Source organism: Jatrophihabitans endophyticus (assembly GCF_900129455.1).
Classification (GTDB): Bacteria; Actinomycetota; Actinomycetes; order Mycobacteriales; family Jatrophihabitantaceae; genus Jatrophihabitans; species Jatrophihabitans endophyticus.
Window position 1 is genome coordinate 1 of record NZ_FQVU01000008.1, and the last position, 49,933, is coordinate 49,933.

The 49,933-nt window shown below is 72.2% G+C and carries 47 protein-coding genes; 21 read left to right on the plus strand and 26 right to left on the minus strand.

Going from position 1 to position 49,933, the window contains the following annotated elements; translation table 11 throughout:
• Window positions 1–974, minus strand: a 974-nt coding sequence (locus tag BUE29_RS20705) for an MCP four helix bundle domain-containing protein (protein ID WP_143168304.1), incomplete at its 3' end; no start/stop codon positions are given.
• Between the two features lie 241 nt (window positions 975–1,215).
• Between BUE29_RS20705 and BUE29_RS20710 the strand changes: the two genes are divergently transcribed.
• The 3 genes from BUE29_RS20710 to BUE29_RS20720 are packed head-to-tail and all read left to right on the plus strand — an operon-like array spanning window position 1,216 to window position 3,149.
• Complete coding sequence (locus BUE29_RS20710) at window positions 1,216–1,845, plus strand: glycosyltransferase family 2 protein (protein WP_234971541.1); 630 nt, start codon at window positions 1,216–1,218, stop codon at window positions 1,843–1,845.
• Window positions 1,842–2,507 carry a TIGR04282 family arsenosugar biosynthesis glycosyltransferase gene (locus BUE29_RS20715; protein ID WP_143168305.1) on the plus strand — a complete coding sequence of 222 codons (666 nt, stop codon included), beginning with the start codon at window positions 1,842–1,844 and terminating at the stop codon, window positions 2,505–2,507. Before BUE29_RS20710 ends, BUE29_RS20715 begins: the two co-directional genes overlap by 4 nt.
• A gap of 9 nt (window positions 2,508–2,516) precedes the next feature.
• Complete coding sequence (locus tag BUE29_RS20720) at window positions 2,517–3,149, plus strand: class I SAM-dependent methyltransferase (protein ID WP_073392380.1); 633 nt, start codon at window positions 2,517–2,519, stop codon at window positions 3,147–3,149.
• On the opposite strand, the gene BUE29_RS20725 is transcribed toward BUE29_RS20720, so the two are convergent.
• Both BUE29_RS20725 and BUE29_RS20730 read right to left on the minus strand, forming a co-directional pair.
• On the minus strand, window positions 3,089–3,550 hold the full coding sequence (locus BUE29_RS20725) for a hypothetical protein (RefSeq protein ID WP_143168306.1): 462 nt from the start codon (window positions 3,548–3,550) through the stop codon (window positions 3,089–3,091). The two genes, BUE29_RS20720 and BUE29_RS20725, sit on opposite strands and share 61 nt — an antisense overlap.
• Complete coding sequence (locus tag BUE29_RS20730; protein WP_084181610.1) at window positions 3,550–4,773, minus strand: molybdopterin-dependent oxidoreductase; 1,224 nt, start codon at window positions 4,771–4,773, stop codon at window positions 3,550–3,552. Before BUE29_RS20730 ends, BUE29_RS20725 begins: the two co-directional genes overlap by 1 nt.
• 63 nt (window positions 4,774–4,836) lie before the next feature.
• Here BUE29_RS20730 and BUE29_RS20735 point away from each other — a divergent pair, with 63 nt between their 5' ends.
• The 5 genes from BUE29_RS20735 (at window position 4,837) to BUE29_RS20755 (ending at window position 11,193) form a co-directional block, all read left to right on the plus strand.
• Entirely contained in the window at window positions 4,837–6,150 is a 1,314-nt protein-coding gene (locus tag BUE29_RS20735; protein ID WP_143168307.1) for a glycosyltransferase family 87 protein, read from the plus strand.
• Between the two features lie 9 nt (window positions 6,151–6,159).
• Window positions 6,160–6,939, plus strand: coding sequence for an enoyl-CoA hydratase/isomerase family protein (locus BUE29_RS20740; protein WP_073392383.1), 780 nt, complete (start codon window positions 6,160–6,162; stop codon window positions 6,937–6,939).
• 152 nt (window positions 6,940–7,091) lie between these two features.
• Complete coding sequence (locus BUE29_RS20745) at window positions 7,092–9,245, plus strand: MMPL family transporter (RefSeq protein WP_084181611.1); 2,154 nt, start codon at window positions 7,092–7,094, stop codon at window positions 9,243–9,245.
• The gene (locus BUE29_RS20750) at window positions 9,233–10,522 is read left to right on the plus strand and encodes a sensor histidine kinase (RefSeq protein ID WP_073392384.1); all 1,290 of its coding nucleotides are present in this window, start codon (window positions 9,233–9,235) and stop codon (window positions 10,520–10,522) included. Before BUE29_RS20745 ends, BUE29_RS20750 begins: the two co-directional genes overlap by 13 nt.
• Window positions 10,519–11,193, plus strand: a complete 675-nt coding sequence (locus BUE29_RS20755) for a response regulator (protein WP_073392385.1) — start codon at window positions 10,519–10,521, stop codon at window positions 11,191–11,193. Before BUE29_RS20750 ends, BUE29_RS20755 begins: the two co-directional genes overlap by 4 nt.
• A 10-nt stretch (window positions 11,194–11,203) precedes the next feature.
• Here BUE29_RS20755 and BUE29_RS20760 read toward each other — a convergent pair whose 3' ends face one another.
• Window positions 11,204–11,605 carry a MarR family winged helix-turn-helix transcriptional regulator gene (locus BUE29_RS20760; RefSeq protein ID WP_073392386.1) on the minus strand — a complete coding sequence of 134 codons (402 nt, stop codon included), beginning with the start codon at window positions 11,603–11,605 and terminating at the stop codon, window positions 11,204–11,206.
• An 86-nt stretch (window positions 11,606–11,691) separates the two neighbouring features.
• Here BUE29_RS20760 and BUE29_RS20765 point away from each other — a divergent pair, with 86 nt between their 5' ends.
• Both BUE29_RS20765 and BUE29_RS20770 read left to right on the plus strand, forming a co-directional pair.
• The gene (locus BUE29_RS20765) at window positions 11,692–13,329 is read left to right on the plus strand and encodes an MFS transporter (protein ID WP_084181612.1); all 1,638 of its coding nucleotides are present in this window, start codon (window positions 11,692–11,694) and stop codon (window positions 13,327–13,329) included.
• Between the two features lie 38 nt (window positions 13,330–13,367).
• Window positions 13,368–14,066, plus strand: coding sequence for a hypothetical protein (locus BUE29_RS20770; RefSeq protein ID WP_073392387.1), 699 nt, complete (start codon window positions 13,368–13,370; stop codon window positions 14,064–14,066).
• Window positions 14,067–14,083: 17 nt separating this feature from the next.
• On the opposite strand, the gene BUE29_RS20775 is transcribed toward BUE29_RS20770, so the two are convergent.
• Both BUE29_RS20775 and BUE29_RS20780 read right to left on the minus strand, forming a co-directional pair.
• Window positions 14,084–14,305 carry an acyl-CoA carboxylase subunit epsilon gene (locus tag BUE29_RS20775; protein ID WP_073392388.1) on the minus strand — a complete coding sequence of 74 codons (222 nt, stop codon included), beginning with the start codon at window positions 14,303–14,305 and terminating at the stop codon, window positions 14,084–14,086.
• Window positions 14,302–15,912, minus strand: a complete 1,611-nt coding sequence (locus tag BUE29_RS20780) for an acyl-CoA carboxylase subunit beta (protein ID WP_073392389.1) — start codon at window positions 15,910–15,912, stop codon at window positions 14,302–14,304. Before BUE29_RS20780 ends, BUE29_RS20775 begins: the two co-directional genes overlap by 4 nt.
• Before the next feature lie 92 nt (window positions 15,913–16,004).
• Here BUE29_RS20780 and BUE29_RS20785 point away from each other — a divergent pair, with 92 nt between their 5' ends.
• The 3 genes from BUE29_RS20785 (at window position 16,005) to BUE29_RS20795 (ending at window position 19,781) form a co-directional block, all read left to right on the plus strand.
• Window positions 16,005–16,820 carry a biotin--[acetyl-CoA-carboxylase] ligase gene (locus tag BUE29_RS20785; RefSeq protein WP_200800358.1) on the plus strand — a complete coding sequence of 272 codons (816 nt, stop codon included), beginning with the start codon at window positions 16,005–16,007 and terminating at the stop codon, window positions 16,818–16,820.
• 71 nt (window positions 16,821–16,891) lie between these two features.
• Entirely contained in the window at window positions 16,892–19,159 is a 2,268-nt protein-coding gene (locus BUE29_RS20790) for a putative bifunctional diguanylate cyclase/phosphodiesterase (RefSeq protein WP_159440921.1), read from the plus strand.
• 70 nt (window positions 19,160–19,229) lie between these two features.
• Window positions 19,230–19,781 carry a PH domain-containing protein gene (locus tag BUE29_RS20795; RefSeq protein WP_073392392.1) on the plus strand — a complete coding sequence of 184 codons (552 nt, stop codon included), beginning with the start codon at window positions 19,230–19,232 and terminating at the stop codon, window positions 19,779–19,781.
• 27 nt (window positions 19,782–19,808) lie between these two features.
• On the opposite strand, the gene BUE29_RS20800 is transcribed toward BUE29_RS20795, so the two are convergent.
• The 14 genes from BUE29_RS20800 to BUE29_RS20865 all read right to left on the minus strand — a co-directional run bounded on the left by BUE29_RS20800 (window position 19,809) and on the right by BUE29_RS20865 (window position 36,037).
• Window positions 19,809–20,612: a prepilin peptidase gene (locus tag BUE29_RS20800; RefSeq protein ID WP_073392393.1), complete on the minus strand. Its 804-nt coding sequence runs from the start codon at window positions 20,610–20,612 to the stop codon at window positions 19,809–19,811.
• A 182-nt stretch (window positions 20,613–20,794) separates the two neighbouring features.
• Complete coding sequence (locus tag BUE29_RS20805; RefSeq protein ID WP_073392394.1) at window positions 20,795–21,490, minus strand: hypothetical protein; 696 nt, start codon at window positions 21,488–21,490, stop codon at window positions 20,795–20,797.
• Entirely contained in the window at window positions 21,490–22,227 is a 738-nt protein-coding gene (locus BUE29_RS20810; protein WP_073392395.1) for a hypothetical protein, read from the minus strand. The genes BUE29_RS20805 and BUE29_RS20810 overlap by 1 nt, the downstream gene beginning before the upstream one ends.
• Window positions 22,224–23,249 (minus strand): type IV pilus assembly protein PilM, encoded by a 1,026-nt coding sequence (gene pilM, locus BUE29_RS20815; protein WP_073392396.1) that lies wholly within the window; start codon window positions 23,247–23,249, stop codon window positions 22,224–22,226. The genes BUE29_RS20810 and pilM overlap by 4 nt, the downstream gene beginning before the upstream one ends.
• Window positions 23,250–23,292: 43 nt before the next feature.
• Entirely contained in the window at window positions 23,293–26,013 is a 2,721-nt protein-coding gene (locus BUE29_RS20820; protein WP_073392397.1) for a type IV pilus modification PilV family protein, read from the minus strand.
• Window positions 26,010–26,687 carry a PilW family protein gene (locus BUE29_RS20825; RefSeq protein WP_073392398.1) on the minus strand — a complete coding sequence of 226 codons (678 nt, stop codon included), beginning with the start codon at window positions 26,685–26,687 and terminating at the stop codon, window positions 26,010–26,012. Before BUE29_RS20825 ends, BUE29_RS20820 begins: the two co-directional genes overlap by 4 nt.
• Window positions 26,681–27,133: a type IV pilus modification PilV family protein gene (locus tag BUE29_RS20830; RefSeq protein ID WP_143168309.1), complete on the minus strand. Its 453-nt coding sequence runs from the start codon at window positions 27,131–27,133 to the stop codon at window positions 26,681–26,683. The genes BUE29_RS20825 and BUE29_RS20830 overlap by 7 nt, the downstream gene beginning before the upstream one ends.
• Before the next feature lie 84 nt (window positions 27,134–27,217).
• Complete coding sequence (locus tag BUE29_RS23540; RefSeq protein WP_073392400.1) at window positions 27,218–27,676, minus strand: prepilin-type N-terminal cleavage/methylation domain-containing protein; 459 nt, start codon at window positions 27,674–27,676, stop codon at window positions 27,218–27,220.
• A gap of 130 nt (window positions 27,677–27,806) precedes the next feature.
• Window positions 27,807–29,066, minus strand: coding sequence for a type II secretion system F family protein (locus tag BUE29_RS20840; protein ID WP_073392401.1), 1,260 nt, complete (start codon window positions 29,064–29,066; stop codon window positions 27,807–27,809).
• Window positions 29,063–30,280, minus strand: a complete 1,218-nt coding sequence (locus tag BUE29_RS20845) for a type IV pilus twitching motility protein PilT (protein WP_200800359.1) — start codon at window positions 30,278–30,280, stop codon at window positions 29,063–29,065. The genes BUE29_RS20840 and BUE29_RS20845 overlap by 4 nt, the downstream gene beginning before the upstream one ends.
• A gap of 260 nt (window positions 30,281–30,540) precedes the next feature.
• Window positions 30,541–32,205, minus strand: coding sequence for a GspE/PulE family protein (locus BUE29_RS20850; protein WP_073392402.1), 1,665 nt, complete (start codon window positions 32,203–32,205; stop codon window positions 30,541–30,543).
• Window positions 32,206–32,324: 119 nt separating this feature from the next.
• Window positions 32,325–34,424, minus strand: coding sequence for a putative bifunctional diguanylate cyclase/phosphodiesterase (locus BUE29_RS20855; RefSeq protein ID WP_073392403.1), 2,100 nt, complete (start codon window positions 34,422–34,424; stop codon window positions 32,325–32,327).
• 218 nt (window positions 34,425–34,642) lie between these two features.
• Entirely contained in the window at window positions 34,643–35,098 is a 456-nt protein-coding gene (locus tag BUE29_RS20860) for a CBS domain-containing protein (protein ID WP_073392404.1), read from the minus strand.
• 90 nt (window positions 35,099–35,188) lie between these two features.
• Window positions 35,189–36,037, minus strand: coding sequence for an alpha/beta fold hydrolase (locus BUE29_RS20865; RefSeq protein WP_073392405.1), 849 nt, complete (start codon window positions 36,035–36,037; stop codon window positions 35,189–35,191).
• Between the two features lie 62 nt (window positions 36,038–36,099).
• Here BUE29_RS20865 and BUE29_RS20870 point away from each other — a divergent pair, with 62 nt between their 5' ends.
• Window positions 36,100–36,723 (plus strand): TetR/AcrR family transcriptional regulator, encoded by a 624-nt coding sequence (locus BUE29_RS20870; protein ID WP_084181613.1) that lies wholly within the window; start codon window positions 36,100–36,102, stop codon window positions 36,721–36,723.
• On the opposite strand, the gene BUE29_RS20875 is transcribed toward BUE29_RS20870, so the two are convergent.
• The 5 genes from BUE29_RS20875 to BUE29_RS20895 all read right to left on the minus strand — a co-directional run bounded on the left by BUE29_RS20875 (window position 36,680) and on the right by BUE29_RS20895 (window position 43,145).
• A complete protein-coding gene (locus BUE29_RS20875) occupies window positions 36,680–37,627 on the minus strand; it encodes a radical SAM protein (RefSeq protein WP_073392407.1) in 948 nt (315 codons plus the stop codon). The two genes, BUE29_RS20870 and BUE29_RS20875, sit on opposite strands and share 44 nt — an antisense overlap.
• A 145-nt stretch (window positions 37,628–37,772) precedes the next feature.
• The gene (locus BUE29_RS20880) at window positions 37,773–41,228 is read right to left on the minus strand and encodes an error-prone DNA polymerase (RefSeq protein WP_073392408.1); all 3,456 of its coding nucleotides are present in this window, start codon (window positions 41,226–41,228) and stop codon (window positions 37,773–37,775) included.
• A gap of 130 nt (window positions 41,229–41,358) precedes the next feature.
• Window positions 41,359–41,640: a winged helix-turn-helix transcriptional regulator gene (locus tag BUE29_RS20885; RefSeq protein ID WP_073392409.1), complete on the minus strand. Its 282-nt coding sequence runs from the start codon at window positions 41,638–41,640 to the stop codon at window positions 41,359–41,361.
• A complete protein-coding gene (locus BUE29_RS20890) occupies window positions 41,637–42,041 on the minus strand; it encodes a VOC family protein (RefSeq protein ID WP_073392410.1) in 405 nt (134 codons plus the stop codon). The genes BUE29_RS20885 and BUE29_RS20890 overlap by 4 nt, the downstream gene beginning before the upstream one ends.
• A gap of 126 nt (window positions 42,042–42,167) precedes the next feature.
• On the minus strand, window positions 42,168–43,145 hold the full coding sequence (locus BUE29_RS20895) for a methylenetetrahydrofolate reductase (RefSeq protein WP_073392411.1): 978 nt from the start codon (window positions 43,143–43,145) through the stop codon (window positions 42,168–42,170).
• Between the two features lie 54 nt (window positions 43,146–43,199).
• Here BUE29_RS20895 and BUE29_RS20900 point away from each other — a divergent pair, with 54 nt between their 5' ends.
• The 4 genes from BUE29_RS20900 (at window position 43,200) to BUE29_RS20915 (ending at window position 47,364) form a co-directional block, all read left to right on the plus strand.
• Window positions 43,200–43,853, plus strand: a complete 654-nt coding sequence (locus tag BUE29_RS20900; RefSeq protein ID WP_073392412.1) for a class I SAM-dependent DNA methyltransferase — start codon at window positions 43,200–43,202, stop codon at window positions 43,851–43,853.
• Between the two features lie 42 nt (window positions 43,854–43,895).
• On the plus strand, window positions 43,896–44,705 hold the full coding sequence (locus BUE29_RS20905; RefSeq protein ID WP_143168311.1) for a hypothetical protein: 810 nt from the start codon (window positions 43,896–43,898) through the stop codon (window positions 44,703–44,705).
• A 229-nt stretch (window positions 44,706–44,934) separates the two neighbouring features.
• Entirely contained in the window at window positions 44,935–45,855 is a 921-nt protein-coding gene (locus BUE29_RS20910; RefSeq protein ID WP_073392414.1) for an AurF N-oxygenase family protein, read from the plus strand.
• A gap of 15 nt (window positions 45,856–45,870) precedes the next feature.
• Window positions 45,871–47,364 carry an FAD-dependent oxidoreductase gene (locus BUE29_RS20915; RefSeq protein ID WP_073392415.1) on the plus strand — a complete coding sequence of 498 codons (1,494 nt, stop codon included), beginning with the start codon at window positions 45,871–45,873 and terminating at the stop codon, window positions 47,362–47,364.
• 7 nt (window positions 47,365–47,371) lie between these two features.
• Here the strand turns inward: BUE29_RS20915 and BUE29_RS20920 are convergent, their stop codons facing one another.
• The gene (locus BUE29_RS20920) at window positions 47,372–48,529 is read right to left on the minus strand and encodes a DUF5685 family protein (protein ID WP_073392417.1); all 1,158 of its coding nucleotides are present in this window, start codon (window positions 48,527–48,529) and stop codon (window positions 47,372–47,374) included.
• A 142-nt stretch (window positions 48,530–48,671) separates the two neighbouring features.
• On the opposite strand from BUE29_RS20920, the gene BUE29_RS20925 reads away from it, so the two are divergent.
• The 3 genes from BUE29_RS20925 to BUE29_RS20935 are packed head-to-tail and all read left to right on the plus strand — an operon-like array spanning window position 48,672 to window position 49,825.
• Window positions 48,672–48,881 carry a dodecin gene (locus BUE29_RS20925; protein ID WP_073392419.1) on the plus strand — a complete coding sequence of 70 codons (210 nt, stop codon included), beginning with the start codon at window positions 48,672–48,674 and terminating at the stop codon, window positions 48,879–48,881.
• A gap of 28 nt (window positions 48,882–48,909) precedes the next feature.
• The gene (locus BUE29_RS20930) at window positions 48,910–49,362 is read left to right on the plus strand and encodes a flavodoxin family protein (RefSeq protein ID WP_073392421.1); all 453 of its coding nucleotides are present in this window, start codon (window positions 48,910–48,912) and stop codon (window positions 49,360–49,362) included.
• Between the two features lie 4 nt (window positions 49,363–49,366).
• The gene (locus BUE29_RS20935) at window positions 49,367–49,825 is read left to right on the plus strand and encodes an SRPBCC family protein (RefSeq protein WP_073392423.1); all 459 of its coding nucleotides are present in this window, start codon (window positions 49,367–49,369) and stop codon (window positions 49,823–49,825) included.
• Window positions 49,826–49,933: the final 108 nt, after the last annotated feature.

Here is a 49,933-nt window from a genome sequence, read left to right on the forward strand (position 1 = left end):
TCGGCGGTGGCGGTGGCGACGGCGGATTGGCGGGAGGTGTCCTCGGCCGAGGAGGCGATCTGGGCGGAGGTCGCCGACAGCTCCTCGGCCGACCCGGCCAGGGCATCGGCGTTCTGGACCACCGTCGACATGACCTCACGGATGCGTCCGAGCGCTGCGTCGAGCGAGGCGCCCATGCGGCCGAGCTCGTCGTTGCTGGTGAGCCCGGCGCTCGCGTTGAGGTCACCCGCGGCGAGGGCGTCCGTGGTGCTCTGGACGCGGCGCGCGTTTCGGGCGATCGCGTTCGCCACCAGGTAGCCCAGCCCGAGCGCCAGGGCGATGCCGACCACGAGCAGCACGACCGCGACCACGACCTGCGAGTGGTAGGTGTCGCGACCCTGCTGGTCGCTGTGCGCGGCCTCGGCCGACTCGGCGGCCACCAGCTTGTCGAGCGTGGCCATCATGGACTTGCCGATGGGCGAGACCTGCGCGGTGTTCGCGTCGATCCACCCGGCACGATCGCCGGCCAGGGCCAGCGGCGCGAGCACCGTGCGCTGGATGTCGATGTACTTGGCACCTGCGGTACGCAGGTCCCCGGCGAGCGCGACGTAGTCCTCGTCGGGCTGCATGGCCAGGAAGTCGTCGAGGGTCTTGGTGAACGCGGTGTAGTCGGCGTTCATCGTGTCGATCGCGGCCTGCGACCTGGCCCGGGTGAGCTCGAGCGGTGCGGCGCGCGCGTCCAGGCGCAGCGTCAGGAACGACGCCTGCATCCGGCCGACGCTCGCGAGCTGGCGGGTGTTCTCCTGATAGATGTCGTGACCGTGGCCGGCGACCTCGCCCAGTGAGCGGATGCCCAGCACGCCCACGATCACGGCGACCAGGCACCCCAGCGCGACGGCCGCGAGGATCTTGACCTTGACGCCACGGTCGGCGAACCAGCGCGTGGCGCTGCTCGCGCGCGACGGGCTCTGTGCTGCGGTGCTACCAGCGGACACCTGAGATCCTCACGGTCGACGGGCCGGGGACGATCCCGGCCTCACGCGGGTCCGATCGACCGGGCACCGGCGAGGTTGAGGGCATCGGCCAGGGTGACCCGGCGGGAACGGCCAAGATCGTTCGCTGCGCGTCCGTCGGTGTCGTCGGACGTCCTGGCGGTGCGCGTACGTCCGTCGCGGCGGGAACCGTGGCCGGTCGTCGGCGCGAACATCAGATGTGGCACCTCCCGTCCTCGATATCGTGCTCCCGTGCCTCGACGAGGCGGGCGCGTTGCCGTGGGTGCTCGAGCGGATCCCGCCCGGCGCCCGGGCGGTCGTCGTCGACAACGGCTCCACGGACGGCTCCGTCGAGCTCGCCCGGGCCGCCGACGCCTTCGTGATCGGCTGCGAGCAGCGCGGTTACGGGGCGGCCTGCCACGCCGGTCTGCTCGCCGCGAGCGCGGAGTACGTCGCGGTCTGCGACTGTGACGCGTCCGTGGACCCGGGGCAGGCCATGGTCATGCTCGACGTGCTGCGTGCCGGCGCCGATCTCGCGGTGGCGCGGCGCAGGTCACCGCGCGGCACGATGCCGGTGCACGCCCGCGTCGCCAATCTCGAGCTCGCGCGTCGCGTCCGCCGCCGCACCGGCGCCCCGCTGCGCGACATCGGCCCGTTGCGGGTGGCGCGGCGGCTGTCCCTGCTCGACCTGGGCCTCGCCGACCGTCGCAGCGGCTATCCGGTCGAGACCGTCGTCCGTGCCGCGGACGCCGGCTGGACGATCGTCAACGTCGACGTCGCGTACCTGCCGCGCACCGGACGCTCGAAGGTCACCGGGACGCTGCGCGGCACCGTCCAGGCCGTCCGCGACATGAGCGCGGTGCTCGCGCGGTGACCGCGCGGGCACCCGGCACCGGCATCGACACCGTCGTCGTCATCGCGAAGGAGCCGCTCGCCGGCGCGGTGAAGACCCGGCTCGTGCCGCCGTTGACGCACGAGCAGGCGGCCGACGTCGCCGCCGCCGCGCTCTGGGACACGCTGCGCGCGGTCGCCACCGTGCCCGCCGCCGACCGGCTGCTCGCCTTCGCCGGCGATCCGCGCCACTGGGCGCCGGAGGGGTGGCGCACGGCGCCGCAGCCGGACGGGGACCTCGACACCCGCCTCGTCGCCGCCTTCCGCGCCGCCGGTCCCGGGCCCGCCGTCCTGGTCGGCATGGACACGCCACAGCTACGGGCCGAGCAGCTCGCCGCGTTCGACCCGACCCGCTTCGACGCCTGTCTGGGTCGCGCCACCGACGGCGGCTACTGGGCGATCGGGTTCGCCGACCCGCGCCACGCCGCCGCCGCCATCACCGGGGTGCCCATGTCGACCGACCACACCGGCGCCGACCAGCTCGTCCGGCTCCGGGAGCTGGGCCTGCAGGTCCAGCTGCTCGACGACCTCACCGACGTCGACACCGTCGACACCGCCGCCGAGGTCGCCCGGCTCGTGCCGCACAGCGCGTTCGCCGCCGCCTTCGCGCGCTGCGGTGTCGGTCGTCCCGACCGGGTCGGATAGCGGCCCGCCGTGGAACCCGACGCCCTCGCGCCCTACGAGGCTGCCCTGCGCACGGCCGCACCGTTGACCCTGCGGACGGTGACCGGGCGCTCGTTGCGCTTCGACGTCGCGCGCTGGCTCGCCCCCGTGGACGCCGCGGACGCGACGGTGCTCGACCGCTGTGCCGGACCCGTGCTGGACGTCGGCTGCGGCCCGGGCCGCTTCGTCGCATCCCTCACCGCCCGTGGCGCGGTGGCGCTCGGCGTCGACATCGCCGAGACGGCGGTCGCGTTGACCCGGGGGCAGGGTTCGCCCGCACTGCTGCGCAGCGTCTTCGCCGATCTGCCGGGGGAGGGGCGGTGGTCGACCGTCCTGCTCGTCGACGGCAACATCGGCATCGGCGGCGACCCGGTGCGCTTGCTTCACCGGGTCGCGGCGCTGCTCGCCCCCACCGGTCGGGTGCTGGTCGAGACCGCGCCCGACAACACCGCCGACGAGCGGCTGAGCGTGCGCTTCACCGAGCAAGGGGACGAGGTGGGCCCGGAGTTCGCGTGGGCCCTGGTCGGGGCCGCGGCACTCGAGCGCTACGCCGCGGACTGCGGCTACGCCGTCGCCGAGTCCTGGTCGTCGGGCGGCCGGACGTTCGTCGCGCTGAGCCGCTGACGGTCGCGTACGACGCGGACTGCGTACGCCGCCGCTGCCGCGAGGGTCACGAGCGCCAGCAGCACGGCCAGGTTGAGCGCGTAGTCCTGCTGCAGGATCGCCTTGCTCGCGGGTTGACTGCGCTCGCGGTGGATCAACGGCAGGGCGACGACGGTGATCAGCCCGCCCGCGATCAACGCACCCTGGAGGTACCGGCGGCCGCGGGGCGGGACGACCTTCGCGATCGCCCAGCCGATGCCGACCAGCAGCGGGGAGAGCACGCCGTCGTGCAGGACGACCGCGGCGAGCAGCCAGACGGCGAGCACCAGCAGGTCGTCGCCGGGGATCTCGGTGAGCAGCCGGAAGATCCCGTACAGGCCGAGCAGCACCCCGGGGACGGCGATCGCGACGCGGGTGCGCATCACAGGACCTCCACCCGGTGCAGCCACTTCGTGTTCAGCACGCCGGCGCGGTTCGGAGCGATCAGCCGCAACGGGTAGCCGTGGTCGAGGGTGAGCCGGGCGCCGTTCAGATGGGTCGCCAGCAGTGCGTCGTCCAGCTGCGGGCCGTCGACGTAGGAGACCTTGTACGAGCCGCGGGGTTCGAGCGACACGACGCGCACCCGCGAGTCGGCGTCGCCGCCGACGAGCCGGACGACATCGGCCAGGCGCAGGCCGCGCCAGTCGGCGCCGGCGCTCCAGCCCTCCACGCAGGCGATGGGGTAGCTCGCGTCGGTCCCGCCGTCGGTCACCATCGCCTCGACCTGGGCGAGGGTGAGGGTCGCCGTCCGGCCGCCGCCGACGACGGTGAGTCGCCACGCGGGGTCGGCCGCGAGCTGCAGCACACGGGCCTGCTTCGCGGTGCGGTTGACGGGCAGGTCGAGCTGCGGTGCGTCGCTCTTGCGGCGCACGGCGAGCAGCCCCGCCGCGTCGAGCGGGGTGAGCGTCTGGCCGGCCGAGGCCACCGCGACGACGCCGACCCCCGCACCGGTCGCGAGCAGTGCGCCGCGCCGGGAGATGCCGGTCGGCGCCGGCGGCGGAACGTGGGTGTCGTCGTTGTTGCTGTAGGCGTCCGGGTTCTGCTCCCACGGCACCTCGGTGAGCACGTCGCCGACCACGAGCTTCGTCCGCAGCCCGTACTTGATGTCGGGCAGCTTGACCGCGACGTGCAGCAGGATCGAGCCGATCACGACATAGGCGAGGAAGCGGTGCACCGGGACGAAGCTCCACGACCACGGGTACCAGTTCAGGACGTTGAAGAAGCCGGTGGTGAGCTCGACGAGCGCCGACGCGACGAGGACGCCGATCGTGAGCCGTTCGACGGCCCGCTTCGCGGTCGGGGCCGGGGGCCATACGAAGAGCTTGGGATAGACCGACCACAGCTTCACGAGCAGGAGCGGGATCGAGATCGTCCCGGTCAGCACGTGCAGGCCCTGGGTCAACCGGTAGCCCCACACCGGGACCGACGGCTCGGGCAGCCAGCTCCAGGGGTGGTACTGGTAGTGGCTGAGCATGCCGGTGACGAAGCAGATCGCGAAGCAGATCCCCAGTACGCGACCGACGCGTGCCGTCAGCGCCGTCGAGCGCAGGGGGCTCGTGAAGCGCGGCCACGCGCGGGGCGGGCGCTCCGGCAACAGCGTCGGCATGAGGATCGGCTTTCGTCGGGAGTCGTCATCATCTAATCCGTCGCGTCGGGCATGCTCGGTTCCGTGACGGCGCGACGGGTGACGGCTGCGCTCGTGATCGTCCTCCTCGGCCAGGCGGTCGCATACGGCGCACTGCTGGGTCATGTCGAGCACGGCTCCGGCCGCCCGAACGCCACGATGCTCGTCGCGGTGACCGTGCCGCTCTGGGCGGCGGCGGTGGCGCTCACCGCCCGGTTGCGGCTCGCGCCGCGGCATGCCGGCGCGTTCGTGCTCGGGGCCGGCGCCGTGCTGTCGATCGTCGCCATGACCCACCGGCCGGCGACGTCGGACGACGACTTCCGCTACGCGTGGGACGGCAGGGTGCAGCTGGCAGGGGTCGACCCGTACCGCTACCCGCCGGCCGCGACGGAGCTGGCCCGGCTGCGCGACCCCTTCCTGTTCGGCGGGCCCGGCGCGCACCGGCACCCGATCGGGAAGGGCGTGACCACCGCCGTCAACCGGCCGGACGTACGCACCGTCTACCCGCCCGTGGCCGAGGCCGCGTTCACCGCGTTGCGGGTGCTGTCGTTCGGGGGCCACGGCAACCACCTGCCGCTGCAGCTCGCCGCCGCGCTGGGTGCGCTCGCGGTCGGCGCGATCCTGCTGCGGCGGGGGCCGCCCTGGCGCGCCGCGCTGTGGACGTGGTGCCCGGTGACCGTCGTCGAGTTCGCCAACAACGCGCACGTCGACTGGCTCGGCGTGCTGCTCGCGGTGCTGGCGCTGACCGTGGCGCGGCGGACGTGGCTGGTGGGCGTCCTCGTCGGCGCGGCGACGGCCGTGAAGCTGTACCCGGCGCTGGTGCTGCCCGCCCTGCTCCGACGGGACTGGCGCATCGGGCTCGTCGCGGTGGGCTTCGTCGCCCTCGTCTACGTCCCGCACGTGCTCGCCGTCGGTCTCGACGTCATCGGCTACCTGCCCGGTTACCTGCAGGAGAACCAGTACGGCGACGGCGGGCGGCTGCTGCTGCTGAGCCCGCTGCTGGGTGACACGCTGGGCACGCTCGTCGGCGTCGTCGTGCTCGCGGCGGTCTCGGTGTGGGCGTGGCGGCGAGGCGATCCGGCGCGACCGGAGCGGGCCGCGGTCGTCGTCGTGGGCGTCGCGTTCCTCGTGGTGACGCCGAACTACGGCTGGTACGCGGCGCTGCTGCTCGCGCTCGTCGCGCTGACCGGCGCACTCGAGTGGTTGCCGATCGTGTTCGCCGCGACGCTCGCCTACGTCGTCCCCGGCGATCACGACACGCTGATCTACGCCGTTGCCCTGGCCGCCGCGGGGGCGGGGCGGGTGATGCGCGCCCGGCGTCCGGACCTCACCGCGCCGCTGGGCAGCCCGTCTCGCTAGCCTCGCCGGATGGCCACCGCACCCGTCGAGCTGAGCTGGGACGGCCCGCTCGCCGTCGTCACCCTGGACGCGCCGCCCCTCAACCTCTTCGACCTCGAGATGGTGACCGCGTTGCGCGCGGCGATCGCCGAGGTGCGCACGTCACCCGCCCGTGGCCTGTTGCTGCAGGCCCGCGGGCGCGCGGTGTCGGCCGGCGTCGACGTCAACCTCTTCGCGACGCTGGACACCGTCACGGGCACGGAGCTCTGGGCCGACTGGCTGACGATGATCCACGACCTGGAGTCGCTGCCCTTCCCGACGGTCTTCGCCGCGCACGCGCTCTGCCTGACCGCCGCGTTCGAGATCTCGCTGGCGTGCGACCTGCTCGTGGCCGCGGAGTCGGCCCGCTTCGGGCTCGTCGAGATCGTGGTCGGGCTGACGCCGTCGATGGGTGGCCCGCAACGACTGGCCGAGCGCGCCGGGCCGGCTCGTGCCCGCGAGCTCGTCTACACCGGCGAGCTCTACGACGCGGCCACTCTGGAGCGCTGGAACGTCGTCAACCGGGTACTGCCCGACGACGGCTTCGCCGCCGCCGCGCACGCCTTCGCGCTCGGGCTGGCCAACGGCCCGACCCGCGCGCACGCCGCCACGAAGACCATCGTGCGCACCCAGGTCGCCGGCGGGACCCGGGCCGCGGACGAGGTGACGCCCCAGGTCAGCGGCGCGCTGTTCGGCACGGCCGACCTGCAGGGCGCGGTCGCCTCGTTCCTGGCCGACGGTCCGGGGAAGGCGACCTACACCGGGCGCTGACCCGGCGCCGTCGCTCATCCTTTCGGACGAGGTCGGCGGCCGGCTCTGCCGCACGGGGGACGGCACAAGTCCGTCCCGGAGCCGAGGTGACGGGGCCCGCACGTTGATTCGCTGGAACGGTCAGCGTCCCTCGTGCGAAGGAACCCGCCGCCATGTTCAGCAGACTCGGGCACTCGGTGACCCGCCATCCCGTCCTCGTGATCCTCGTCTGGCTCGCCGTCGTCGGCGGCCTCGCCGCCGGCGGGTTCGCGCTCGGCACGCCGCAGGCCCCGGACAACGGGACGGCGGGCCTGCCGACGTCCGCCGAATCGGTGCGGGCGCAGCGGACGCTCGACGCGACCTTCCCGAGCGCGAAGTCGGCGGCGACGGCCACTGTCGTGTTCACCCGCACCGACGGCAGACCGCTCACCGGCGCCGACCAGCGCCGGGTCGACGCCGAGCTGACCGATCTCGCGGGCCGGGTACGGGACGGTCGCGGTGGCGAGGACCCACGCGCGGCCGTCACGCTCGCCCACAGCGGCACGGTGTCGCCGAACCGGCTCGTCCAGATCGCCGGCGTCGGCTTCGACAAGGTCTCGGCCGAGGACGCGACCACGAACGCAGTCGGTCACCTCCGCTCGCAGCTGGGTGACGACCTGGCCGGCACGTCGTTGCGGGCGCGGGTGACCGGCGACGCCGCGCAGGCGAAGGACAGCGTCCTGCTCGGGATCCTCGTCTCCTCGGGCATGGTCGTCGCGATCCTGGCGCTGTTGCTGCTGCTGTTCCGCAGCGTGCTCGTCGCGTTCACCACGGTGTTCACCATCGCCGCCGTCGGGCAGGGGGTCGCCGCGCTGCTGACGATCGGCGCGCACGTCTTCGACTACACCCTCGACGCCACCACCACCGGGCTGCTGCCGGTCGTGCTCTTCGGCGTCGGCACGGACTACGTCGTGTTCCTGCTCTTCCGCTACCGGGAACGGCTGCGCCACGGCGACGACCACCGGACGGCCCTGGCCGCCGGTGTCGGTCGGGTCGGCGAGGCCGTCGTGGCCAGTGCCCTCGCGGTGGCCGCCTCGTTCGCAGTGCTGCTCGTGTCGCAGCTCGGCTCGTTCCGCGTGCTCGGTCCGGCGCTCGGCATCGCCGTGCTGGCCATGCTGTTCGCGTCGTTGACGCTGATGCCGGCGGTGTACGCCCTGCTCGGCAAGCGTTTCGCCCGCAGCGCGTCCTGGCGTCGTGAGCCGACGGCGCGCGTGTCGGGACGTGCCGCGTCGCTCGTGTCCCGTCGGCCCGGTGCGGTCGCGGCGGCCGGCATCGGACTGCTGGCGGTCGGCGCCCTGCTCGTGACCGGGTACCACCCCAGCTACCAGCCCGACGGCTACCCCCAGGGCAGCGAGTCGGCCGCCGGGTACGCCGACCTGCGCAGCGGCTTCCCCGCGGGCACGCTCTCGCCGACGCACGTCGTCGTCACCGCGGACGGTTCCAGCGTGCCCGCGAGCACGGTGCGCGAGGTGCAGCGTGCGGCGGCGAGCGTGCCGGGGGTGGCCGGCGCGGCACCCGGCCAGACGTCGGCCACGGTCTCGGTCGTCGACGTCCGGCTCGCCGACGACCCGCTGAGCGAGCGGGCGCTGGACACCGTGGCCGCGGTGGAGCGGGCCGTGCACGCGCATCCGGTGGCGGGGGCGAGCGTCGCCGTCGGCGGCGCCACGGCCGCGTACAACGACGTGCGGCACGTCATCGACCACGACATGCGGCTGATCCTGCCGCTCGCCGGACTGGCGATCGGACTCGTCCTCGTGCTCATGCTGCGCTCGGTGCTCGCCCCGGTGGTGCTCATGGCATCGGTGGGGTTGGGCTTCCTCGCCACCACCGGCGTCGCGGTGCTCGTGTTCCAGCACGTCCTCGGCAAGCCCGGCCTGGTGTTCTCGATGCCGCTCGTCGTGTACCTGTTCGTCGCGAGCATCGGCACCGACTACAACATCCTGATGGTGGGTCGGCTGCGGGAGGAGCTGCGCGCCGGCGCCGACCCGCGCACGGCGGTCCGGACGGCGGTGCGCGAGGCGGGTCCGACCGTCGCGGCGGCGGGCTCGGTGCTGGCGGTGAGCTTCGCGATCCTGACCATCGGCGGCGGTCAGCTCGCCGAGATCGGGTTCGCGGTCGCCGCGGGCGCGCTGATCAGCACCTTCGTGCTCGCCTTCCTGCTGGCGCCGGCGCTGCTGACGCTGCTCGGTCGGGCCGCCTGGTGGCCGTCGCGCACCGCGGGTCCGGGCGCGGCGGCACGGCCGGAGCGGGAGCTCGTGGGTGCGACGATGAGCACATGGCAACGCTGAGCGGCCGGTCGCAGGCCCCGCTGGGCCGGGTCGCGGGCGCGGTGCGCCCGGCGACCACGGCCTGGCGGGCCGTCCGCCGGCGGACCGCCGCGCTGCCCTGGCTGGGAGACGCCACCGCGGCCGCCGGTTACGCCGTCGGCTGCCTGATCGAGGCCGGCTCGGCCTCGCCGACGGCCGATCCCTACCGCGCGCTCGACGTCGGCGGCGTCCTGCTCGTCGCCCTCGGCACCGCCGCCCTCGCGCTGCAGCGCCGGTCGCCGGCCGCGGCCCTGCTGGCCACGGGGGCGGTCGCGTTCGCGCTGTCGTCGCTCGGGTACGTGGGCGAGGACCCGTTCGGCGCGCTCGGCCTGTCGCTGCCCGGGGCCGGTGCCGCGGTCGCGATGTACGCGCTCTCGCTGCGTCGGGGGCGGCCGCGTTCCGTGCAGGCCCTGCTCGCCGCGATCGTGGTCGGGGCGGTGCCGACGCTGGTCTTGGGCCGGCACAACCCGGCCACCGAGCTGGCGACCCTCGCGCTCGCGATGGTCGTCGCGTGGTCGTTCGGCGACGCCCAGCGCACCCGCCACGCCTACACCGCCTCGCTGCGCGACCGCGCCGAGCGACTGGAGCGGGAGCGGCACGTGCTCGCCGAGGCCGCCGTCGCGCAGGAGCGCGCCCGGATCGCCCGCGAGCTGCACGACGTCGTCGCCCACCACCTCAGCCTGATGATCGTCAACGCCGCCGCGGCCGACCGGCAGCTGACCCGCACCCCGGCCGTGGCGCACGCCCTGCTCACCGAGCTGGTCGGCACCGGGCAGGCCGCGGTCACCGAGATGCGACGCCTGCTGACCGTCCTGCGCAGCGAGGGCGAGGGCGGCGAGCCGTGGCAGGACCGGCATCCGCAGCCGACCTTCGCCGGGCTCGACGAGCTCGTCCAGACGTTCCGCTCGGCGGGGCTGCAGGTCGAGCTCGCGCGCCGGGGCACGCCGCGTCCGCTCGCCGCCGGTGTCGACCTCACCGCCTACCGCATCGTGCAGGAGTCGTTGACGAACGCGTTGCGGCACGCGGGCGCCGGCGCGCGCGTGCAGGTCGACGTCGCGTTCGGCGACGACGCGCTCGAGCTGCGGATCCGCGACGACGGTGCCGGCGCCCGGACCGCGGTGCCGCCCGGTGGTGTGGGCCACGGCCTGATCGGGATGCAGGAGCGGATCAACCTGGTGCGCGGCGAGCTCGCCGTCGGGGCGGACGGCGCGGGCTTCGCGGTCCGCGCGGTGCTGCCGCTCGCCGGGGCGCGGGCATGAGCGCGACCAGGGTGCTGTTGGTCGACGACCAGCCGATGATGCGCACCGGGCTGCGGCTGATCCTCGAGGCCGAGCCGGATCTCGCCGTCGTCGGCGAGTCGCCCGACGGCGAGCAGGCCGTCGCCGACGCGCGGGCGCTGCAGCCGGACGTCATCGTGATGGACATCCGGATGCCGCGCCTCGACGGCATCGAGGCAACCCGGCGCATCCTCGCGACGTCGACCACCTCGCGGGTGCTGATGCTGACCACCTTCGACGTCGACGAACACGTGGTGGACGCGTTGCGGGCCGGCGCGAGCGGCTTCCTGGTGAAGGACGACGCCCCCACCGCGCTCGTCGACGCGATCCGCGTGGTCGCCGCGGGCGACGCCATGCTGGCCCCGCAGGTGACGCGCCGGCTGCTGCAGCGCTTCGCGCAGCTGCCCACGGCGGACGCGCCCCGACCCGACGCGCTGGCCGCCCTCACCGCGCGGGAGGTCGAGGTGCTCCACGCGCTCGCCCGCGGGCTGTCCAACGCCGAGGCTGCCGCCGCGCTGTTCGTGTCCGAGGCGACCGTGAAGACCCACGTCGCCCACCTGCTCGACAAGCTGCAGCTGCGCGACCGCGTGCAGGCGGTGATCTTCGCCTACGAGTCGGGGCTCGTGCAGGCCGGTGGCCGGCCGCCGGGGTAGGTGTGCTCGGCTAGGGCGCCGAGGTGACCGCGGCGGCGTCGCGCAGGACGGCGCGCTGCGTGGGGCGGGCGCTCTCGAACACCGTCTTGCCGGCCGGGGTGATCGTGGTGAAGACCGAGCGGCGGTCGTCCTCGCACATCGTGCGGCGGATCAGACCGTCCTTCTCCAAGCGCGCGACGAGTCGCGAGAGCGCGCTCTGGGTGAGGTGGACGGACTTCGCGAGGTCGTTCATGCGCAGCGAGCAGTCGCCGCCGGCGTCGTAGAGCTGCTGCAGGACCTCGAAGTCGCTGCCCGAGATGCCGTGCTGCGACTCGAGCTCTCGGTCGAGTGCGCAGACGGTGCGGTGGTACTGCCCCATGAGCTCGTGCCACGAGCGGGCGAGCTCGTCGTCGAGGTCACGCCGCCGGGCCATGACCGCACCCTAGCACATGCGTATACACAAAATGTCGATGCACATTATGTTTGCGCATTAGATGCATCTGCATAAGACTGTCGCGCATGACCTCAACCCAGCCGGCCGTCGCGACGGCCGAGCCCACTCGCTCGACGGGGCAGCCGCTCCAGATCCGCACCACGTCGTGGTCGGCCGCGACGTGGGGACTGCTCGTCGTGCTCTGCGGCGCGCTCTTCCTCGACGGTCTCGACATCTCGATGGTCGGCGTCGCCCTCCCGTCGATCGGCGCCGACCTCGGGATGACCCCCGGGGCGCTGCAGTGGATCGTCAGCGGCTACGTCCTCGGCTACGGCGGCCTGCTGCTCCTCGGCGGCCGGGCGTCGGACCTGCTCGGTCGGCGCACCGTGTTCCTGGCCGCGGTCGGCGTGTTCGGCGCGGCGTCGGTCGTGAGCTCGCTGCTCTCCGATCCCGGCGCGCTCATCGCGCTGCGCTTCGTCAAGGGCGCGGCGGCCGCCTTCACCGTGCCGGCCGGGCTGTCCATCATCACCACGACCTTCGCCGAGGGCCCGGCCCGCAACCGGGCCTTCAGCATCTACACCGTGTGCGGCGCCAGCGGGTTCTCCATGGGCCTCGTTTTCGGCGGCGTCCTCACCGAGCTCGGCTGGCGGGCCACGTTCCTGCTGCCCGGCCCCATCGCCCTCGCCCTGCTGCTCGTCGGGTTGCGCGTCGTCCCCACCGCGGCCCGCGAGGCCTTCCGGCTGGCCAGCTTCGACCTCGCCGGCGCGCTGACCAGCACGGGTGCGTTGCTGCTGCTCGTCCTCGCGGTGGTGCAGGCGCCGACCGTCGGCTGGGCCGGGGTGCAGACGATCGGCTCGCTCGTCGTCAGCGCCGCGCTCGCCGTCACCTTCGTGCTCGTCGAACGCCGCCACGCGCAGCCCCTGCTCCGGCTGGGCATCCTGCGCTCCGCCTCGCTGGTCCACGCCAACGTCGCCGGCGCGGTGATGTTCGGCGCCTACGTGGCCTTCCAGTTCGTCGTCACCATCTACCTGCAGGACGCCCTGGGCTGGTCGCCGTTGGCGATGGCGCTCGCGTTCCTGCCGGCCGGGCTCATCGTGGTGGTCAGCGCGACGCGGATGGACCGCGTGCTCGCCCGAGTGCCGTCGCCGGTGCTCATCCTCGCCGGGCTCGCGTCCTTCCTCGCCGGTTACGCGCTCTTCCTGCGCGTCGAGCCGTCGATGTCGTACTGGAACTTCCTGCTGCCGACGATGGTGCTGCTCGGGCTCGGCTTCGCGCTCACCTTCCCGGCCGTCAACTCGCAGGCCACCGCCGGCGTCGCCGACCACGAGCAGGGGCTGGCGTCCGGGCTGGTCAACACGAGCATCCAGGTCGGCGGCGCCGTCGTGCTCGCGGTGATCACCGCGATCCTCGGAAGCGGCAACGGACACGCGACGGGCACCGGCGAGCTGTTGCCGCACATGACGACCGCCATCGGCGTCGTCGCCGGCGTCGCGACCGCGGGCCTGCTCGTCACGCTGCTGCGCGTGCGTCCCCGGCGCCGGACGGTCTCCGTCGCCGCCGAGGCGGCGGCCGTCGTCGACGCCGCGGGGCCGGCGGTCGAGCGGGCGGAACTGTCACCACCTGCTGACTCGGCGCGTCGGGGCGCGTGGTGGGTGCGGTCACGTGACCGCACCCACCGTGACCGCGGTGACGATCGTCCGGATCGGGGCGTGCGGCGTGGCTAGCGTGCGAAGCGCACCGCCCGCAGCCACGAGGAGATGTCATGCCACGCCCGATCCGCACCCTCGGTGTCACCGCCGTCCTGCTCGCCGGGACGTGCGCCACGCTGAGCGGCGGTGGCGCCCCCGCCGGTGCGGCGAAGCGCACCTGCACCGCGTGGGCGAGCCCGCCGGCGAAGGTCGCGCTGACGTCGCACACCACGATCCGACCGCAGCTGCGCGGCAGCTCCGGCTGTGACCCGGACACCGCCGACGGCGGCGCGACGGCGTCGTTGACGGCGCCGGGGCAGCGGCCCTACGCGCAGCGGTGGGAGCACTTCGGCGATCGCGAGACGATCGAGCTCGACGCGGCGCTCGACCCCACCGGCCGCTACGCGATCACCGACGGTCACGCGCAGGTCTACGACGCGCAGTACCGTCGCGTCCCGTCGTCGTGGCGCACCACGACGACGACCGTGCGGTACGCCGCCCGCTTCGTCGCGGTCTCGTCGTCACGCCATCGGGCGCAGGGCACGCTCAAGCGCTACGGCAGCGACGGCTACCGCCGTGCCGCCCACGTCACGGTCGCGTTGCAGCGTCACACGGCCGACGGGTGGACGACGATCGCACGCGCCACGACCTCGGCACGCGGCACGGTCGGGTTCGATCGCGCGCTGCCCGGCTCGCGCAGCCGCTACCGACTCGTCTCGCACGGCTCGAAGACCGTGTGGCGCGGCTACGCCCAGCTCGCGGACCGCGGTTAGGGCCTGACGGCGGCGAGTCAGCGGAACGCCGCGCGCCAGCCGTTCGGGCCGGGGCGCAGCGTGCGGCGCGCGAGCATGCCGGGGTCGCTCCAGTTGCCCCGCCGCTCGCGGGAGCGCGGTGCGTCGTCCCCGCCACCCGCGACGGCCACGACGGCGGTGAGCACCGCGATCTCCTCGGCCGTCGGCTCGCCCCGGACGATGCGCAACGGCGGTCGACCACCCGGCTGTGGGTCGCTCACAGCGGGATGTTCCCGTGCTTCTTGGGCGGCAGCGTCTCGCGCTTGTTGCGCAGCATGCGCAGCGCGCGGATGACGTAGGCACGGGTCTCGGACGGCTTGACGACCGAGTCCACGTAACCGCGGTCGGCCGCGACGTAGGGGTTGAGCAGGGTGTCCTCGTACTCCTGCGTCAGCTCGGCGCGCAGCTGCTCGGCGTCGTCGGCGCCCTTCAGCTTCTTGCGGTGCAGGATGTTCACCGCGCCCTGGGCTCCCATGACCGCGATCTGCGCGGTGGGCCAGGCGATGTTGATGTCGGCGCCGAGGTGCTTGGACCCCATGACGTCGTAGGCGCCACCGAACGCCTTGCGGGTGATGACGGTGACCTTCGGGACGGTCGCCTCGGAATACGCGTAGATCAGCTTGGCGCCGCGGCGGATGATGCCGGCGTGCTCCTGGTCGACACCGGGCAGGAACCCGGGGACGTCGACGAGCGTCAGCACCGGGATGTTGAAGGCGTCGCACGTGCGCACGAAGCGCGCGGCCTTCTCGGACGCGTCGATGTCGAGGCAGCCGGCGAACTGCATCGGCTGGTTCGCGACGACACCGACCGGGTGACCCTCGACGCGCCCGAAGCCGACGATGATGTTCTGCGCGAACAGCTCGTGCACCTCGAGGAAGTCACCGTCGTCGAGCAGGTGCGCGATGATCTCGTGCATGTCGTAGGGCATGTTGGCCGAGTCCGGGACGAAGGTGTCGAGCACCGCGTCCGTCTCGTCGGCGACGTCGCTCACCTCGGTGTCGTAGACCGGCACCGGGTCGAGGTTGTTCGACGGCAGGTAGGACAGCAACGCCTTGACGTAGCCGATGGCGTCGTCCTCGTCCGAACCGAGGTAGTGGGCGTTGCCGCTCTTCGTGTTGTGCGTGCGCGCGCCGCCGAGCTCCTCGAGCGTGACGTCCTCGCCGGTCACCGTCTTCACGACGTCGGGGCCGGTGATGAACATCTGCGAGGTCTGGTCGACCATCACGATGAAGTCGGTGAGGGCGGGGGAGTAGACGTGGCCGCCCGCCGCCGCGCCCATGATCAGCGAGATCTGCGGGATCACGCCCGACGCGCGGACGGTGCGGTGGAAGATCTCGCCGTAGAGGCCGAGCGAGACGACGCCCTCCTGGATGCGCGCGCCGCCGCCCTCGTTGACGCCGACGACGGGACAGCCGGTCTTCATCGCGAAGTCGAGGACCTTGACGATCTTCTCGCCGTACACCTGGCCGAGCGCGCCGCCGAACACCGTGACGTCCTGGCTGAACACCGCGACCGGCCGGCCGTCGACCGTCCCGCACCCGGTGACGACGCCGTCACCGAACGGGCGGTTGTCCTCCATGCCGAAGTTGGTGGAGCGGTGCCGCGCGAACTCGTCGAACTCCATGAACGAGCCCTCGTCGAGCAGGGCGTGGATGCGCTCGCGCGCCGTCATCTTGCCCTTGGCGTGCTGCTTCTCGACCGCGCGCTCCGAACCGGCGTGCACGGCCTCGTCGTAGCGACGGTCGAGGTCGACGAGCTTCCCGGCCGTGGTGTGGATGTCGGGCTGGGACTCGTCTGTCTGCGCTGCGGCGACGGCGTCGGCTGCCATGTCCAGGGAGCCTAATGCGGCGGGCCCGTCGCCCTGCGGCGAGGTGACCGATCTCGCGGGTCGGCGACGCCGCCCACGGTAGGTTGGCCGGCGTGGACCGCCCGCCGCTCGACGTCGACGCGCTGCGCGCCACCCTGGGCCCGAGATGGGCGCGGGTCGAGGTCGTGGCCGAGACCGAGTCGACCAACGCCGACCTGCTCGCCCGCCGCGAGGCGACCGACCGCACGCTGCTGGTGGCCGAGCACCAGCGCTCCGGGCGCGGCCGCTTCGACCGCACCTGGACCTCGCCGCCGCGGGCCGGACTCACCTTCTCGGTACTGCTGCGCCCCGGTGTGCCGCTGGCGCGCTGGGGGTGGCTGCCGCTGCTGACCGGCCTCGCGGTCGTCGAGGGCGTACGCGCCGCCACCGGGCTCGAGGCCGCGCTCAAGTGGCCCAACGACGTGCTGCTGGACGGGGCGAAGCTCTGCGGCATCCTCGCCCAGACCCGCGACGACGCCGTGGTGATCGGCGTCGGCTGCAACGTCTCGACCAGCCGCGACGAGCTGCCGGTGCCGACCGCGACGTCGCTCGCCGTGGCCGGGGCGACCGTGGATCGCGCCGAGCTGCTCGTCGCCGTCGCCGGCCGGCTCGACGCGCGCGTCGCGCAGTGGAGCGACTGCGGCGGCGATGCCGCGGCCTGCGGTCTCGCCGCGGCCTACCGCGACGTCTGCGACACCGTGGGCCGGGCGGTGCGGGTGACGTTGACCGACCCGGGTGGCGGCGACGGCGAGGGAACCGTCGCGAGCGGCACCGTCCGCGCCGTCGACGACGACGGCCACCTCGTCCTCGTCGACGGCGACGGCGGCGACGGGGCGTCTCGCACGATCACGGCGGGCGACGTCGAGCACCTGCGGGCAGCCGAGGGTTAGCGCCGGCGGACATCCGTCGGCGGATGTCGTCGGCGGATAAAGACGGGCCCTGCGGTGCCGATTGTTCCGAGGTGCACAGTTCGGCCAGGACGCGCTGGGCGGTCGGCGTCGCCGCAACCGCTTTCGTCGGCGTGCTCGCGGCCTTCCTGATCGTCCGGCCGGGCGGACCGACCGCCGTGCGCGCCGTCGACGACGTGGCCGAGTTCGTGGCGGCCTTCGCCGGCGCGGTGCCCTGCGTGTGGCGGGCGACGAGGACGGCCGGCCGCTCGCGGGCGTCGTGGCTGCTCGTCGCCGCCGCGCTGGTGTCGTGGGGTGCCGGCGAGGTCGTGTGGACCTGGTACGAGGTCGTGGCGCGTACGGAGAACCCGTTCCCCTCGCCGGCCGACCTGGGCTTCCTGCTGTTCCCCGTGCTGGCGCTGACCGGGCTGCTGCTGCGCCCGTCCGCGGCGTTCCGCGGGGGCGGGCGCGTCCGCGTCGTGCTCGACGGCGTGATGGTGGCCTGCTCGCTGCTGATCATCAGCTGGGCGACGACGCTGGGGCAGGTCTACCACGCGGGCGCGCAGACGCGGTTCGGGCTGGCGGTCAGCCTCGCCTACCCGGCCTCGGACGTCGTGATGCTGACGGTGGCGCTGCTCGTCGGCATCCGGACGCGGGCGCACACCGGGTTGTTCCTGCTGCTCGCCGGCCTGGTCGCGATGGCCGTCGCCGACAGCACGTTCGCCTACATGACCGCGGCCGGGCACGACCTCACCGGCGCGTTCGGCGACCTCGGCTGGGTGGCGGCGTTCCTCCTGATCGGCATGTCGGCGCTGTACCCGGCGACCGAGGAGCAGCAGGCACGTGTCGCGACCGGGTCGCCGCTGATCCTGTCGCTGCCCTACGCCCTCGTGCTCGCCGGCACCGCCGCCGAGGTGGCCGCGGTGGTGGGCGGCCGCGTCGACGTCGCGGGCGTCGCCGTGTCCTGCGCCGCCGTCCTCGCCCTGTTCGGCCGGCAGTGGCTGACCCTGGCCGACAATCGCCGGCTGACCCGTGACGTGCTCGCCCAGCAGGCCGAGCTGCGCTTCCGCGCCTTCCACGACGGCCTCACCGGCCTCGCGAACCGTGCCCTGTTCCACGACCGGATCACGCAGGCGCTCGAGCTGCACCGCCGCGACCGGCGCAGCGTCTCGGTGGTGTTCTGCGACCTCGACGACTTCAAGGCCGTCAACGACACCTTCGGTCACGGCGTCGGTGACGCCGTGCTCACCGTCGTCGGCGAGCGGCTGCAGCGCGTCGTCCGCTCGGGTGACCTGGTGGCGAGGCTCGGCGGTGACGAGTTCGCGGTGCTGTCGGAGTACCACGTCGACGCGCGGCTCGGCGCCGACGTCGAGATCCTGGTCGAACGGGTGCGCGACGTCTTCGCCGAACCCGTCGCGGTCGGCGGCTACGCCATCAAGGTCCGGGCCAGCGTCGGGGCGGCCACCGTGGAGGGGAGCGTCACGCCCGGCGTCGAGGACGTGCTGCGCCGGGCCGATTTCGTGATGTACGCGGCGAAGCAGGCCAACAAGTCCGCGGCGGCGCCGCTGGGCGGCGTGGCGCCGGTGAGCGTGGACGCCGACACCGACGAGGCGCTCGCCCTCGCCGACGACGTGCGCGACGGGCGGTTGCCCGTGGCGTTCCAGCCCATCGTGCTGCCCGACGGCGAGCAGATGGCGGCCGAGGCGCTGGCGCGCTGGAACCGGCACGGCCGGCCGGTTCCCCCCGACCACTTCATCCCGCTGGCCGAGCGCAACGGGCTGCTGCCCGACCTCGACCTGCACGTTGCCGCTCGCGCCGTCGAACGGGCCGCCGCGGCGGGCTCGGCCGCCGACGCCTTCGTGAACTTCGGGCTGACGACGCTGGGCATGGCCGACCTGCCCGACCGGCTGCTCGCCCTGCTCGCCGCCGCCGACGTCAGCGCCGGGCGGCTCGTCGTCGAGGTCCCCGAGACCCGCCTGATCACCGATCCGCGGATCCTCGACGTCCTCACCGAGCTGCGCAGCTGCGGATTCAAGATCGCCATCGACGACTTCGGCATCGGGTACTCGAACCTGGCCCGGCTCGGTGCGCTGGCGCCGGACGTCATCAAGTTCGACCGGTCGCTCATCGAGCCGCTGGGCGGCTCGCACGCGTCCGCCCGCATCGTGGCGAGCATGATCGCCCTGGCCCACGACCTGGGCGCGATGACGGTGGCCGAGGGGGTCGAGACGCCCGCGCAGCGCGACGCGCTCGTCGCGCTCGGCTGCGACGCGATGCAGGGCTACCTGCTCGGCCGGCCGGTCGTGCCGGAGCAGCCGCCGGCGCTCGTGCCCGTCGCCTGATCCCGTCGCGCCCGCTACGGTGAGACCTCCTCCGAGGAGAGTCGAGCTCCCTCCCGGCCGACAGGACGTCATGGGTTACCCCGAGAAGCTGCTCGCCGACGACGAGCGGGTCGTCGACCACCTGCATCCGCACTGGATCACGCTCGTGCCCGCGACGTTCTTTTTCGTCGTCGTCTGCGCCGCGGCCGGGGTGGGCATCGCGTACGTGCCCGACGACGGCACCGGCCGGACCGTCGCCCTGGCCGCGATCCTCGCCGTGGGCGTGGTGCTGCTGCTGTGGCTCGCGTTCGCACCGTGGATCCGCTGGCGCACCACCCACTACGTGTTCACGACCCACCGCGTGCTGATCCGGCGCGGCGTCCTGCACCACACCGGCCGCGACATCTCGCTGCAGCGCATCAGCGACGTGGCCTTCAGCCAGTCGCTGTGGGACCGGCTCGTCCGCGCGGGCACGCTCACCATCGAGTCCGCCGGCGAGCACGGCCAGGAGCGGCTCGACAACGTCCCGCGGTCCGACGTGGTGCAGCAGCAGCTCAACCGGCTGATCGAGGAGGACGGCGAGCGGCGGGCGCGGACGGCCTACGGCACCCCGCCGCCGCACTGGGACGATCCGCAGCGCTGAACCGCGGCACCGCGTCCGCGCGGCGGGTCAGCCGGTGAGCAGGGCGCCGAAGAGCGCGGCGGCCGGGGCGGCGGCGAAGACGGTCAGCACGGTCCCGCCGATGAGGAAAGGGCCGAGGGGGAGCGCCCGCCCGCCGTGGCGGCCGCCCGCCGGGACGGGGGCGGCGACGGTGATGCGACGCCCGGCCGCGGCCGCGACGACGACGGTGCCGACCAGGGCGACGAGCAGCGTGCCCCACGACAGCCAGCCCAGGTAGATGCCGAGCAGGCCGGCGAGCTTGGCGTTGCCGAAGCTCACGTTCGCCGGGAGCGCCAGCGCGAGCGTGAAGACGAGCAGGCCGAGGAGCAGCCCGCCCGCCATGCCGCGGGTGGCGGGGTGCCAGTCCATGTCCATCGCGCCGGCGGGGATGAGCAGCGCCAGGCTCACCACGTAGGACGGCAGCAGGATGGCGTCGGGAAGCCGCCGCACGTCGAAGTCGATCATCGTGAGGACGACGGCGACGGTGGCCAGGTAGAGGAAGGCCGGCAGCGTGGCGCTGACCCCGAAGCGCAGCGTGACCGCGGCGTAGAGCACGCCGGTGGCCGCCTCGACGAGCGGGTACCGCGCGCTGATGCCCAGACCGCAGGAGGCGCAGCGGCCGCGCAGCAGCAGCCAGCTGATCACCGGGACGTTGTGCCGCGCCCGGATCCGGACGTCACACCGCGGGCAGTGCGACGGCGGCGAGACCACCGACTCCTCCCGCGGGACGCGGTGGATCACGACGTTGAGGAACGACCCGACGACCAGGCCGAGGACGGCGGCGAGGGCGACGGCGGGCCACGGCGTGGGCATGGCACTCCTCGGTAATCGGGATCGGGTCGGACGGGGTGGCGGTGGGATGGGCGGCCGGTGAGGACGTCGACCCGCGTGCCGTCCGCCCCCCGGGGACGTGCGCGAGGTGTGCCGTCACCGGCCGCCCGGCGCAGCGGGCGGGTTGCCGGACCCGGGCCGCTGCCGTCTCGTACGCCGGCGCGTCAGTTGCCGCCGGCGGTGGTCGTCGGCGCGGTCGACGCCGCGTTGGTCTCCGGGGCGACGAAGGCCTGCATCTCCAGTTGCAGGGCGGTGAGCGAGCCGCCGGCGGCGTCCTGCCCGCGAGTGACCGAGGTCAACAGCACCGCGCGGGGTTGGCCGGACTGCAGCTCGGTCAGGAAGCGCGCCAGGTTGCGCTGGGTGCCCGTCACGCTCGCGGAGATGGGGACGCTGTACAGGCCGGTGCCCGAAGCGGCCGCGGTGGTCGACGAGTCCGTGGCCGACGAGGCGGTGGGTGACGCGCTCGCGGTCGGTGACGTCGTGGCGCCGACCACGGGAGCGGACGACTCGACCGCCTTCGCCGCGTCCACGCTGATCGACGTGACCTTCGTCGACGTCGCCGAGCCGATGCTCTGCACGTGGCGCAGGAACGCGGCCATGTCGCTCGTCGACGGCAATGCCGCCCGCGCCTTGGCCAGCGCCGCCCCGTAGGTCGCCGCCTTCTTCTTCTCGGCGGTGAGCTGGTTGATGCGCCCCTGGAGCACGGTGTTCTGCAGCTCGGCGTTGGCGGTCTGGTCCTGGACGTCGGCGGAGTCGCTGCGCTGCGGCGAGATCAGGAGGAACCACCCGACGAGGGCGATCACGAGGGCGACGACGGCGGCACCGCCGACGTGCAGGCGCTCGGCGCGGCTGGCGGCCATCACTTGCCTCCGGACTTGGTGTAGCGGCCGCCGAGGATCTTCTCGGTCAGCGACGCGGTCGCGGTGAAGGTGGAACGACCCTGGTCGGTCGCGAGGGCGCCCGGGTCGACGAGGGCGAGTCCGCGCACCTTGGCGAGGGCGTCGAGGTAGGTGGCGACCGAGCGGTAGTCGCGTGCGGTGCCGGAGATGGTCAGCGTGCCGATCACCTGCGCGCCACCGGGAGCGGTCATCGTCGTCCCGGTCGGCGCCGTGGTCGCGGCGGTGCCGTCGGTGAGCTGACCCTGCACCTGGGTGACGGTGAGGCCGGCGGGGGCGATGCGATTGAGCTGCCCGAGCAGCCGGCTCCACTGCAGGTCGGTGGCCATCACCGTCGCGAGCTGGTCGCTGAGCTGCGTGGTCTTGGCTTGGGTGGCGAGCAGGGCGTCGAAGCCGCTGACCTGGTGGGTGAGGGCGGTGCTGCGGTCCTGCGCCGCGGCCAGGTCGTCGTGGGCGACGTCGGTCTGCTGCCGGGCGAAGGCGTAGCCGGCGCCGACGAGGACGACAAGGGCGAGCAGTGCCACACCCAGCCGGCGGCGCAGCCAGCCGATCCGCCGCTTGCCGACCACCTCGGGCGGCATGAGGTTGGCCCGCACCGTCGCGACAGGGACGGCCGTCGCCCCGGTCAGCTCGCGCAGCGGCATCGTCCGCTCGGTGCGCGTGAGCGGCCGCTTCAGCGGCCGGCGCAGCGTGCTGGTCATGACGCGACTCCCAGGGTGAGGCCGACCGACACGGCCGCGGCGGCGCGGTGGTTGCCGATCGCGTCGTGGCTGCCACCCCGACGGGCGTAGCCGACGTACTGCAGCGGGTTGCCGACGACAGCGGGTACGGTCAGGCTCTTGCCGAGCTCCTCGGTCAACCCGCGCAGTCGCGAGCCGCCACCGACGAGCGTGACCCGGTGCAGCGCCGTCGCCGGCTGGGTCTTGGCGAAGTAGGTGATGGTGCTGCGGATCTCGTTGATCAGCGGGCGGCTCGCCTCGACCATCGCCTCGGCGTGCGCGGCGTCGCCGCCGTGGATGCCGAGGTGGCACTTGCGCTCCTCGGCCTCCGGCACCGCGACACCGAGCCGGTGGGCGAGCACCGAGGTCACCTCGTGACCGCCTCGTGGGATGGTGCGCACGATCTGCGGCACCCCGGCGGTGTGGATCACGACGAGCGTCGTGTTGGCGCCGATGTCGACGATGGCCTCCGCGCCGTCGGCCACCGCGGCGACCGCGCGCAGCACCGCGAAGCAGGCGAGGTCGACGCGGTCGACCTTCAGGCCTGCCTTCTCGACCGCCTCGACGGTGTTCGTCACGGCCTCGCGCGGCGCGGCGGTCAGCAGCCCGCGGACGGTCTCCTTGCTGCCCGGGTCCTCGAGGGGGAAGAAGTCGAGGATCGCCTCGTCCACCGGCAGTGGCAGGACGTCGCGCATCTGGTGGGGCAGGGCGAGGCGCATCTCGTCCGATGAGAGGTTGGCGACCTCCACCTCGCGGACGACGACCTGCTGGTGGGTCACCGCGAGCGAGACCGATCTGGCGGTGACGGCCTTCGCGCTGCGCAGCTGCTTGAGGGCGGCGGTGACCGCCTTCTCGTCCTTGACGACGCCGCCGACGACGGCGCCGTCGGGCAGCTCGACCTGCTCGAACCGCTCGATCATCGGGCGCGACTTGGTCCGGCGCACCTCGATGGCGCGGATGGACGTCGAGCCGATGTCGAGAGCGGCCGTGACGGGGGCAGCCATGGTCAGACTCCTTCGACGGGGGACGGGGTTCGGACGGCGCACATCAGCTGCCGGCCGAGATGCTGACGACGTTCCACGGGCGCATGTAGTTGCCGCTCGTGGCCGGCGGCACGTAGGGCAGCTCGGCGCGCTGCAGGTCGACGTAGGTGTACTGCAGCGTCGTGCCGCTCAGACCGGTGGAACCCGAGACGACCCCGTTGCCACCACGGTGGGACTGGTAGATGCCGCCGTGCACGATCAGGTTGCCGACGGCGTCGCCGCGGTTGTAGTTGTCGGTCCGCAGCGAGCCGGTCAGGGCGAAGATGGCGGCTTCGATCGTGCGGTCGCCCGTCGCCTTGAGGTTCACGTACTGCTCGGCGGGGTGGGCGGAGGAGTAGCCGCTGTTGGTGACGAGGCTGCCGCTGTACAGGCCGGTGATGTCGTTGGGGCACCAACCCGGCGTGGTGTTGGCGATGTCGGTGGCCGTCTGGTCGGCGCACTTGACCGGGTGATAGTTGCGGACGTTCTTGCCGGCGACGATGGACACCGCGTCGGACGTCGCCGTGTAGCCCGACGGATCGGTGATGTCACCGGTGACGACCACGTCGTTCTCGGCGACCAGGCTGAGCTTGCCTTTGTTGGCGCCGTCGACGTAGAGGTCGCCGGGCTGGTTGGCGCCGGTCGATCCCACGGCGTTGCCGCTGGCGTCGGTGCCGGTCGCGTACTCGGTGACGTCGTTGGGATCCGGGAAGTAGCGACCGCCGCCAGAGGGTGCGGTGTACGTGTAGTCGTTCTGCGTCGTGGTGAAGGTGAACGCCGCGTTGGTCGTGGTCCAGGCCTTCTTCGTCGTGCTGTACGTCTGGCGGACCACCGTGGTGGTGATCGGCGTCTGCGTCACCGTCTCCTTGCCCGGCGTCGCGGCCGTCCGGGAGAAGAAGTCGTCGGCCTGGGACGAGTCCGTCACCGTTCCCGTCGCCACCGTCGAGGTCGTCGGGGAGTTGTCGGTCGAGGTGGCGAGGTATCGGTGGTCGTTGTTGCTGGGGCTGGAGTAGTTGTACGCGTGCTTGCCGGTGTTCGCGGCCGCGAGCTGTGCGTTGGTCATCGCCTCGATGCAGTCCGCCTGCGCGGCGGCGGTCCCGGTCAGGCACGAACCCTTCGCCAGCTCGGCCTGGATGTTCGTACGGACTGTCTTGTACTGGCCGCCGCTCACGTCGCCGGTCGGGGTGTACGACGTGCTCTGCGGTCCGTACTCGCACTCGAAGAGCGAGCGCTCGGTACCGGCCGACGTGGTACTGCACTTCTTCGCCGAGTACGTACTCCAGCCCGTGGTGCTGCCACCCCCGTCACCGGCGGACGCCACGTTCGTCCAGGCGCAGCTGGCGCCGACCGTGGCCGCGTACTTCGCCGTGGTCGAGCACTTGTCGGTCGAGACGGAGGTGTCGGAGTGCTGCGGGACGTCGCTGCCGGCGGTAAGCGGGAAGTAGAAGACCTCGTTCGACGCGGCCGGGGTCTGCGTGGACTTGGTCGGATTGCTGGCCCAGCCCGCACTCGGGACGGTGCCGGCGTGGTTGACGATCACTGTGCCGCTGCCGGCGGTGGCGTAGTTGAGCTTGAAGTCGACGATGCCGCTGCTCCCGACGACGGTCGGGTAGCAGGCCGAGTCGCTGGCGGCGTTCTTCTGCGTGGTCTCCGGGCTGGTGACCGTGGCCGTGCCGTCCCCGTTGAGCTTCACGCGGGTGGGGCCGGTGTAGACGCAGCTGTTCTCGGCGATGCCGTCCTTGCCGACGCTGGTCGGCAGCACCAGGTCGGCCGCGGCGACGGCGGGGAGGTTCGGCGAGTTGGTCATGGTGTCGCCGCGGTAGTACTTGCCCGCCGTCGGTGCCGGGGTGGTGTAGCTCTTCGACCCGTCGTTGTAGCCCCACATGGTGTAGACGGCCTTGTTGAACTTCGGACCGGTGCCGCTGGAGAGGATGGCGTCACGGCTGAAGGTCAGGCCGTCCTCGACCATGGACGAGCTGAACACCAGGTCGCAGTTGTCGCTGCGGGTCACCGACGTGCTGTTGACGGTTCCGTTCTCGTACCAGGTGTTGTTCGTGCTGCCGTTGCCGCGCCCGGGCAGGGCCGCCGACTCGTAGTACCAGTGCTGGCCGCACTTGGCGGTCGTGCCGCTCTGCGCCGTCCCCTTCCACACCACCGTCTTGGGAACCGAGCTGCTGCCGCGATACGTCGACGACACGCTGCCGTAGGTGCCCGAGTCGGAGACGTAGATCGAGCGGGGGTTGTAGTAGTCGTCGAGGAACTGCGGTGACAGCGACTCGTAGTCGGAGTAGTAGCCGTAGGCGAGGATGCTTGGCTGCAGCGACAGGTCGGCCACGATCTTGCGTGACACCCCGTTCGACGAGCCGGTCGACGTGACGCGGACGTAGCCGTCGCTCGTGGCCGAGCTCGCCGTCGTCCAGGTGAAGGTCTGGCCGTTGCCGAGCGACGGCCGCTGCCGGGTGCCGGTGAGGGTCGTGCTGGTGGCGCCGAGCGCCTGCGGGCAGATCTTGGTCTCCGACCGGCAGGACGGGATGCTCACCAGGTAGGAGATGAGGTCGTCGACGCCCGACTGCGCCGCGGCGAGCGCGGCGGTGCGGTCCTGGGCACCCCGGGAGTTCGTGATGTTCGGGGTCACGACCGCGAGCACGCCGGCGACGCCGAGCATGACGACGGTCGTCACCATGAGCACGAAGATGAGCGCGAAACCGTCCTCGCCGTCGCGACGGATGCGCCGCAGCCGGATCACGACGTCGCTCCGGTGATGGCGACGGTCGTCTTCAGCGTCTGTGCGGCGTTGCCGGACTTCGCCGGGACGCTCAGCGTGATGTTCACGGCGGCGATCGAGGTGGCCGTGGCGGCCGGCGTGCACTTCACCGTGGGGTCGGTGTCGATGGTGCAGTAGCTGAAGACGCTGCTGCTGCCGAGTGTCGGGAGCAGCACCGAGGTCGACGTGGGGTTCGTCGGGTAGTTGTTCGCGTAGTTGTACGAGCTCGGGTAGTTGTCGGTGTACTTCGTTGTCGGCGCGTACCGCTTCTCCTTCAGTGCACCGTTCTCGACGTAGATGTCGAGTTTGGTCGGCGGCGTCCGTCCCGCCGTGCCCGCGCGGCTGGTCGAGTCGATGTTGCTGTAGAAGACCAAGCGCGACGCGGTGAGCGTGTCGAACCGGCCGGCGGCGAAGCCCGGCCGGGCGCTCGGCGTGTCGGCGGTGCGGAGCTCAGCGGCGATGCGGTCGGCGGCGACGCGGACGTCCGAGGCGTCGAGCGACTGGGCCGATACCCGGTCGGCCTGGCTCGTGCTGCCGACGAAGAAGACGAGCGCCAGGGCACCGACGAGTGTGGCCAGCCCCATGCCGACCATGAGCTCGATCAACGACATCCCGGCGTCGCGGTCCGCGCGCGCGGAGCGCCAGCGCGTCAGCATGCGAGCTCCGTCGCGGCGGAGACCCGGTCGGCGGTGCCGGCGGGCGGCCAGGTGACCGTCGTCGTCACGACCATGTACGGCCGGTTGGTGAAGTCGGGCGTCGCCGGGCAGGCGCCGATGGTCGCGCCGGCGGGCGTGGTAGCGCTCACCGAACGGGTGAGGGTGTAGCTCGTGGTGCCGACGACGGTCGTCGCCGAGCGTGCGGCCGGGTAGTTCGGGTAGCGCAGCGCGCGGGCGGCCTGCAAGTCCTGCTGGACCAGGTTGGCTGCGGTGACGCGGTCGGTCGAGCGCTTCGAGGTCTTGGTCGTGTTGGCGATCGCGACGATCGCCGCCGCCGACACCACGGCGAGCAGGACGAAGGCGACCAGCGCCTCCACCACCGTGAAGCCGCCGTCGTCTCCTGCTTCGACGCGACGGAGCGGGGGGAGGACCCGGGTGGGGGGCATGGGTCACCTCCATCGTGGAAGAGAGGTTGTGGAGTTGGGAACCGGGCGGGGCGTACGGGGACGCCCCGCCCGGGTTGAGTGGAACTACTTGATCGAGCCGCCGGCCGAGCTGTCGTAGGAGTACGCGTTGGTCGAGGAGTCCTTCTTGCCGTCGGTGTTCCAGGACTTCATCGTCACGACGCCGGACCCGTCCTTGGCGTAGGTGAGGTGGGTGCCGTCGGACAGGTTGGCCTTCTCGGTGGTCGTGCCGCAGGTGAAGGTGATCGAGCCGGTCGCGTCGGCGGCGTTCGCCGGCGCGGTGGGGTAGGAGTTGCTGTTCTCGCTGTAGCACTGCTGCAGGGTGCTGACCGCGGCGCGGAGGTCGCTCTGCGAGCTCTTGTCGTTCGCGCCCTTCTGGTAGTTCAGGTACAGCGGGATCGCGATGGCGATGAGGATGCCGATGATCACGACGACCACGAGCAGCTCGATGAGGGTGAAGCCGCCCTCGCCGTTCTCGCGCTTGGCCTTGATGTCGTGGTACTTGGCGATCAGGTTGTCGAACATGGGTGAGCCTCCGGGACTCTCGGGGGGTACTCCGGGCACGGGGGTGATGACCGGAGGCTGCGGCCGGCGGTGACGGCCGCTCCGTGCGCGGGGCACGGAAGTCTGTGGAATTGTGTGGATCGAGCGGGTCCTATTGGTTGCCGATGTTCTGGTAGATCGAGAACATCGGCAGGTACAGGCAGATGACCATCACGCCGATGAGCGCGCCCATCACGACGACCATGAGCGGTTCGATCGCGGCAGTAAGCGACTCGGTCGCGGTCTCGACCTCGTGGTCGTAGAAGTCGGAGATCTTGTCGAGCATCGCGCTGATCTGGCCGGTCTCCTCGCCGACCTCGATCATCTGTACGACCATCTGCGGGAAGACCGGATGGTCGCCGAGCGGTGCCGACATCGGCTGGCCCTGCTTCACCGAGTTCGCGACGTCCTTCATGGCATCGCCGATGACGGCGTTGCCGGTGGTGCCGCCCACGACCTCGAGAGCCTGCATGACGGGGACGCCGACCGACAGCAGCGTGCCGAGGTTGCGTGCGAACCGGCTGATGGCGATCTTCGTGAACAACGTGCCGAAGACGGGCACCCGCAGCTTGAGGGCGTCGAAGCGCAGCCGCCACGCCGGGTCCTGCTTGAGCTTGCTGCGGATGCCCTTGACCGCGGCGAAGGCGAGCACCGCGGTGACAGGCAGGATCCACAGGGCGTTGTGGCTGAGCGTCACCATGATCTGCGTCGGCAGCGGCAGCTTGCCGCCCAGGTTCGCGAACATGTGCTCGAAGACCGGGACGATGAAGATGAGCACGCCGGTGATCATCAGCAGGCTGAAGCAGATGACGATGACGGGGTAGGTCATGGCCGACTTGATCTTCGCCCGCAGATTGGCGTCCTTCTCGAAGTTCTGGGCCAGTCGCTCGAGCGCCTTGTCCAGGAAGCCACCGGTCTCGCCGGCTCGGATCATCGCGACCATGATGGGCGGGAAGATGTCGTGCTTGCCGAGCGCGCCGGACAGCGACTGGCCGGTCTCGATGTCACGCCGGACGTCACGGACCGCCTTGGCCAGCACCTGGTTCTCGGTCTGGTCCTCGAGGATGGTCAGCGACCGCAGCAGCGAGAGGCCCGACGTCGCCATGGTGGCGAACTGCCGGGAGAAGACGGCAAGGTCCTTCAGGCCGACCTTGGGGCCGAAGCCGGGCAGCGTGATCTCGCGCTGCAGGCCCTTGCCCGTCTCCTGGATGAACAGCGCCGTCACGCCCTGGGACTTCAGGGCGGCGGCGACGCCCGACTCGTCCCTGGCCTCGACGGTGCCCTTGCTCCGCTTTCCCTTGAGGTCGACGGCCTCGTAGGCGAAGGTGCGGTCCTTGCTCGCCTTGGTCTTGGCCTTCGCCGGCGCGCTCATGCCGCCCGTCCCGCGAGCCGACGGAATTCCTCGGGGGCGTGGCACAGCGCGAGCGCCTGGTCGTAGCCGATGGCGCCTTCCCGGACCCGCTCGGCCAGATGGGCGTCGAAGGTGAGCATGCCGTCGGCGCCGCCGGACTGCATGAACGACGGGATCTGGTGGTTCTTGCCCTCGCGGATGAGGTTGCGGATCGCGGCGGTGGCGAACATGACCTCGCAGACGACGGTGCGGCCGGAGCCGTCGGGTCGCTTGGCGAGCGACTGCGTCACGATGCCCTGCAGCGCAGTGGACAGCTGCGCGCGGATCTCCTGCTGCTGATGGGCCGGGAACATGTCGATGACGCGGTCGATCGTCTGCGCGGCCGACTGGGTGTGCAGGGTGGCGAGCACCAGGTGGCCGGTCTCGGCGGCGGTGAGCGCGGTCGAGACCGTCTCGAGGTCGCGCATCTCGCCGACCAGGATGATGTCCGGGTCCTGCCGCAGCACGTGCTTGAGGGCGTCGGCGAAGCCGTGGGTGTCCACACCCAGTTCGCGCTGGTTGACCACGCAGCGCTTGTGCTGGTGCATGAACTCGATCGGGTCCTCGATCGTGACGATGTGGTCACGTCGGGTGCGATTGGCGAGGTCGAGCAGCGCGGCCAGGGTCGTGGTCTTGCCCGAGCCGGTGGGCCCCGTGACGAGGACGAGACCGCGCGGCAGGTCGGCGAAGCGAGCGATCTGCTCGGGGATGCCGAGCTCGTCCAGCGCCTTGATGTCGTGCGGGATGCTGCGCATGACCGCGCCGTAGGCGTTGCGCTGCTGGAACAGGTTGATTCGGAACCGGGACACGCCGGGCAGACTGTAGGCGAGGTCGAACTCGAGATCGGCCTCGAAGCGCTCCCACTGCTGCTCGTCGACGACGCAGCGCACGATGGCGGCGGTGTCGGCGGAGTCGAGCACGGCCCAGCCCGGCAGCGGGTTCAGGTCGCCGTGCAAGCGCATCATCGGCGGCACCCCGACGGTGAGGTGCAGGTCGGATCCGCCGGCACGCACCAGGCTGGTCAGCATGGCGTCGAGCGAGACGCGGGCGTCGGACCGGTCGACCGACGACGGGGCGGGTGCCGACCAGGTCGGCGTGACGACCGGCGCCGCCAGCGCGTCCGCGGGGTCGGCGAAGGCCGGCAGGTGGGCAGCGGCGGAGGCGTCGCCGTACGCGGTCCACGGTGCGGTGGTCACGTCGCCTCCTCTGCTGAATTTCGGGCCATCATTTCAGTTCACAAAAAACTTACACACACGAACCTAACGTCGGCAAGACGTCGCCGGGCTTCAATCCCCGGGCAGAATTCGGGACATCGGCGTCGCGAATCGCCTAAATCGCCGTGGACAGCGGGACCATCGGCGGGACGAGGCCCGCCGCTCGGCGGTCGGGGCGGGCCGAACGGTCACTGGTGTGACGGTTGCGCTGTGTGCCTACTCCTGACTCCACACCGTGATGATCAGACGGCGACACGGAGCACTTCCGCGAGCGAGGTGTCGCCGAGAGCCGCCTTGCGCAGCCCGTCGTAGCGCAGCAGCCACATTCCCTGCTCGAGCGCGGTTCGCTGGATGTCGTGCGCGGAGAGTCGGTCGACCGCCTGCCGCTCGATCTGCTCGGTCACCGGCATGACCTCGTGCAGCGCGATCCGGCCCCGGTAGCCGGTCTGTGCGCACGACCGGCACCCCACGGGTCGCCATAGCTTGTCGGGGACTTCGAGCAGCTGCTGCGGCCACCGCGCGGCTGCGAGCTCGGTGTCGCTCGGCGCGTACGCCTCCTTGCACCATTGACACAGCCGCCGCGCGAGTCGCTGGGCCATCACGCAATCGAGCGAGGAGCCGACGAGGAAGGGTTCGATGCCCATCTCGATGAGGCGGGTCACCGCCGACGGTGCGTCGTTGGTGTGCAGCGTCGACAGGACGAGGTGACCGGTGAGCGAGGCCTCGATCGCGAGCTGCGCCGTGACGCGGTCCCGGATCTCACCGATGAGCACGACGTCGGGGTCCGAACGCAGGATCGCGGGCAGGACCGCGGCGAAGGTCAACCCGGCCTTGTGGTTCACCTGCACCTGGTTGACGCCGGGCAGCCGGTACTCGACCGGGTCCTCGACGGTGATGACGTTGACCTCGGCACTGCTGATCGCGGTCAGCGCGGCGTAGAGGGTCGTCGACTTGCCCGACCCCGTCGGCCCCGTCACCAGGACCATGCCGTGGGGCTTGCGCAGCGCGCCGGTGAAGCGTTCGTAGTTGCCGTCGGTGAACCCGAGCCGCGCGAGATCCAGGTCGACACCGCCGGTGTCGAGCACCCGGAGCACGATCTTCTCGCCCCACACGGTCGGCAGCGTCGCGACCCGCAGGTCGACGCTGCGGCCGCCGAGGTCCATGGTGATGCGCCCGTTCTGCGGCACCCGACGTTCGGTGATGTCCACCGCGGACATGATCTTGAGCCGGCTGATGAGCGCGGACTGCGCCGACCGCGGCACGGTGTCGATCTCGTGCAGCACGCCGTCGATGCGGAACCGGACGCGCAGGTCGGTCGCCGTCGGTTCCAGGTGCATGTCCGACGCGCGGTTCTGGATCGCCTGCTCGATCAGGGAATTGACGTAGCGGACGATGGGCGCCTCGTCGGCGTCCCCGCCGGTGACCACGTCGAGCTTCTCGTCGTCCTCGGTCGAGACGACCTCGTCGAGGTCGGTCTCGGCGCGCTGATAGCGGTCCAGGACCTTGAGCAGCTCGTCGCGGGCCACCGCCACGGGTCGGACGCGCATGCCGGTGGCGGCCCGCACGTCGTCGAGGGCGAGGACGTCACCGGGGTCGGCGACCGCGAGCACCAACTCGTCGTCCTCGACGGCGATCGCGAGCACGTGGTGGCGGCGCGAGAGCGCGAGCGGTATCCGACCGACGGCGGCGGGGTCGATCTGGAAGCCGGCGAGGTCGACGCTGGCGATGCCGTAGGCGTCGGCCATGACGTCGGCGAGCTCGGTCTCGGTGACGGTCCCCTGGTCGACGAGGACGTCGCGCAGCGGCCGGCCGGTCTCGTCCGCGCTGTCCATCGCGTCGACGATCGAGGTCAGGTCGAACCCGCGCAGCCGTAGCGCGTCGAGCACGGGTCCGTGTGTCTCGTACATCGCCGTCCGTCGTGGTCTGCGGCGCCGCGACGGGTGCGGCGGCGCAAGGGAGCCTTGTCCCCCTTTCCATCGGCCGATCTTCGGTCAACGTGAGTGGGCCGCCGCGGCGCAGCGGCGCGTCAGGAGATGCGGGGCAGCGAGTCCGAGACGGTGACCATCCGCAGGGGGGCGGGCAGCTCGGGCACAGCGGCTGGCCGCGGGTAGCGGCCGTGCTCCAGCGCGGCCACCCGTTGCGCCCGGGCCCACCCGACCACCGCGTTCCCGGGCATCGGTCGGGCGATCTGCCAGCCCTGCACGGCATCGCAGCGCAGGCCCTCCAGCAGGGTGTGCTGGCTCTCGGTCTCGACGCCCTCGGCGATGGCGGGGACGCCGAGGGCGTGGGCCAGGCCGATCAGCGTGCGCAGGATGCCGACCGCGCGGGGATCCTTCTCGAGTCGCGCGACGAAGGCGCGGTCGATCTTGATCTCGTCGACGGGCAGGTCGCTGAGGCGCATCAGCGACGAGTACCCCGTGCCGAAGTCGTCGAGGCTGATGCCGATGCCCATCGCCCGGAGTCGGTCGAGCGTCTGCCGGGACTCCTCGAGCTGATCGGTCAGCACCCGCTCGGTGATCTCGAGGTAGACGCTGGTCGGCGCGACCGAGCACTCGATCAGCTGCTCGGTGACGACCTCGACCAGGTGCGTGCCGACGAGGTCGGTCGGCGAGATGTTGATGGCCACCGGGGTCTCGAGCCCCGCGGCGCGCCACCGCGCCATCTGGCGCAGCGCAAGTCGGACGACGTGCTGGGTGAGCAGCGGCATCACGCCCGAACGCTCGGCCAGCGGGATGAACTCGTCCGGCGACACCCAGCCACGGATCGGGTGGTGCCACCTGATGAGGGCCTCGACGCCGACGAGCTCGCGGTGCAGCCCCACCTTGGGCTGGTAGTGCAGCTCCAGCTCGCCGGCCTCGATCGCCTGCCGCAGCTCGCCGGTGATGCCGAGGCGGGTGGCCGCGTTCGCGTCCTGGTCCGCCGAGTACAGCTCTACGCCGGAGCGGGTCTGCTTGGCCCGGTACATCGCGATGTCGGCGTGGCGCAGCAGCGTGGTCGGGTCGGCCCCGTGCCCCGGGCACGTCGCGATGCCCGCCGAGAACCGGACGTCGACCGAGACGCCCTCCAGCACGATCGCGTCGGCGACCACCGCGTCGCGCATGCGTTGCGCGGCGAGGCAGGCCTCGTAGGTGTCGACGTCGGAGAGCACCACCGCGAACTCGTCCCCGCCGAGCCGCGCGACGACGTCGGAGGGGCGCAGGCCCTTCCGCATCCGGGCGGCGAACTCGATGAGCAGCTCGTCACCGGCCTGGTGGCCGAGCGCGTCGTTCACGGCCTTGAAGTCGTCGAGGTCGATGAGCATGAGCGCGAACGGCGGCCCGCCGCGCCGTAGCGATGCGAGCGCCTGGTCCAGGTCGTAGGTGAGCGTCGCGCGGTTGGGCAGGCCGGTCAGCGCGTCGTGGCCGGCCTGGTGCTCGCGGTCGAGGGCGATCTGGGCGGTGAAGTAGATCATCAGCAGCGGCACGGCGAGGACCGGGATCAGCGGCCACGGCCCCTGCGCGAGGATGACGATGAGCGGCGAGAGCGCGAGCACCGAGAAGGTCATCATGGCCTCGTGGCGGAAGTCGCCGAAGGCGACCGTCCGGAACGGGGTGTCGTAGGTGAGGACGGCGGACACCAACGCCAGGTTGACCGCGAAGTAGACGACCCACGCGCCCGCCATCCACGCCAGGTCGCCGGGGTGGAAGGTGTGCAGCGGCGCGGCCAGCGTGGGGTGCTCGCGGGCCGCGACGACGACGAGGTACGCGGCCGCGAACGACAGCGCGTACTGCGCCGGGTTGAAGATCGTCTTCCACCACACCTTGCCGGCGCGCAGGTCGGCGAGCACGGCGCCCGTGGCGATGAGCAGCACGGTGGGCCAGAGACCCCAGATGAACAGCATCGCGAAGGTGAAGGACGTCGACATCACCACGCCCTGCGGGTCGTGGCCCCGGCCCTGCACCAGCGGCAGCAGCTCGAGTCCGGCGATGAGCGCGGCGACCATCAGGAAGCTCGGGACGAGCTCGAGCCCGGCCGAGGAGCAGACGTGCCACGCGGAGTAGGCGATGAGTGGCCAGCCCAGTGCGACGGCGGCGTACCAGGCGACGCTTGCGAGGCTGACGCCGCGGAGGCGGAGATCGGTGGTCATGGGTGTGCCGGTGACGTGGAGGTTCAGCGGGAGGCGTCGTACGGTGCCGGGCCGCGGGTGCAGGCGGAAAGGGGCATGGCACGTCTCCTGGATCGTGTGGCGTTCCCCCGCCGAGTTGCTCGCGCGAACTCGCCCGAATTCTTACAGAGAGCTAACGCAAGCGCAACCGCGGCTGCGCAGTCGGTCCCGGTCGTCCCGATATGACCCGGGGGCGCCGGTCAACTGGAGATGTAGTGCTCCAGCTGCTCGCGATCCTGCTCGAGCTGCGCCATGCGGGCGGCCACGACGTCACCGATCGAGACGATGCCGGTGAGCCTGCCGTCGTCGACGACCGGCATGTGCCGGATGCGGCGCCGGGTCATGGTCTCGGCGACCGAGTGGACGTCGTCGTGGCCGGTGCAGCTCACCACGGTGGTTGTCATGATGTCGCCGACGGCGGTGTCGAGGACCTCGGCGCCGCGTTCGGCGACGCGGCGGACGACGTCGCGCTCGGAGACGATGCCGGCGATGTCCGCGCCGCCGGCGTCGTCGGTCACGAGCAGGGCGCCGACGTTGTGCTCGGCGAGGGCGCGCAGCAGCGCCGTCACGGTGTCGGTCGGGGCGATGGTGACGACGGCGGGACGCTGCCCCTGGTCGCCGGACTGCTTGTGCTGCAGCAAATCGGAGATGTTCACGGGTGTTCACCTCGCGGATCGCGTTCGATGCCCAGGTTGGCGCGTCCAACCCTGCCGCAGGAGCGGGGGGCGCGCCAGTCCGCCCGGTCGTCAGGCCACCGGGTAGAACGCCTCGGCGATCTCGTCGGCGACCCGCCGCGGCTCGTCCAGTGCCAGGAACGTGCGGCCGGTCTCGATCTCGACGAGGGTGGCGCCGGGGATCGTGTCGCGCAGTCGCCGGCCGAAGGCGGGCTTGAAGAACGGGTCGGCGTCGCCCCACAGCACCAGCGTGGGTTTGCCGAACCGGTCGAGCCGCGAGGACACGGCGAGCAGGTCGGCCGGCCGGACCTCACGCAGGAACTTGCGCGCATCGCGGCGGATGGCCGGGTTCTCGAGCGCGGGCGTGATCCAGCGCCGGCTCAGCGCGGGGTCGAGCGGATCGCGCACCAGGCCGCCGAAGGCCAGCACCGAGTGCCGCAGGAAGCGGGGACGCACCGACTCGGCGATCAGCCGCAGCCCGCCGCGGCGCTTGCCCACCGTCACGAGCATCCCGAAGGGGGCGGGCGGGAACTCGTCGAAGGCGTCGCAGTTGGTGAGGACGAGTCGGCCGACGCGGCTGTGGTCGGCGTCGACGAGGAACTGGCACAGGGCGCCGCCGGTGTCGTTGCCGACCAGGGTGACGTCGGTCAGCTCGAGCGCGGCGAGGAAGTCGCGCAGCAGCGCAGCGATGCCGGCCGGCCCGAGGTCGGCGTCGGGCTGCAGGGGTACCCGGTGTGCGCCCAGCGGCAGCGTGGGGGCGTACGAGCGGATGCCGCGTTCGGCGAGGCGATCGGCCACCGCCGTCCACAGCTCCCCGTCGACCAGCAGGCCGTGGACGAACACCACGGCCGGCAGTGGGCTGTCGGCGGGGCCAGCGGCGCGGTACTCGACGGTGCCCTGCGGAAGTGTCACGCGGTCCATCCGCAGAACATACATACTGCTTGTATGAAAGTGAAGGGCGTCGCCGCACTACGTTGACGGACGTGACGGCGGCGCGGCGCAGGCAGGGTGAGCGCTCGGCGGCGACCCGGCGGGCCCTGCTGGACGCGTCGCGCCCGCTCTTCGCCGCCCACGGCTTCGCCGGCGTGAGCGCCGAGGCGATCGTGCGCGCGGCCGGCGTCACCCGCGGCGCCATGTACCACCACTTCGCCGACAAGACCGAGCTGTTCGCGGCGGTCTTCGAGGCGGTGGAACGCGAGGCGACCGAGCGGATCGACCGGGCCGTGGCCGAGGCGGACGAGCAGGACCCGATCCGGCTGATGAAGTTCGGCGCGTCGGTGTGGCTCGACGTGTCGGCCGAACCGGCGGTGCAGCGCATCGCGATCGTGGACGCGCCGTCGGTGCTCGGCCACGCCCGGTGGCGCGAGATCGGCCTCGGCTATGCGATGGGTCTCGTGCTGTCGCTGATCGAGTGGGCGATCTCGGCCGGTCGGCTGCCCCCGCAGCCGCCGCAGCCGCTCGCGCACGTCATGCTCGGTGCCCTGGACGAGGCGGTGCTGTTCATCGCCCAGGCCGAGGACCGGGTGCAGGCGCGCCACGACGTCGGCGTGGTGATCGACCGGCTCATCGACGCCCAGGCAGCCGACCTGGGCGGGCCCGACCGCTGAGCCCGGCCCGCGCATAGAGCTGCTCGCCGTAGTGCGCCGGGGCGTACGCGCGCCCGTCGTAGCGGCGCAGGTAGGAGTCGTACTGGTCGGGGAACGCGCCGCGCAGCCAGTCCAGGAAATGCTCTCGGACACCGGGACGCAGGTAGAGCGCACCGATGCCCAGCAGCCGGCCGCCGGCGTCGTCGATCGCGGTGACGACCTCGCGCAGCTGCCGGGGATCGTCGCTCAGGCCGGGCAGGACCGGGGCGACGAGCGCGCCGGTCCGGATGCCCGCGGCGGTGAGGGCGGCCATCGCCGCCACCCGTCGGCGTGGGTTGGGGCTGCCGGGCTCGCTCGCCCGCCAGACGCGCTGGTCGAGGGTGCCGATCGAGAAGCCGACCGACACGTCGGTGCACTCGTTCGCCGTCCGGAGCACGTCGAGATCGCGGGTGACCAGCGGTGACTTGGTGAGGATCGAGAAGGGCGTGGCGTGCTCGGTCAACGCCTCGAGCACGCCGCGGGTGAGACGGTATTTCGCCTCCGCCCGCTGGTAGGGGTCGGTGTTGGTGCCCATCGCGACCGGGTCGCGCCGCCAGGCCGGGTCGGCCAGCTCGGCCCGCAACCTCTCGACGGCGTTGATCTTGACGACGATGCGGCGGTCGAAGTCGTCCCCGAGGTTGAGTCCGAGGTATTCGTGCGTGGGGCGGGCGAAGCAGTACGAGCACGCATGAGAACAGCCGCGGTAGACGTTGATCGTCCAGTTCGTCGGGGCGCGGGAGCCGTCGGGGACGTGGTTGAGGATGCGCTTGGCGGTGACGTGCAGGAACTCCAGCCCGGACATGCGGCCGGTGCCCGCGACCGGGGTGACGAGGTCCTCGACCGCGAACAGACCCGGGGCCGCGTCGCCGGTGGTCGCCCATCTCATCGCGCACCACCGTCGGGTCTCGACTGGCGACTTCGGCGGCCGACTGGCGACCTTCGCGCCGACTGGCGACCTGTAGGTCGCCAGTCGGCTGACGGGTCGCCAGTCGACGCTCGAAGTCGCCAGTCAACGTGGTGGGGGGCGTTGCTCACCGGAAGTCCCGTGAGGTGTTGCGCAGGCCGAGGTGCAGGCGTTCCAACCGCTCGGCGAGGACGTTGATCACGCCGTCCTTCGTGTTCTCCAGCATGCCGCGGATCACCAGACCGCCGGACTCGCGGGCGACGCGGCGGTAGCGCTGCCACACGACCTCGTCGACGATGACGTTGACCATGCCCGTCTCGTCCTCGAGGTTGAGGAAGGTGACGCCGCGGGCCGTGGCCGGCCGTTGCCGATGGGTGACGACGCCGCCGATGCGCACCCGGGTGCGGTTCGGGATCGCCCGCAACCCCGCGGCGGGGACGATCCCGAGCGCGTCGAGGCGCGGCCGGATCAGCGCGGTCGGGTAGACCTCGGGCGTGACGCCGGTGGCCCACATGTCGGCGATGAGCTGTTCCGGGCCGGTCATCGCCGGCAGCTGGGCGGGGGCGGTCTCGTCGAAGGTGACGAGGTCGAGCTGGCCGGGTCGGGCGGTGGCCGCCGCGCCCGCGCCCCACAGCGCGTCGCGCCGGCCGGGGCCGAAGCAGTCGAAGGCGCCGGCGGTGGCGAGCGCCTCGACCTGGTCGGCGGTCAGGCCGACCCGCCGCGAGAGATCGGCCATCGAGGCGAACGGGCCGCGGCCGCGCTCGTCGACGATCGCCTGCGCCAGCTCGTCGCCGATCGTCCGGACCGACCCCAGGCCCAGCCGGACCGCGGGCTGCGGCGCGTCGAGGCAGGCGCACTGCGACGGCCCGTCGGCGGCTTCGAGCGACGCCGCGGCCAGCGAGTCGGCCAGCGACGGCCCGCGTACCTCGATGCCGTGGCGTTTCGCGTCGTGCACCAGTGACTGCGACGAGTAGAAGCCCATTGGCTGTGCATTGAGCAGTGCTGCGCAAAAGGCGGCGGGGTAGTGGAGTTTCAGCCAGGACGACGCGTAGACCAGCAGGGCGAACGAGATCGAGTGCGACTCGGCGAAGCCGAACGACGCGAAGGCGCTGATGCGCTCGAAGATGCGGTTGGCGACCTCGCCCCGGATGCCGTTGCGCTCCATGCCCTCGTACAGGCGCCGGCGCATCGCCTCGATCTTGTCCTTGCCGCGCTTGGACCCCATGGCGCGGCGCAGGGTGTCGGCCTCGGCGGGGGAGAAGTCGGCGACGCCCACCGCGATCTGCATCAGCTGTTCCTGGAACAGCGGGATGCCCCGGGTGCGTTCGAGGGCGGGCTTCAGCTTCGGGTGCGGGTAGGTGACCTCCTCGTCGCCGTTCTTGCGGCGGATGAACGGGTGCACCGAGTCGCCCTGGATCGGCCCGGGGCGGATGAGCGCGACCTCGCAGGCCAGGTCGTAGAAGCAGTCGGGCTTGAGGCGCGGCAGGGTGGCCATCTGGGCGCGCGACTCCACCTGGAAGACGCCGATCGAGTCGGCTCGCTGCAGCATCTCGTAGACGCACGGAGCCTCCTTGGGAATGGTCGCGAGCTCGTAGGCGACGCCGTGGTGCTCGGCGATCAGGTCGAAGCAGTAGCGCAGCGCCGAGAGCATGCCGAGGCCCAGTAGGTCGAACTTCACGAGCCCGATGTCGGCGCAGTCGTCCTTGTCCCACTGCAGGACGGAGCGGTCCTTCATCCGTCCCCATTCGACCGGGCAGACCTCGATGACCGGCCGGTCGCACATCACCATGCCGCCGGAGTGGATGCCCAGGTGCCGGGGGGTGTTCTGCAGCTCGGCGGCGAGCGCGAGCACGCGCGGCGGGATGTCGGCGGGGATGGGGTCCGGCGCCGGGGCACCGAGCGACGGCGGGGGCTCGCGGTCGGGCAGCGCGGTCGGCTGCGGCGCCGAGAGGTCGCCGGCGCCGGGATGGCTGGGGGTGTAGGACCAGTAGTAGCCCTGCTCGATCTCCTTGCTCCAGGCGTCCTGCTGACCCGGTGAGTAGCCGAGCGCCCGGGCGACGTCGCGGACGGCGGACTTCGGCCGGTAGGTGATGACGTTGGCGACCTGCGCGGCGTGCTCGCGGCCGTGCAGCTCGTAGACGTACTGGATCGCCTCCTCGCGACGGTCGGACTCGATGTCGATGTCGATGTCCGGCGGCTCGCCCCGCTCGGGGGCGAGGAAGCGCTCGAACATCAGGTCGTAGAAGACCGGGTCGACGGCGGTGATCTGCAGCGCGAAGCAGACGGCGGAGTTCGCGGCACTGCCGCGGCCCTGGCACAGGATCCCCTTCGAACGGCAGAAGCGGGCGATGTCCCAGACGACGAGGAAGTAGCCGGGGAAGTTGAGCTGCTCGATGATCTCGAGCTCGTGCTCGATCATCTCGAACGCCTTGTCCCGGTGCGGCTCGCCGCCGAACCAGCGCTCGGCGCCCTCGTAGGTCAGCCGGCGCAGGTACTGCATCTCGGTGAGACCGTCCGGGCACGGGAAGGGCGGCAGGTCGGGTGCGATCAGCTGCAGCGGGAAACTGGCCTCCCGGCCCAGCCGTGCGGCGTTGGCGACGGCGGCCGGCCAGCGGGCGAAGCGCTGGGCCATCTCCTCGCCCGAGCGCAGGTGCTGCCCGGACCACGACGGCAGCCAGCCGTCGATCTCGTCCAGGCTGCTGCGGGCGCGGACGGCGGCGAGCGCCGTCGCGAGCGGTCGTCGCGGTGGCCCGTGATAGTGCGCCGCCGTGGTGGCGACGAGGGGCAGCCCGAACCGCCCGGCCAACCCGGCGAGCACCTCGTATCGCTCGTCGGCCAGCGGGTCGAGCTCGTAGGTGAGCTCGACGGCGACGTTGTCGCGGCCGAAGTTGTGCACCAGCGCGTCGAGGGCGCGCCCGGCCGCTGCCTCGCCGCCGCGGTCGAGCGCCCGCCGCACGGCGCCCTTGCGACACCCGGTGAGGACGAGCCAGCGGCCGTCCGCCGCGGCGCCGAGCTCCTCGACGCTGTCGTAGCGGGGCCGGCCCTTGGCGCCGCCGCGCAGGTGGGCCTGGCCGATGGCGCGGGAGAGTCGGGCGTAGCCGTCGGGGTCGCGGGCCAGGGCGAGCAGGTGCGTGCCGGGCGGATCCGGGACGCCGACCCGCGACGCGATCGCCGCCTCGGACTGCGTCCGCGCGATCGGGACGTCGAGTGACAGCTCGGCCCCGAACGCCGTCGGCAGGTCGTGACTGGCGGCGGCCTCGGCGAAGCGGACCAGGCCGTAGACGCCGTCGTGATCGGTGAGCGTCAGCCCGTCGAGGCCGAGGCGGACGGCCTCCTCGACGAGCTCCTCGGGTGACGACGCGCCGTCGAGGAAGCTGAACGAGGAGTGCGCGTGGAGCTCGGCGAACGGGACGCCCGCACCGGGTCGGACGACCGGCTCGGCCGGTGTGTACGCCTCGCGCTTGCGCGACCAGGCGGGGGAGTCGCCGCCGTCGCCGCGGGGCGGGTCGCCGATGGCGACCGGGCGGCCGGACAGCCGGCGCTCGAGCTCCCGCCACGGGATCTCCGGATTCTCCCAACCCACCTCATGATTAGAACACGGGTTCGGTTCGTCGCGCTCCGGATCGTCGGAGCCGACCGGGTCGGGCGCGAGCCGACACGGCGAGACGAGCCGCGAGCGCCGCGCCGATGGCGGCGCATCGGGCCGGTACGGCCTACCTGGCGTTGCGCCCCCACCGTGCGAGCGCGACGATCGCCTCGCGCAGAGCGAGCCCGCGCTCGGTCAGCGCGTAGGCCCGCGTGTTGTGTCGCAGGGGTAGGCGTGACAGCACGCCGGCCGCTTCGAGCTCACGCAACCGGGTCGCGAGGATGTTCGTCGGCGCCCCGAGGTCGCGTTGCAGGTCGCCGTAGCGCTGCGGCCCGTCGAGCAGTCGGTCCACGATGAGCAGGGCCCAGCGTGCCCCCACGATGTCGAGGGTCGCAGCAAGGTCGCTCACGCCATCGGTTCGGCATCAGCCTTCACCCAGAACGGCGAGTAGTGGTAGCCGTCCAGGTCGTCGAACTGACGCTGGTACATGAACGAGTAGTCGTCGATGTCGCCTACTCGCCCGCCGGCGCCACGGGCACGTTCGAGGAGTTCGTCGACTGCCTCGCGGCTGTCGAGCCCGAAGGAGACAGTGATCTTCGAGGGGGTGTCGGGTCCGCCGACCAACTCTTCGACGCCGCCGACGCTCGCGTACTTCTCGTGGCTGCCGAGCATGACGTACTGGTCGGGCGCGATCGCGAAGCACGACACATCGTGATCGGACATCTCCGTGTTCAGGGTCCAGCCCAGGGCGGTGTAGAAGGCCGTCGCGCGCTCCACGCTCGCCACCGGGCAGGTGATGAAGAGGCTCATGCGACCAACACTTGCAAAATGCAAGTGCACCGTCAAGGCTGCGACGTCCTCGCGACGGGTTCGCTCGCAGCGCACGCCCACCTGCCGATCTGGACGCGGACACGCTCGCGGATCGATCGTCGGTCCTCACCCGGTGTCGGTCGTCGTCCTGCCGGCCCGCTGAGCGGCGTCGTCCTCGCCGACCCCGCCGGCGAGCGCGGCCTGCAGCTGGCCGGCGAGCCCGACCGATGCCTCGATCTCGACCCGGCGGATCGAGACGCTCTCGACGTTGACGCCGAACGGCATCCCCAGTCGACGGCAGAACTCGATCAGCTCGACGGCGGCGGCCAGGGCGACGTGCTGCGACGCCAGCACGGTGTCGCCGGCGTGGGTCAGATCGTTCTCGATCCACCGAGGGACGTCGACGCCCAACCACTCGAGGAACTCCAGGGTGCGCAGCGAGCCGCACACCGAGAACGTGAACACGATCGGCGCCGGAGCCGTGCCCCGTTCCGCGCACGCGTAGAAGTAGTCCGACACGAGGTTCTTCGCGGCGTTGACGTCGTAGACGACCTGCGTCACGAAGAACCGACAGCCGGCCCGCTGTTTGGCCAGCATCCGCACGTGTTCGTCACCCCGGCGGTGGTGGCGTTCCGGGATCGCGACCCCGCCGACGACCAGCTCGGGGTTGAGCTCACGGGCCCACGCCTGGGCCTCCGTCAGCGTCGAGGCGGGACGGAGCGAGCTCGACGCCGCGCCGACGAGCACGGTCAGCACCCGCGACGGATCCTGCGTGGCGAGCCAGGAACGGAGTTCGGCAGGGGCGTACTTGCCCACGGCCCGGTAGACCACCGCCGGCGTGGTCCAGTCGCCCAGGTGCGCGGCCAGGTAATCGGCAGGATCGAGAGTCGGCACGAACGGGAACGGACGCTGCTGCGGATTCCGCTCCACCTCGTCGTCGATGTCGTAGAGGACGAGGCCGTCGAGGTCCAGCCCTCGCAGTCGCGCGATCGTGGCGTCGGCGATCTCCTGCACCCGGGCGGTGGCGGTCGCCAGCCGGGGCGGCGTGAGCGCGAACAGCAGGACCTCGCCCGCGCCCTCGCGGATGCGACGTGTCAGCTCCACGCGCGAAACCTACCCGCGGGCCGATGTCGGGGTCGGTCACTAGCCTCGCAAGCCGTGAGCGCCGAGTCACCTGCCGACCTCGCCGCCGTCCGGGCGTCGTACGACGCCGTGGCGGACAACTACGTCGCGATGGTGGGTGACCCGGGGCCGTGGCTGCGAGCTGCGCTCGACGCCTTCGCCGAACAGGTTCGTGAGATCGGCCCGGTGCTGGACGCAGGATGCGGACCCGGCTGGATCTCGGGCTACCTGCGCGACAGGGGGGTCACCGTGACGGGCATCGACCTGTCCCCCCGCATGATCGAGCATGCCCGCCGGCAGCACCCCGACATCCCGTTCGCCGTCGCGTCGGTGACCGATACCGAACCCGAGCCGGCATCGCTCGGCGGTGTTCTCGGCTGGTGGTCGTGGTTCAACCTGCCCCGCGAATGGCTGCCTCGCGTGATCCGGACGATGGCACGGGCGCTGCGTCCGGACGGTCAACTGATCCTGGGGACGCATCGCGGTGAGGGTGAGCATCCGCGCACGCGGTGCTACGGCGATGTTCCGGTGGAGTGGACGACCCACCTCTACCAACCCGAGGAGTTGACGGGCTGGCTCACCGACGCCGGTCTGGAGATCGTGGCGGAGCTGCTCCTGCCACCGCAGCCGCCGTCGAGGAGCCCGCAACTGGTCGTCTCCGCCCGCAAGACCGGGGTTGCGCGCCGCTGAGGACGCATTGCCCCGTGACACGCGGTGTGTGACGGTCTGCGCATGCCACGTCGGGTCGGTCGACCACTCCGCACCGTGGTGCTGCTCGGGTGTCTGGCGGTCGCGCTCAGCGCCTGCGTCCCGTCCGAGCGGGTCGTGTCGCGGGACATGGCCGAGTACGACCTGCCCTATCTGGGCCGGGAAGCGGTGTTCACGTCCGTCGCCGACTGGCGGTCGCTGAACCGTCCCACCGACGCCATGCGCGACTACTTCGGCGGGGGCGGCACGTACCTGGTCGTGGCAGCGCAGCGGGATCGGGTCACCCTCGTGGTCTGGAAGACCGATTCGCCCTACGGTCAACCGTTCGACGGTGGGGAGAAGGCGACGGGGCACGGCTGCGTGACGCTCAGTCGCGCGCCGGGGCAGCCCGGCTCGCGTCGCCCGGTGCGGTCCGTCGTCGTCCCGTGCCCGGACCATCTCGGCCCCCAACCGGACGGCTTCCAGACGTCCTGGGGTCGGGACGCCAACGCGCTCCAGGCGGTGCAGGGCGTGCTCACCGGCGTCGACTTCCGCACGGTCGCCTATGTCCTCCCCGAGCCGTATCAGTCGCCGGTCCGGCGCACGCGAGCCGAGATGCTCGCGATGATCCGCGGGACCCCGATCTCGCGCCGCGAGACGTTGACCGTCGAACCGGCGGCGCGGCAACCGCACGGGCGTCTCGTCGCGCGGCTCTCGGCCGCCGCGACCGCGGCCGACGCCGTCGACACCCGCCGGAGCGTCGTCGCCCGGTCCTGCGGTGTCGTCGACGTCCGGCTGAACGGGACGCTGCCGCCCGGGCAGTCCCACGTCGTCACAGCCGCGCGGTGTCGCTGACGATCGCTGGCGACGACACGACGACACGACGACACGGCGACACGGCGACACGGCCGACCCGCAGAGCGTGTGCGCGGGCATCGTTCGAGGTCATCGGCTCACCGCAGGAATCGCAGTCCGCTGCAGGCCGACGGTAAGTTCCGTCGGTTCTGGGTACCTATCACAGCGAGTTACGTGTAACGTCCTGTCAAGCGTACGGCGCTCCGCGTCGAGAAGAGGGGAGAGCACGATGACCGCCACCGCAGATCCGGCCGCTCGGGCCGCAACGCCTTCCGCGCACGACGACTCCGTCGCTCGTCGGCTGCTCGAGTCCAGCGCCGCGGCGTCCTACGACCCGCAGGTCGAGGTCGACTGGGAGACGCCGCTCGACCCGGCCGACCACGGCACCTGCCCCGAGTGGTCCACGCTCTACGGCACCGCCTACTGGGACGAGCTCGACGAGGCGCAGCGTGCCGAGCTCACCCGGCAGGAGTCGGCGTGCGTCGCGAGCACCGGCATCTGGTTCGAGCTGATCCTGCAGCAGATGATGCTGCGCGACATGTACGTGAAGGACCGCACGTCGGCCGAGTTCCAGTGGGCGCTCACCGAGATCGCCGACGAGTGCCGGCACTCGATCATGTTCGCGCGGGGCGCCGACAAGCTGAACGCGCCGGCCTACCTGCCCAAGCGCGCGGTCGTCGAGCTCGGCCGCGTCTTCAAGACCATCGCCTGGGGCGAGGCCGCGTACGCGGCGATCCTGGTCGCCGAAGAGGTCCTCGACGTCATGCAGCGCGACTGGATGCGCGACGAGCGGGTCGCCCCGTTCGTCCGGACGATCAACAACATCCACGTGGTGGAGGAGTCGCGCCACATGAAGTTCGCGCGGCAGGAGGTCGTCGAGCGCATGGCCGGCGCCGGGGTCGCGCGCCGGCACGCCAGCGCCGTCCTCGTGGCCGCAGCGGCCTACTTCATCGTGACGAGCATGGTGAACGACCGGGTCTACGTCGAGGCCGGACTGGACGTCGAGCGGGCCAAGCGCGAGGCCGCCGGCAACGAGCACTACAAGGCGTTGCTGCGTTCGAGCTGCCGTGGCCTCATGGAGTTCCTCGGCTCGGCCGGTCTGCTCACCAAGCCGGCCGCCGCGATCTACCAGCGCGCCAACCTGCTCTGAGCGCCCAGGCCGCCGATGAGCTACGTCATCACGCAGAACTGCTGCAAGGACGCCTCCTGCGTCTCGGTCTGCCCGGTCAACTGCATCGCTCCGGTGCCCGGCCAGGACGCCTTCGTCACCGAGCCGATGCTCTACGTCGACCCGCGTGCCTGCATCGACTGCGGCGCCTGCGCGGATGCGTGTCCGGTGGACGCGATCGTCCCGGCCGACACGCTGACCGGGGCGCAGCAGCGGTACGAGCGGATCAACGCCGAGCACTTCGCGGCGCAACCGGTGGCGAGCACGACCGACGGGCCGCTGTTCCGCGCCTGGGACCGTCCCCACTTCGACTGGTCACTGCCCAGCGACTTCGCCGGGCTGGACGTCGCGGTCGTCGGCACCGGGCCGGCCGGGCTCTACGCCGCGGAACTGCTGCTGTTGCACACCCGTTCCACCGTGACGCTGATCGACCGGCTGCCGACACCCGGCGGCCTGATCCGCTACGGGGTCGCCCCCGACCATCCGGGTACGAAGCGGATCGGCGAGACGTTCGCGCGGCTCTACACGCACCCGCGAGTGCGGATGCGGCTCGGGACCGAGGTCGGCGACGGGACCGACGGCTCGCTGACGCCGGACGATCTCGCCGCCCGCCACGACGCGGTGATCTACGCGGTCGGTGCCTCGGTGGGGCGACGGCTCGGCCTCCCGGGCGAGTCGCTGCCGGGCAGCCTCACCGGGCCGGAGGCGGTCGGTTGGTACAACGGCCATCCGGACGTCGCGGCCGACGCGGTGCGTCTCGACCGGCCGCGCGCGGTCGTCGTCGGCACCGGCAACGTCGCCCTCGACGTCGCGCGGATCCTCACCGCGGCCCCCGGCTCGCTCGCCGGCACCGCGATCGCCGGGCACGCCCTCGCCGGCCTGCGCGACAGCGCGCTGCACGAGGTGGTGCTGCTCGCGCGGCGTGGGCCGGACACCGCCGCCTACACCGCGCCGGAGCTGCTCGCGCTTCGCGAACGCCCCGACGTCGAGCTCGTCGTCGACGACCACGACCCGGCCGTCGCCGCGACGATCGACGCGGCACCGTCGCGCTCGCACGCCGCGTTGCTCGCGGGGGTGGCGCGACGTCGGGTCGATCACGCGGCCGAACCACGGCCGGGGCGACGCATCGTGCTGCGATTCCACACGACCGTCGAGCGGTACCTGGGCGAGGGAAGGGTCGAGGGCGTCCGGCTGGCCGACGGCACCGACGTGCTCGCCGGCTCGGTCGTCACCGCCATCGGTTACCACGGCCGGGGCGTTCCGGGGCTGCCGTTCGACGACGCCGCCGGGACCGTCCCCCACGACGGCGGACGGATCGCCGGAGTGCCCGGTGCCTACGCGGTGGGCTGGTGGAAGCGCGGCTCGTCCGGCGGCATCGGCGACAATCGCGCCGACGCGGCCGAGACCGTGCGCACCCTGCTGGACGACGCCGTGGCCGGTCGGCTGCCCGGCCGCTCGCGGCGCGCGGGTCGCTTCTCCCGGACGCGCTGACCCGCGCTTAGCAGTCGCAGCAGTCGCAACAGTCGCAGCAGTCGCAGCACTCGCAGTCGCAGCAGTCGCAGCAGTTCTTGCAGCCGCGCTTGCAGCGTCCCCAGCAGCTGTTGTCCCGGTGGTCGTCCCCGTCGTCGTGCGAGTCGCGGCACGAGCGGCACGTCCCGCAGGCGACGAGCGAGCCGAAGCACGCGGCGACCCGGCCGCGCTTCTTCCCGTCGGGGATCGGCGCCTCCCACCCCGCCGGTAGATCAGCCGGCGGCTGCTGCTGCGGCGGCAGCGGTGGGGTCAGCGGCGGCGGGCCGGGAGGGGGATCGCCCGGCACGCCGGCGGCACGGAAGGTGCGCCGCACGGCGTGCTCCAGCTCGTGGACGAGCAGGACGTGGACGAGCCCGTCGTCGGCGAACGCGACCTCGCGCAGCGCGAGGCGCACGCCCAGGACCGCGTCGTCGCAGTGCCGCCGCACCTCGGCGGGCGTGAGCCCGAAGGCCAGCACCGGGTTCCACGCCCGGGCGAGGCGGTCGGCCTCCAGGTCCTCGACGGCGTCGAGCAGGTGGGCGAGCCGGCCGAAGAAACGGCCGGCCTCGGCCAGCGGCGCCGCGTTGTCCGGCCGGCCGGCGACGGTGGCCGTGTGCGCGAAGGCCAGCGCGGTGGCGGCCTCGGTCGGCGCGGTCGCCTCGAGCACCGAACAGGCCGCGTTCTCCACCGCATGCTGCTCGGCGACGGCGTTCAGGACGGCCTCGGTGTCGAGGGCCAGTGCAGTGCCCGTCACCGTCCCGGCCCCGGCGAAACGATCGGCGACCCGGTCGGCGGCCCGCGACCGCAGCCGGCCGGCGATGTCGCCGTCGGCGACGTGATCGCGCAGCTTCGCCGACGCCAGCAGCAGCGAGACCGAGGCCGCCAGACGCGCACCCGCCCCGTCGGCGACCGACGCCGACCGCATCCCGCGCAGCGCGCACGCGCCGGCACGGCGACGGTTGCCGGTGACCCCGCGCTGCGCCTCGACCAGCGCCGAGACGACGACGGCGTCGTAGTTGGTGACCAGCCGGGCGGCGTGGCCGTGCTCGTCACGCAGCGCGAGGCACAGGCCGCACAGGTGTGCGAGCCAGGCCTCCTGCAGGCGCGGGGCGAGCCGGTTGCGGCAGGGGCGCACGATCCCGAACATGCGCCGCAACCTATCGGCGGGGCGGCATGGAGGGAACCGGACACGACCGCCCCGGCGTGGCGCGCGCCGCGGCGGCGTGTACGACGCGACGCGAGCGGGCAGGACGTTCGTGCGAAGCGCAACGACGAGCAGGGAGTGCCCCATGGCCGACAACACCTATCGCGTCACCGAGATCGTCGGGACGTCCGAGACGGGGATCGACGACGCGATCAAGGGCGCGGTGTCGCGCGCGTCGCGCACACTGCGTGACCTCGACTGGTTCGAGGTGACCGAGATCCGCGGCCACATCGAGAACGGCGAGGTCGCGCACGTCCAGGTCGGCCTGAAGATCGGTTTCAAGCTCGAGGACTGACGGCGGTCGCGGCCGTTAGCGTGGGCCCATGGCCGTGCTGCTCGTCGTCCACCACACCGCCTCGCCCGGGATGCACGAGTTGCTCGAGGCGGTGCTGGCCGGGACGCGCGCCGAGGGCATCGAGGGCGTCGAGGTGCGGACCCGCGCCGCGCTCGTCGCCTCGCCCGTCGACGTGCTCGCGGCCGACGGTTTCCTGCTCGGGACGCCGGCGAACATCGGTTACCTCTCCGGCGCGCTGAAACACTTCTTCGACGGCATCTACTACCCCACGATGACCGAGAAGCCGGGGGCCCCGTACGGGTTGTGGGTACACGGCAACGACGGCACGCAGGGCGCGGTCCGTGCCGCGGAGTCGATCACCAAGGCGTTGGGGTGGCAGCAGGTGCACAAGCCCGTCGAGATCACCGGCGGCGCGGGCAAGGACGCGCGCGCCGCATGCTTCGAGCTCGGCGGCACCGTCGCGGCCGCCCTCATGGCGTGACGCCGTGACCGTCCACCTCGTGATCGAGCAGGAGCTGCCCGCACCGTGTGAGCAGGTGTTCGACACCATTCACGACTACCGGCACCGGCTGGAGTGGGACACCCTGCTGCGGCGCGCCTACACCGTCGACGACGCCCCGCCGGCACGTGGTGTGACGGCGGTGTGCACGGCGGCGTGGTGGCTCGGCGGCTACTCCTTCCGCACCCGGTACGTCACGTTCGACCGGCCAACCGTCGCGGCCATCAAGCTGGAGTCACGGCCGCCGTTCTTCGCGGCGTGGGCGGCGTCGATCCGACACACGTCGCTGCCCGGCGGGCGTTCCCGCGCGACGTACACGATGACGTTCACGGTGCGCCCGGCTCGACTCGCGCCGCTGCTGGAACCGGTCGCGAAGGCGCTCTTCCGGCGCGAGACGCAGCGCCGACTGCGCGCACTCGCGCGGCATCTCGCGCGCTCGAGCTGACGCGCCACGGGTCAGTCGCCGCCGTGGGGGTTGGGGACGAGGACGGTGTGGGCTTGTTTGACGGTGATGGTGGCGTGGGCGGGTGGTCCGGTGATGGTGCCGGGGATG

Bases quoted from the DNA above. Each gene is read 5' to 3' on its own strand.
- BUE29_RS20910 (WP_073392414.1), top strand. From the start codon at position 44,935: ATGACCGCCACCGCAGATCCGGCCGCTCGGGCCGCAACGCCTTCCGCG.
- BUE29_RS20925 (WP_073392419.1), top strand. From the start codon at position 48,672: ATGGCCGACAACACCTATCGCGTCACCGAGATCGTCGGGACGTCCGAG.
- pilM (WP_073392396.1), bottom strand. From the start codon at position 23,249: ATGGCTGCCCCCGTCACGGCCGCTCTCGACATCGGCTCGACGTCCATC.
- BUE29_RS20730 (WP_084181610.1), bottom strand. From the start codon at position 4,773: ATGCCGACGCTGTTGCCGGAGCGCCCGCCCCGCGCGTGGCCGCGCTTC.
- BUE29_RS20725 (WP_143168306.1), bottom strand. From the start codon at position 3,550: ATGCGCACCCGCGTCGCGATCGCCGTCCCCGGGGTGCTGCTCGGCCTG.
- BUE29_RS20830 (WP_143168309.1), bottom strand. From the start codon at position 27,133: ATGCCCCCCACCCGGGTCCTCCCCCCGCTCCGTCGCGTCGAAGCAGGA.
- BUE29_RS20760 (WP_073392386.1), bottom strand. From the start codon at position 11,605: ATGGCCCGGCGGCGTGACCTCGACGACGAGCTCGCCCGCTCGTGGCAC.
- BUE29_RS20805 (WP_073392394.1), bottom strand. From the start codon at position 21,490: ATGGCCGCCAGCCGCGCCGAGCGCCTGCACGTCGGCGGTGCCGCCGTC.
- BUE29_RS20755 (WP_073392385.1), top strand. From the start codon at position 10,519: ATGAGCGCGACCAGGGTGCTGTTGGTCGACGACCAGCCGATGATGCGC.
- BUE29_RS20875 (WP_073392407.1), bottom strand. From the start codon at position 37,627: ATGAGATGGGCGACCACCGGCGACGCGGCCCCGGGTCTGTTCGCGGTC.
- BUE29_RS20855 (WP_073392403.1), bottom strand. From the start codon at position 34,424: ATGACCACCGATCTCCGCCTCCGCGGCGTCAGCCTCGCAAGCGTCGCC.
- BUE29_RS20800 (WP_073392393.1), bottom strand. From the start codon at position 20,612: ATGCCCACGCCGTGGCCCGCCGTCGCCCTCGCCGCCGTCCTCGGCCTG.
- BUE29_RS20780 (WP_073392389.1), bottom strand. From the start codon at position 15,912: ATGGCAGCCGACGCCGTCGCCGCAGCGCAGACAGACGAGTCCCAGCCC.
- BUE29_RS20890 (WP_073392410.1), bottom strand. From the start codon at position 42,041: ATGAGCCTCTTCATCACCTGCCCGGTGGCGAGCGTGGAGCGCGCGACG.
- BUE29_RS20905 (WP_143168311.1), top strand. From the start codon at position 43,896: ATGCCACGTCGGGTCGGTCGACCACTCCGCACCGTGGTGCTGCTCGGG.
- BUE29_RS20825 (WP_073392398.1), bottom strand. From the start codon at position 26,687: ATGCTGACGCGCTGGCGCTCCGCGCGCGCGGACCGCGACGCCGGGATG.
- BUE29_RS20915 (WP_073392415.1), top strand. From the start codon at position 45,871: ATGAGCTACGTCATCACGCAGAACTGCTGCAAGGACGCCTCCTGCGTC.
- BUE29_RS20770 (WP_073392387.1), top strand. From the start codon at position 13,368: ATGCCACGCCCGATCCGCACCCTCGGTGTCACCGCCGTCCTGCTCGCC.
- BUE29_RS20810 (WP_073392395.1), bottom strand. From the start codon at position 22,227: ATGACCAGCACGCTGCGCCGGCCGCTGAAGCGGCCGCTCACGCGCACC.
- BUE29_RS20740 (WP_073392383.1), top strand. From the start codon at position 6,160: ATGGCCACCGCACCCGTCGAGCTGAGCTGGGACGGCCCGCTCGCCGTC.
- BUE29_RS20750 (WP_073392384.1), top strand. From the start codon at position 9,233: ATGGCAACGCTGAGCGGCCGGTCGCAGGCCCCGCTGGGCCGGGTCGCG.
- BUE29_RS20850 (WP_073392402.1), bottom strand. From the start codon at position 32,205: ATGTACGAGACACACGGACCCGTGCTCGACGCGCTACGGCTGCGCGGG.
- BUE29_RS20865 (WP_073392405.1), bottom strand. From the start codon at position 36,037: ATGGACCGCGTGACACTTCCGCAGGGCACCGTCGAGTACCGCGCCGCT.
- BUE29_RS23540 (WP_073392400.1), bottom strand. From the start codon at position 27,676: ATGTTCGACAACCTGATCGCCAAGTACCACGACATCAAGGCCAAGCGC.
- BUE29_RS20745 (WP_084181611.1), top strand. From the start codon at position 7,092: ATGTTCAGCAGACTCGGGCACTCGGTGACCCGCCATCCCGTCCTCGTG.
- BUE29_RS20765 (WP_084181612.1), top strand. From the start codon at position 11,692: ATGACCTCAACCCAGCCGGCCGTCGCGACGGCCGAGCCCACTCGCTCG.
- BUE29_RS20920 (WP_073392417.1), bottom strand. From the start codon at position 48,529: ATGTTCGGGATCGTGCGCCCCTGCCGCAACCGGCTCGCCCCGCGCCTG.
- BUE29_RS20795 (WP_073392392.1), top strand. From the start codon at position 19,230: ATGGGTTACCCCGAGAAGCTGCTCGCCGACGACGAGCGGGTCGTCGAC.
- BUE29_RS20930 (WP_073392421.1), top strand. From the start codon at position 48,910: ATGGCCGTGCTGCTCGTCGTCCACCACACCGCCTCGCCCGGGATGCAC.
- BUE29_RS20840 (WP_073392401.1), bottom strand. From the start codon at position 29,066: ATGAGCGCGCCGGCGAAGGCCAAGACCAAGGCGAGCAAGGACCGCACC.